Origin of the sequence: Flavonifractor sp. An9 (assembly GCF_002161245.1) — a bacterium.
Taxonomy (GTDB): domain Bacteria; phylum Bacillota; class Clostridia; order Oscillospirales; family Oscillospiraceae; genus Flavonifractor; species Flavonifractor avicola.
This window is the reverse complement of record NZ_NFHC01000014.1, coordinates 1-57,671: the sequence shown is the minus strand read 5'-3', so window position 1 is coordinate 57,671 and position 57,671 is coordinate 1. Positions and strand designations below refer to the sequence as shown.

Here is a 57,671-nt window from a genome sequence, read left to right as displayed (position 1 = left end):
TTCGCCTTCCTCACCGGCGGTATCTATTCCGGCCTGGCTGGTTTTATTGGCATGAAGATCGCCACCTCCGCCAACGCCCGTACCGCCAACGCCGCTCATGAAAGCCTGAACCGGGGCCTCAACGTGGCTTTCTCCTCCGGCGCCGTCATGGGCTTCACCGTGGTGGGTCTTGGCCTGCTGGACGTGTCCATCTGGTTCCACATCCTGAAGTACATTGCTCACTTTGAAGCCGCCAAGATCGCCCAGACCATGGTTATGTTCGGCATGGGCGCCTCCTTTATGGCTCTGTTCGGCCGCGTGGGCGGCGGTATCTTCACCAAGGCCGCCGACGTGGGCGCCGACCTGGTGGGTAAGGTTGAGGCCGGTATCCCCGAGGATGACCCCCGTAACCCCGCTACCATCGCCGACAACGTGGGCGACAACGTGGGCGACGTGGCCGGCATGGGTGCCGACCTGTACGAGTCCTACGTGGGTTCCATTCTGGCTACCTTCGCTCTGGGTGCTGCCGCTTATGCCAGCGACAACATGACCTGGAACGCCATGCTGCTGCCCCTGGTTATCGCCGTGGTGGGCGTGATCTGCTCCGTGCTGGGCAGCTTCCTGATCCGCACCAAGGAGAACGCCACCCAGAAGTCCCTGCTGGCCACCCTGCGTAAGGGCACCTACACCGCTGCTGTTCTGGCCGCAATCGCCGCCGCCCCCATCACCTACTTCATCATGGGTTCCTGGGGCCCCTACATCTCCATCCTGGCCGGTCTGGTGGCTGGCTGCGCCATTGGTTACTTCACCGAGTACTACACCTCCGACACCTACAAGCCCACCCAGGGCCTGGCCGACTCCACTGAGACCGGCGCCGCTACCACCATCATCGGCGGTATTTCCCTGGGTATGCTCTCCACCGCCGCTCCCATTATCATCATCGGCATCGCTATCATCGTCTCCTTCCTGGCCTCCGGCGGCTCTCTGACCACCGGCGGCGCCGACTATGAGCTGCTCTTCTCCAAGGGCCTGTACGGCATTGGTATCGCCGCCGTGGGTATGCTGTCCACCCTGGGCATCACCCTGGCCACCGACGCCTACGGCCCCGTGGCCGACAACGCCGGCGGCATCGCCGAGATGAGCGGCCTGGGCGAGGAGGTCCGCAACCGTACCGACGCTCTGGACTCCCTGGGCAACACCACCGCCGCCACCGGTAAGGGCTTCGCCATCGGCTCTGCCGCCCTCACCGCTCTGGCTCTGCTGGTCTCCTATGTAGACGTGGTCAAGGGCAAGCTGGACCACGCCATGGACCTGTCCCTCACCAACCCCGCCGTGCTGGTGGGTCTGTTCGTGGGCGCCATGCTTACCTTCATCTTCGCCGCCCTCACCATGAGCGGCGTGCAGCGTGCCGCCCAGTCCATCGTGGTGGAGGTTCGCCGTCAGTTCCGTGAGATCTCCGGCATCATGGAAGGCAAGGCTGATCCCGACTACGCGTCCTGCGTGGACCTGTGCACCAAGGGCGCTCTGCATGAGATGGTTATCCCCTCCCTGCTGGCCATTATCGTTCCCGTCATCGTGGGCCTGATCCTGGGCGCTGAGGCCGTTGTGGGCCTGCTGGGCGGCGTTACCGTCACCGGCTTCGTGGTTGCCGTGTTCATGTCCAACGCTGGCGGCGCTTGGGATAACGCCAAGAAGTACATTGAGGCCGGCCACCACGGCGGCAAGGGTTCCGATTGCCACAAGGCCGCCGTGATCGGCGACACCGTGGGCGACCCCTTCAAGGACACCTCCGGCCCCTCTCTGAACATCCTGATCAAGCTGTGCTCCACCGTTTCCATCGTGTTCTCCGGCCTGATCACCACCATTCACCTGTTCTAATCCAGCATAAAAAAAGGACGCCTGACGGCGTCCTTTTTTTATGGTTTTAGCTTAGTTCAAACATACCGTTGTACAGCTGATAATATTCTCCCTGCTGAGCCAACAGGTCCTCGTGGCTGCCCCGCTCCACAATCTGCCCCTGTTCCAGCACCATAATAGCGTCAGCATTACGGACCGTGGACAGCCGGTGAGCAATCACAAACACCGTCCGCCCCTCCATCAACTGGTCCATTCCCTTTTCGATGAGGGCCTCGGTGCGGGTATCAATGCTGCTGGTTGCCTCGTCCAGAATGAGTACCGGTGGGTCAGCCACTGCCGCCCGGGCAATGGCAAGTAGCTGCCGCTGGCCCTGAGACAGATTGGCTCCGTCTGCCGTCACCATAGTGTCGTAGCCCTGGGGCAAGCGGCGGATGAAGGAATCAGCGTTGGCGATTTTGGCCGCCTTCTCCACCTCCTCCATGGTGGCATCCAGCTTGCCAAAGCGAATGTTATCCGCAATGGTTCCGGTAAAGAGGTGGGTATCCTGAAGCACCATGCCCAGGGATCGCCGCAGATCATCTTTCCGGATGTCCTTCACGTCAATGCCGTCATAGGTCACCCGCCCCTTTTGTACATCGTAGAAGCGGTTGATCAGATTGGTGATCGTGGTCTTGCCCGCGCCTGTAGAGCCCACAAAGGCGATCTTCTGGCCAGGCTTGGCAAAGAGGCTGATGTCTTTCAGAATGGGGTGACCGGCATCATAACCAAAGGTGACACCTTCAAAGCGGACATCCCCCCGCAAGGGCACCTCAGAGCCGTCAGGCTTGCGCCAAACCCAGCCCCCGTCGCGCTTTTCCAACCTCACCTGACCGTCGTCCACCTCCGGGGTCTGGTCCATAGCCTCAAAAACCCGCTCGGCGCCAGCCAAGGCAGCCAGCAGGAAGTTGGTCTGCTGGGTAAATTGGTTGATAGGCATGGCCGCCTGACGCACAAAGACCAGATAGCTGGCCAGGCTTCCCACATCGGTCATGCCAGCCATGGCCATATAGCCTCCCAGGGCAGCCACAATGGCATAGTTAATATAAGAAATGCTCACCACCGCCGGGATCATGGTGGCTGCGTAGCTCTGAGCACCGGTACCCGCCTTGCGAAGCGCTTCGTTTTTCTCTCGAAACGTCCGCAGGTTGGCTTTTTCGTGGTTAAATACCTTGACCACCTTTTGGCCTGCCACCATCTCTTCAATATAGCCGTCCAGATCACCCAACGCCCGCTGCTGCTTGTTGTAGTAGGCCTTGCTTCGCTTTCCGCTGTAGCGGATATAGAGAAACATGACCACATAGCATACCGCTACCACCAGGGTGAGCCGCCAGTTGAGGATGAAGAGCATGGTCAGGGTACCTGCTACCTGAATGAAACTCTGGATCACCATAGCGAAGCTGTTGTTCAGGGCATCCGAAATGGTGTCCACGTCGTTGGTGAAATAGCTCATTACATCGCCATGGCGGCGGGTATCGAAGAAGCGGAGGGGCAGCTTCTGGAGATGGGCGAACAAGTCCCGGCGGATATCGTAAAGTACCTTCTGTGCCGCCTTCACCATGGTCTGGGTATAGCCCCAGGCCGCCAGGGCTCCCGCCAGATAGATGAGGGCAGTGAGGGTCACCCCTCGCAGCAGGGCTTCCATCCCCCCTGTAGCCAGGTTATTGACCACCGGCCGGATCATATAGGTACCCAGCAGGTTGGCCAGAGCACTGATAGTAACCAACACCGCTACCGCCAGCAGCAGGAACTTGTGTCTTCCCAGATAGGACAGAAGGGCGCGAATGGTGTAACCCAGGTGCTTGGGCTTTTTTGCGCTGAGCTGTCTAGCCATTCTCCTCCCCTCCTTTCATCTGGGATGCGTAAATCTCCTGGTAAATGGGGTCATGCTCCAACAGTTCCCTATGAGTGCCGGCGGCATGAATTCTGCCGTCCTCCAGGATGACAATAAGATCGGTGTGCATCACCGAGGTGACTCGCTGGGCAATAATAATCTTGGTGACGCCGGTAAGCTTGCTCAAAGCTCCCCGGATCTTGCCCTCTGTTGCAGTATCTACCGCACTGGTGGAGTCGTCAAAAATCAAAATCTTTGGTTTTTTTAACAGGGCTCGGGCAATACATAACCGCTGCTTCTGGCCGCCGGAGACGTTGACGCCCCCCTGCCCCAGATCGGTATCCAGGCCGTCCGGCATTCGCTCCAGAAATTCATCGGCGCAGGCCGCCCGGCAAGCCGCCCACAGAGCCTCATCGTCGGCATCCGGGTCGCCCCACTTCAGGTTCTCCCGGACAGTACCGGAGAAGAGCACATTTTTCTGGAGCACGATGCCCACCGCGTCCCGCAGAACGGTCAGATCGTAATCCTTTACATCGTGCCCACCAACCCGCACAGTACCTTCCGTGGCATCGTACAGCCTGGGAATGAGCTGTACCAGGGTAGTCTTGGCAGAGCCTGTGCCGCCCAGGATACCCACAGTCTGGCCTGCCCTGATATGCAGGTTCACCCCAGACAGAGCATACTCCCTGGCGTCGGTATGGTACTTGAAGGAAACACGCTCAAAGTCCACGCTGCCGTCGGGCACTTCCTCCACCGGCTGAGCGGGGGAAACAAGGGCCGGCTTCTCCTCCAATACCTCTGCAATGCGATGGGCACTGGCCAGAGATCGGGTGAGCAGCAGGAACACATTGGAGATCATCATGAAGGAGTTCATCACCTGGAGCACATAGCTGAGAAAGCCGGTCAACTCCCCCACCTGGAGACTGCCCCCCAGGATCATGCCGCCTCCAAACCACAGAATGAGCACGATGGCAGTATACATCGTGAACTGGAAGGCTGGCAGGTTGAGTACCGCAAAGTGGAAGGTCCGCTGACTTGTGGCCATCAGCTCCTCATTGACCGACTGGAACTTCTCCTCCTCATACTCCCCCCGCACAAAAGCTTTTACCGCCCGGATGGCAGTAAGCCCCTCCTGAACCACATTGTTCAGCTTATCCATGGCCTTCTGAAGCCTGCCGTACATGGGCGCCACCTTGCGCACCACAAAAAAGAGGATGAGCGCCAGAATGGGGGCAGTCACCACAAAAATCAGGGCCAGCCGGGCATTCATCCAGAAGGACAATCCTAATCCCATCACCAGCATCACCGGACTTCTCACCAGAGGCCGCAGTCCGCCGTTGATGGCATTTTGCAGCACCGTCACATCAGTGGTCATACGGGTAACCAGAGAAGAACTTTCAAATCGGTCCAGGTTGGAAAAGGCGTAGTCCTGCACCCGCTCATACTGGGCCTCCCGGATGCGGGCGCCCCAACCGTAGGCCGCCCGGGCGGCAAACCGAGCATACAGCAGGCCGGTGATCAAAGCCAGTACAGCACATACGCCCATCTGTACACCCTTGACCACAATATAATTCAGATCCCGGTTCTCTACTCCCACGTCAATGAGGTCGGCCATCAGCACGGGAATCACCAGCTCAAAAGCCGTCTCCACCAACACCAACAATCCGCCCAGAAACAGGTCCCGGCGGTAGGGGCCCAAATAGGACAGCAGGCGTTTCAGTTCTTTCATGACCGTCCCTCCCCTGCTGTCTTCAGATTGCGGTACGCCCGACTCAGATAGTCGGCAAACCGCTCCTGCTCTTCCGGTGTAAACCCCGCCAGCATCCGTTCCTCCATAGTACGGCAGCAGGTCCGCCAGGCATCATAGGCCGTCTGACCAGCAGGAGTGATCTCGATTCGGTCTCGGCGCTTGTCCTGCCCATCCCCGCATCGGGTCACGAAGCCACCCTTTTCCAGGCTGTCCAGCATCCGGCATACCGCCGCCGGATCGATCTCAAAGTAGTCGGCCAGCTGACGCTGGCGGCTGGGACCATGCTGGCTGAGATAGCCCAGCAGTTTGGGCTGACCGGTTCCCAGTCCTACCTCCGCCAGGCAGGGACGCAGCGCCCCCCGCTGGGCATGAAAAGCCCGGTAGAGCAGCATATGGAATGTCTTTTCCATCCACTCACCTTCCTAATTGACATATCAACGATTGACATATCAATTATACCCCGAGATTTTACACTGTCAAGTCCAACAACGGTTGGATTCTACTTGCAACCAGCCACATAAAGTGGGATAATATTGGCAACGACATCCAAAAGGAGGCCCTCCCATGGAAGGTAAGAAAGCATACCGTCCGGAAAACCTGCACTATCTGAAAATGCTGGCCCGGCAATACCCAAATGTCCAGGCTGCCAGCACCGAGATCATCAACCTCCACGCCATTCAGAACCTGCCCAAAGGCACTGAGCACTTTATCTCCGACGTACACGGCGAGTATGAGGCCTTCCTTCACATCCTGAACTCGGCTTCCGGCGTGGTACGCGAGAAGCTGGACAGCCTGTTTGCCACCACCGTATCCAAGGCCGATCTGGACCAGCTGGCCACCCTTATCTACTATCCCCAGGAAAAGCTGGAGGAGATCGAGCGGGAGACCGCCGATATGCGGGAGTGGTACCGCATCACCTTCCACCGCCTGATCGAGATGTGCCGTCTGGTCAGCTCCAAATACACCCGTTCCAAGGTCCGTAAGGCTATGCCTCCTGAGTACGCCTACATCATCGACGAAATGATCCATACCCACTACGAGGACATGGACAAGCGGGACTATTACGAGAACATCATCTCCACCATTATCGACATCGACCGGGCCTCCAACTTCCTGGTGCAGCTGTGCGAGCTCATCAAGCGACTGGCGGTGGACCATCTTCATCTGGTGGGCGATATCTTTGACCGTGGTCCCCGGGCGGACATCATTCTGGACTCTCTGATGGACTACCACAGTGTAGACATCCAGTGGGGCAACCACGACGTGCTGTGGATGGGGGCCGCCTCCGGCTCCCGCACCCTGGTGGCTACTGTACTGGCCAACTCCCTGCGCTACAACAATCTGGAGGTCATCGAGACAGGCTACGGCATCTCTCTGCGGCCTCTGTCGGTCTTTGCCAACGAGGTATACAAGGACTGCGACATCCACTGTTTTGAGGTGAAGCTGACCAACGAAGACGCCGCCCACTACACGGAAAAGGATAAGCTGCTGGCCGCCCGAATGCACAAGGCCATTACCATCATTCTCTTCAAGCTGGAGGGGCAGAAGCTGCTGCGCAACCCCTGCTTTGGTATGGCGGACCGGCTGCTGCTGGACAAGATTGACTATGAGAATAAGTGCATCACCATCAATGGCACCACTTATCCCTTGGAGGATACCGACTTCCCCACTGTAGACCCCAACGATCCCTATACCCTTACCGAGGAAGAGAGTACCCTCATCAATCAGCTGACCAGCTCCTTCCTCCACAGCGAGAAGCTCCAGCGACACATCCGCTTTCTCTACTCCAAGGGCAGTCTGTACAAGGTCTACAACGGCAACCTGCTCTTCCACGGCTGCATTCCCATGACGGAGGATGGTCAGCTCCAGTCCTTTACCATCGGCGGTGTGACCCTGTCCGGCAAAGACTTTCTGGATTATGCCGATACCAACGCCCGCCGGGCCTATTACAGCAAGCCGGGCACGGAAGAACGGGAGTTCGGCATGGACTTTCTGTGGTTCCTGTGGGCAGGCCGCAACAGCCCCATCTTTGGCCGTGACCGTATGACCACCTTTGAGCGGCGGTTCATCCTGGATGAGTCCACCTGGACCGAACCCAAAAACGCCTACTATCAGCTGTACAACGACCCCGCTGTGTGTGAGTTCCTGCTGAAGCAGTTTGGTCTGGAGGGACCTCACTGCCACATCATCAACGGGCACATCCCGGTAAAGTCCAAAAAGGGCGAGAGCCCCATGAAGGCAGGCGGCAAGCTGCTGGTTATCGACGGCGGCTTCTGCAAAGCCTATCAGAAAACCACCGGCATTGCGGGCTACACGCTGATTTACAACTCCGCTTGCTTCCGGCTGGTCTCCCACGAGCCCTTTGTTGGACGGGCCAACGCCATTCGGGAAAACCAGGATATCGCCTCTACTTCGGTGGTATTTGAGCGGCTGGAATCCCGGCTGAAAATCGCCGGGACTGACGTGGGCCGCCAGCTCCAGGAGCAGATCGACGATCTGATGGCTCTGGTACAGGCTTTCCGCAATGGCGAGATCGTAGAAGACCACAAGGACTGACTTATTAAAAAATGCCGGCCGCAAATGCGGCCGGCATTTTTTGCTTATTTAACTGGTATGTCATCTTGACTGCGCTCCCCTTTTGTGTTAAACTGCATTTACTCATTTAGTAATTTAGTAAATAACTAATTTATTGTTAGGAGGTAACCATGCAAATCCCCACGAATTTGAAACACAAACCTGTCTTTGTGGCAGAGGACTACGGCAATATCGACGGCCGCAGCGCTTATCAAACCGACGCCCAGGGTCTGAGCCTTGGCCTGGCCCAGTGGAATGACCGGGGCCGGGTGGACATCTCGGCCAAGGTGTGGCGGCACACTGGTGAAAAGTGGTCCCGCCAGTCGGAGGAGCTCCCCCTCCACCGGGTGCTGGACCTGGCTATCCTCACCTGCCGGGCAGTCCACTACATTCGGGAGGAGAGCTACCGCTTCCCTGCTCTGTATGATCCGAACACCCCTCAGATCGACCGGGTGGGTCTCCAGGGAGACGCCATGACGGTAGAGGTATGTACCGGCAACGACCATATCTGCGAGGATATTGCACTCTTTCGGGATGCGTTGGCTCGGGATGGTGATCTGCTGGGAGAACGAATGCAGGTTTTGGCCCGCCTGCTGGCTGACCTGGGCTATCATGGATAATAAAAAATGGTCCGCTGCAAATGCAGCGGACCATTTTTACCCATATTACGATGCAATGTACGATTAGCCAAGGGTCTGACCAAGCACGATAAAGACAATCGCTCCACCGATCAGTGCCACAGCGCACAGAGGCACATAGACATATTTTCCGAAGGAATGGAACCAGCCGCCGATAGGCTTCTTGGCGCCCTGGTTCACGGCGTCCAGAGCGGTCTTCTTCTTCATGACCCAGAAGAACATAATGCCAGCCAGCATTGCGCCCAGAGGGCAGATATAAACAGAAACCAAATCCATCCACTGGGAGGTCCAGGGCTGGATGAGCAGAGCCACAACCAGACCGATGACGTGGATCACGATGGTGGACACCACGCGGTTGAGTTTCAGCTTCTCCTGCAGGAAGGCCACGGGGGTCTCGTACAGGTTGATGATGGAGGTGGTGCCGGCGAAGAGCACGGCGATGAAGAAGAAGGCGCCGATGACCCAGCCGATGCCGCCCATGCCGTTGAACACACCGGGCAGAGCGATAAACATGAGGCCAGGGCCGCCGCTGGACACGTCGCTGCCGGTGGTGGCCATAGCGGGGATGATGACGAACATGGCCACCAGAGCAGCCAGGGTATCAAACACGGCCACGTTGCGGGCGGAGGAGCCGATGGCCACATCCTTGCCCAGGTAGGAGCCGTAGATGACCGAGCCGTTGCCGGCCACCGACAACGAGAAGAACGCCTGGCCGAAGGCGAAGAGCCAAATCTCCCAGTTCTGCAGACCCTTGGGATCCAGGGAGAAGATGAACTTGTAGCCGTCGCCGGCGCCGGGCAGGGTGGCGATGTACACCGCCATAACCAGGAACAGGCCGAACAGCAGGGGGATCATGATCTTACAGGCCTTCTCAATGCCGCCGGACACGCCCAGCGCCATGATGATGACGGAGACCACGATGGCCACGATGATCCAAACGCCGTTGCCGATGCCGAAGATGCCGTTCTGGAGCATCATGCCGACGCCCTCACCCAGAGTAGCGGACTCGGGAGCGGCCTGACCGAAGGCGCCGCCGATGGCGGCGGCATCCTGGCCCAGGGCGAACAGGTCGCCGCAGATGGCCATCTTGGTGTACTTGAAGATCCAGCCCATGACCACGGTGTAGCCGATGGCCAGACCCATGGAGCCGATGACGGGGATGGCGCCGATGACTTCGCCGATGCGGCGCTTGCCGCCCCGGTCCTCAACGGCCTTGCCGAAGGAGCCCACGGGGCCCGCACCGCCCCAGCGGCCCAGGGCGAACTCCTCCATCACGCCGGACATACCGATGACAATAACGAACAGGAAGTACGGAAGCAGGAATGCCATGCCACCATATTGCTTATATTTGGCGACCATGTAGGGGAAGCGCCAGATGTTGGCCATGCCTACGGCAGAGCCGATACAGGCGAGGATAAATCCCCATTTGCTTTTGAAACCATCCCGGTTTTCCACATTGTTAGGAGCGGAGCCTGACATAATAGACCCTCCTTATTCCCTCTAAAATTGTCTGACAAACCTTTGCTGTATACGGGCAGCGGCGCCCGACGAACGAAGTATTGAGTTCGCGGGCGCCGCTGATCCTTGTGCCTGCATACTTCCGCGTGATGCAGTTACGTCACATTGTGTTTTAGCTGCAGCGCCGCCTCTTACTTCTCCTCGTTGGGATAGGGCTCCAGGAAGGCGTGGAAGTGACGCATGGGCAGCTTGTGACCCCAGAGGATACGCATGTTGGGGATGGACTCACGGTCCTTGTACAGCTGAGCCACAGCGGCGATGACGTAGTCCAGGTGCTCCTTGGTCAGGCGGCTGCGGTCGATCGCGAAGCGGACCACGTTGGCCAGCTCAGCCTGCTGCTCGGGAGTCTTCAGGTCGTACTCCATGGAGAAGTCGCCCAGCTCGGACACACGGATACCATAGCGGCGGATCAGCTCCAGAGAGAAGCCGGTGCCGGCGAAGGTGGTGTGATCGCGCTTGCCGTCGAAGAACTCGTCCATGTTGATGTACACAGCGTGGCCGCCGGCGGGCAGAACAACGCCCTTCACGCCGTTCTTGTAGAAGCCCTGAGCCAGGTACTCACACTGCATGGCACGGTCATGCTGATAGTTGAAATCGCAGGACTCATAGAGGCCGGCAGCCAGAGCCATGATGTCACGGCCGGACATACCGCCGTAGGAGTCGTTGCCGTAGCAGGAGATCTGCTTAACCTTGATGAGCACGCCCACGTCGGTCTTGACGGTGCCGTCCTCGTTGAAGTCGGAGAACTTCTTCCAGAACAGGCCCTTGTCGCGGAAGGCCAGCATACCGCCCATGTTGGCATGGCCGTCCTTCTTGGCGGACATGGTGAAGGCGTCGCAGTAGGAGAACATCTCGGTGGCGATCTCAGCGATGGACTTGTCGGCGTAGCCTTCCTCGTTCATCTTGATGTAGTAAGCATTCTCAGCCCAGCGGGCCACGTCGAAGACCAGAGGAATGTCATACTTGTGAGCCACGCGGTTGATCTCACGGATGTTAGCCATGGAGACAGGCTGGCCGCAGATGGGGTTGTTGGTGATGCAGGTGAAGATCAGGGGCACGTTGTCCACGCCCACGGCATTGATCAGCTGCTCCAGCTTCTCGATGTCCATGTTGCCCTTGAAGGGGTTCTTCTCGTACTTGCCGCCTTCGGGAACTTCGTACAGCAGCTCCTTGTTGTACAGGTTACGAGGAATGGAACCCATCTGCTTGATGTTGCCCTCGGTGGTGTCGAAGTGACCGTTGGAGGGGATGGTGAAGACCTTGCCGGGATGACGGGCAGTGAGGATCTTCTTCACGATCTCCATCAGCACGGACTCAGCGGCACGGCCCTGCTGGATAATGAAGGCGTTGGGGCGCTCCATCTGCTTGGCGCCGCCGTTGAACAGGCCGCCCTCGTACTCGCAGAGGAACAGCTCGTCCATCAGCTTCTCCAGGTCGCGGCAGTCGGTGCGGACCAGGTCGATGCTCTTCTTCCAGTTCTTCTCGCCGCCGCGCTCGAAGATATCGCGGAAAGTGTCAAGAAGCACATAGTAGCCGGTGTTGCGGCCATAGGCCTCGTCGCCCAGGAACAGGGTGGCCCACTGCTGGTTGGTCATGGCGGTGGTGCCGGAGTCGGACAGCATATCAACGGTCAGCAGTCCGGAGGGGAAGGAAAACTCGTTCCAGTGGGTGGCGTTCAGAGCACGCTCACGCTGCTCAACAGTGGCCTGGGGCAGATCGCGCACCGCAAAGGCGCAGTGCTGGGGCATCTCAACATTCTGAGCCAGAGGATAGTGCTTCACATTCTTGTCCATTTTGTTTACCTCCATTTAATTTGGCGCTTTGCGCCATCATTTTACTAGAGGATACCCCGGTCGTCGGAAGCCGGCGATTCCGGCTCCTGCAACTGGCGGACAGTAACCTTTCCGAATGTGGTTATAGGTACTTGGAACTTTACTTAACTGCGATAACCTCGATCTCCACAAGGGCGTCCTTGGGCAGCCGGGCAACTTCCACAGCAGAGCGGGCAGGATAGCCGCCCTCACCGAAGAAGGTGGCATACACCTCGTTCATAGCACCGAAGTTGTTCATGTCGCTGAGGAACACGGTGGTCTTGACGACCTTATCCATGCCCAGGCCAGCCTCGGCCAGGATGGACTTCACGTTGGTCAGGGACTGACGGGTCTGCTCCGCGATGCCCTCGGGGAACGCACCGGTAGCGGGATCGATGGGCAGCTGGCCGGAAGTGATGACCAGGCCGTCGATCTCAACCGCCTGAGCGTAAGGGCCGATGGCCGCAGGCGCCTTGTCGGTATTGACGATTTTCTTCATGTTTGTTTTCCGCCTCCTTTTCACTTGGCAACAATAATTTATCACGCAGATAATTTTTTGTCAACACGTTTTTGTTCATTTCGTATGATTTTACAATTCAGCTCTCAGATTTTGTAGGAATTATCAATATAATTTTTTGCCGCGGCACAAAAAATTTTTTCTCTTGAGAAAATTGCTCTAATCTTGTTTTGACAATATTCTTATTATCAGCTATACTAAGTATAGATGCGTCTTTGGGACAAGCAGGTAATTTGAGCCAAAATCAAGGATAGAGGTGAGCCGATTGGCCAGTCCATTGTTGCAGCACTATATCAAGCTGACTGAATTTTTGGGCTATGCCCTGGGGCCCGATTATGAGGTAGCTCTTCATGATCTGACCGACAAAGATCGCTCCATTGTGGCCATTGCCAACAACCACGTCAGTGGTCGCGAGGTGGGCGCCCCTCTGACCAATGTTGCCCTGCGCATTCTGCGGGACAAAAGTTATGAGAATCAGGACTATATCCTTCACTATTTAGGAGTATCCAGCACCGGAAAGACCCTGCGCTCCTCCACCATGTTCATCAAACACGACGGCAAGCTGATCGGAATGCTGTGCATCAATTTTGATGACAGCCGATTCCAGGCAGTGAGCGATGCCTTACTGCGGCTCTGCCACCCCGATCATTTTGTTGATACCAATTTTCAGGTGGATGAGACTGTGGCAGACCGTTTTGCTCCGGCAGAGCGCTTCCACAACTCCATCCACGGTGTGGCTACCGAGGCGGTACTTCGGGAACTGGACCGCAGAAACATCACGGCGGACCGTCTCAATTCCGAAGAACGCATTCAGATCATCGGCGCACTGGACAGCGAGGGCGTTTTCCTGCTTAAGGGCGCCGTAAAGGATGTGGCCGACGCTCTGGAATGTTCCCAGGCCAGCGTATATCGTTACCTGAGTGCGATCCGCAAGGAAGAGACCTGAGGTCTCTCCCCTTTTCCTCAGTTCTATGGGAGGTAAGATCAAGATGGGTTATCACTATCCCCGCCGGCTGCTCTGGGTAGTTCTGGGCATGGTGATCAGCGCGGTGGGTATCGTTATGATGTTGCAGGCCAACATTGGCCTGGAGCCATGGAGCGTCCTGCAGCAGGGTATGGCCCAAACCTTCGGCATCACTTACGGCACCGCCTCCATCATCGTGGGCGCAGCCGCCATCGGTGTTGCCATTCTATTTGGCGAGGGTTTCGGCCTGGGTACAATTTTAAATATCACCCTATGTGCCATTTTTATCGATTATATGTTGGCCCAGGGATGGATTCCTCTGATGGAAAACCTGTTCTCCGGCATTCTGATGCTGTTGGGCGGCCTGGAACTGCTGGCCATCGGGACCTGGCTGTACATGAAGGCGGCTCTGGGCGCCGGTCCCCGGGATTCCCTGATGGTGGCTCTGGCCCGCAAGACCAAACGGTCTGTCGGCCTATGCCGGGCAGTGGTGGAAATCGGCGTCATTATTCTCGGCTGGCTGCTGGGCGGCCAGGTGGGAATCGGCACAGTTATCTCCGCTATCGTGTTGGGTACCCTGTTCAATCTGAATTTTGCCCTCTTCCGCTTCCGCGCGGCAGAGGTTCATCAGGAAAATCTGATGGAAAGCTTCCGCAATCTGGCCAGCAGAATGCACAGCCCTTCCCACGGATAAAAAAATTCCTCCGTCCTGAGACGGAGGAATTTTTTTATGTAATTACTTGTTGCCGCTGCAGGCAGTGCAGCCGCCGCACTGGGGGTGGGACTGGGCCCACAGCTTGTCGGCGGTGGGCTTCCAGTTGTCGGCGTAGGGGTGGGTCTTGGAGGTCAGGTGCTCCACGGTCTCGGGAGACTGAGGATCGGTGGAGTGAGCGCCGGTCTTGTTGACGATCTCCTCGATGCGCTCGGGGTTCTCCAGCATGGGGCAGGGACGGAGCATATTGTCATTGAAGGGCTGGTTGTCATGGTAGGCCATGAACAGCGGGGACTGCAGGCACTCCAGCAGGGTCTTTTCGTGGATGTTGGAGTCGGAGTAGTGGATAAACACGCAGGGATCCACGTCGCCGTTGGCATTGATGTGCAGGTAACGGCGGCCGCCGGCAATACAACCGCCCACATACTCACCGTCATTCTGGAAGTCCATGGCGAAGATGCCCTTGGTCTGACGCATGGCGCGGATGCGGTGATAGATCTCCTCACGCTGCTCGGGGGTGGGCATCAGCTCAGGAGCGGCATCGTTGCCCACAGGCATATAATGGAAGAACCACACAAAGTAGGCGCCCAGGTCGATGATCTTGTCGTAGAACTCCTCGCTGGTGATGTCCTTGTAGTTGACGCTGGTGTAGCAGGTGGAGATACCGAAGGGCAGGTGATGGCTCTTCAGCAGGGCCATGGCGTTGGTGACCTTCTCGTATACACCCTGGCCGCGGCGGCTGTCATTGGCCTCCTCAAAGCCCTCCAGGCTGATGGCGGGAATGAAGTTCTTCACCCGCAGCAGATCCTGGCAGAACTCCTCGTCAATGAGGGTGGCGTTGGTGAAGGACAGGAAAGCCACGTCGTTGTGCTTCTCACACAGGGCAATGATGTCCTTCTTGCGCACCAGGGGCTCGCCGCCGGTGTAGATGTACATATAGATGCCCAGTTCCTTGCCCTGGGTGATGATGGAGTCGATATCGTCAAAGGACAGATTCAGCTTATTGCCGTACTCCGCCGCCCAGCAGCCGGTGCAGTGCAGGTTGCAGGCAGAGGTGGGGTCCAGAAGAATGGCCCAGGGAATATTGCAGCCGTACTTCTCACGCATCTTCTCCTGCTTGGGCCAGCCCACCAGGTTGGCGTTGACGAAGAAGTTGTTGAACACGGTCTTGAGCACATCGGGGTCGGTCTGGGTCCAGACCTTCTCGATCAGCTGGTGCCAGCAGGAATCCTTGTCGTTGATGGCCTTGTCGAACGCCTCACGCTGAGTGGACAGGGTGTCCCCGGAGAACTTATTGACCAGGTCCATAACCTTGCTCATATTGTTCATAGGGTCTTTATCCAGATAATCAAACACCTTGGCCAGGCCATAGCGCTTCAGACTGTCAGGAATTTTCATCTTTATTTTCCCCTTTCACGGCATAACAATACCTATCATTGTGTGTCATGATACCTTTTCTGACGAAAATTGAAAATAGACAAAACCCGTTTCATGTCCAAACTCTATACAAAAACAGCAGTTTGCTTAAAAGCGTTTCAGATTTTCGCCTTAGTTTTATATAATTTTATCCATCCTATAATATAGTTTGTAAGACTATATCAGTCCCCCGGCGGCAACCGCTGGTCCTCCCTGTCCGGCTCTCCCGCTGGATGGACGGCAGAAGCAATGGAGATGGCTCCCCTCCCATATTTGTCCCGGATGGAATCCATGGCCTTCTCCAGCTTCTCCAGCTTATCGCGGCAGGGTATGGCGTCGGCGGCGAACAGATCCACCTGCTCCCCTGCGTCCCGCTCCTCCACCAGGTTCTGGGCCGTAATGGTAAGGGCCCGGACTGGCTGCCGCTCACTCCAACAGCTGTGCAGCAGCTCCATCCCGCACTGCGCCAGGTCCCGGGAGATATAAGTGGGGGCACTAAGCCGCTTCTGGCGGCAGATATCTTTAAAGGACGGATCACGCACGGTGATCTGTACGGTGGTACATTTGAGGCCGTGCTTGCGTAGCCGGACCGCAACCTCGTCCGCCAACTCAGACAGCGCCGTACGCAGCTGCTCCCAGCCCACCAGATTTTTAGGGAAGGTCAGTCCGTTTCCCACCGACTTGGGCCCTGGCATATCCCGGGCAGGTACCACCGGGGCGTGTTCCCTGCCCGTGGCATAGTCGTGGAGGGTATATCCTCCCTTGCCCAGAATCTGCCCCAGGCTCTCCCGGTCAAACCGGGCCAGATCACCAATGGTGCGTATCCCGTAGCCATTGAGCACCCTGGCCGCCGCCCGGCCCACAAAGAGCAGATCGGTCACCGGCAATGGCCAAAGCAGCTGTTGAAAGTTTTCCCGGGTGATCACCGTTGTGGCGTCCGGTTTTCGGTAGTCGCTGCCCATTTTCGCAAATACCTTATTAAAGGAGACTCCCACCGATACCGTCAGCCCCAATTCCTGCCGCACTGTTTGGCGAATCTGGTCGGCCAAAGCCTTTCCATCCCCTCCAAAGAGATGAAGGGTCCCGGTCACATCCAACCAGCTCTCGTCAATGGAGAAGGGCTCCACCAGATCGGTATACCGTTCATAGATGGCATTCACCTTTTTGGAATACTCCCGATACTTCCAGTGGTGGGCCGGCAGCAATACCAGGTCCGGACACTTCCGTCTGGCCTGCCAGATGGTCTCTGCCGTCTGTACTTTATACTTTTTGGCCAGCTCATTTTTGGCCAGAATGATTCCATGGCGACTCTCCGGGTCACCACATACCGCCGCCGGCCTGTCCTTTAACTCCGGATGATCCAGCAGCTCCACCGATGCGTAAAAGCTATTCAAATCACAGTGAAAAATGACCCGGTCCAAGCACTTCCCTCCCCTCTCCCAAAAAGATACGGCTGATTTTTTTATTATATGCTTTTTTTGCCGCAAAGTCAAACATTCGTTCTATTCGCTGTATTCCAGGGGAACACCGCTGTTCATGGCTGCATGGATATGATACACTGATAGCAAAGGAGGGGTTTTCATGGACGAAAACGCTCTGCTGTTTTTTCAGCAGGATATAGAGGTGCTGCCGCTGTATGAGCGGTTGGAAGGCCTGATCTTGGACCGGATTGCCGATGTACAAATCAAGGTACAGAAAAGCCAGATTTCCTTTTATAACCGGCATATGTTTGCCTGCGTCTCCTTTAGCAAAGTCCGCAAGGCCAAGGATCGCCCCGCCCACTACATTGTGGTCACCTTTGGTCTGCAGCACTGTCTGGAATCCCCCAGAATCGACGTGGCTACCGAGCCCTATCCCAACCGCTGGACCCATCATGTACTGATTGCAAGCCCAGACGAAATCGATGATGAACTGATGGGATGGATCTACGAGGCCAGCGTCTTTTCCGCGCTCAAATAGTCCTTTAATTGCTTTTCTCCCGTATTGACACCCTCATCAAGTCGTGTTAGAATTCTATCAGAATACGGAGGTAGTTTGTATGAATTATGACACCATTATTTTAGAACTTTTTTCAAGGATTCAAAAGCTCGAGGAGGAGGTAAAATCTTTGCAGGAAGTCATTGGCTGCGCCTCCACCGAGAATACGGCAGGAGATAATCCCAAAACCACCACAGGAGATATCCGGACTTATATTGAAAGCCAAAAATTGCAGGCATACAGCAGCGGGCAAACCGAGCTTACACTAAAGGCAAATGATATTCATAAGAATCTGCAATTAAAAAACAGGATGCCAATGGTATGTAATGCCATGAGACAATGTATGGCCGACCATGATGTCGTGCTGCATGACACCGCCAGCGGACACTCATCTACCCTGGAAATCAAGTACCATCTTTCAGGCAAAAGCTGATCCAGTACAGAACGTCCGGTAATGTCAGTGTATAAAGCAGAAAGATACAGATGGTATCTTTGCGGATCTTGGTATGTGAGGTAACGACCAAGGACAATGATACGGGCTGTTCTACTTTGCATCCTCCGTCGAGATAGAAAAAGGCTCCAGAAGCAGATTGCTTCTGGAGCCTTTGGCGCAGCGGGAGGGATTCGAACCCTCGTGCGGTTGCCCGCAAACTGATTTCGAGTCGGTTGTCCAATTATACACTTCTTGAAATTCCCAGGCGTTTTCAGGCGGTTTTATCCGCTTCCAATCTTTTGTGCCACAGCGGTTTGCGCCGATTGATCCAGCCCCATGTCCCCAACCCCCTGAAATTCGAATAAAAGCCCATTTTGGCCGTTTTTGGAGAGAACTCAAGCATTTTGGAGAGAACTGCGGAGAGAACTGGGGGAGAAAGTGACCACCTGGCAACACACAGGAAATGGCTTTTTTGATGCGACATTTCTGACGAGGTGATTGCCATGAATTACGAGCCAATTAACTGGGATAGCGTTCCCGATGTGATGAGCAAAGACCAGTTCTATAAGCTGTGCCACATCAGCAAATCCACCGCCAGGTACCTGCTCCAGACCGGCAAGGTGCCCTGCCGGTATACCGGCAAAAAGACCCGCTGCTATCAGATCCGCAAAGAGGATGTGCAGACTTATCTCCGGGGAAAGGGAATCTGCCCGGAGTTATATCTGCCCCAAAACACAAAGCGCAAGACGAAATTTCCGTCTCTGACGTCGAAGGAGCTGCCGGAGAAAACCAAAAAGGCACTGAAAGGATACCTCCTGCGACTGATGAAGGACTGCCCCGACGTAATGTCAGGCAGACAGGTGGCCAAGTTGATCGGCTACGGTCCCACCACCGTCCATCAGTGGTGTCGCAAGGGTGAGCTGTACTACATCCAGTCCGGCGGCAGCTACTATATCCCCAAGGCAGTCCTGATTGACTTTATTTGTTCCATGCGGTTCCGTACGATCCACCGCAAATCCCAATGGCATATCGTTACCATGATGTCCTTCCATAAGGAGATGGATGCCCATACCAAGCAGAAGGAGGGCAAATGATGCGTTATCTGGAGCAATTCTTCTACGGCAATATGGATCCGCAGGCCCGGGAGAGCATCCATCCCGAAGCAATGAGGAAGGTGCAGCGTACTCTCTCTGACCTGGAGAAATGGCTGCTGGAGCAGCTGGATGGCTCTCAGAGAGAACGGTTCTTGGCTTATACCGACGCATGGAGCGAACTGAATGCCCGTTGTGACCTGGACAGCTTTATCTGCGGCTTTCGCATGGGTGCCAGGTTGACCCTGGATGCTTTTATGACGGAGGAGGAATAGACCTATGAGTCAATCTTTGACCTATACCAAGGTAGGGGACTACTTCTACCCTGACCTCTACCTGCCGGAAACAGAAGATCGCCCTCTGGGCAAGTACGGTATGCTTCGCAAAACCTATCTGAAGCAGCACAGGCCCATGCTGTACGACCGTTTGCTGCTGGTTGGGCAGCTGGACGACCATCTGGCAGAGATCGACCTGCGGGCCGAAGAAATGGTGATTGATATGGTGGAAAAGATGGCAGCTACCAGTGGAGTAGATGAGCGCCTGAAGGAGTCAGACCAGATGGCGTGGGTAGGAGCCATGAACAATTTCAGGGCCGCTGCCGAAGAAGTTGTCATGCGAGAAATAATATATGCAATGCCGTAATAAATTGGATCAGCGACTTGCTATTCTAGTGTTTTTCGGGTAAAATAGGAGTATAATCCGATATTATCCGAAATGAGGTGAGGGATGTGTACGTTACCCGCCACATGGAGCCGGTGGTTCTGGAGGTCTCCTCCCAGTATCCCGCATTGCTGATCGTAGGTCCCCGGCAGGTGGGCAAGACCACCATGTTGGAGCATCTGATCGAGATAGAGGGACGGGGACGGACGGTTGTCACCCTGGACGATCTCACAGAGCGTGAGCTTGCAAAGACCGACCCCAAGATGTTCTTCCAGCTTCATAAGCCGCCTCTCCTGATCGACGAGGTGCAGTATGCTCCGGAGCTGTTCCCTTACCTCAAGATGATGGTGGATCAGCGCCACCAGCCGGGTGACTTCTGGATGACCGGTTCTCAGCTGTTCAAAATGATGGAGGGTGTGCAGGAATCTCTGGCAGGGCGAGTGGCTTTGCTCCATCTGTCTCCCATGTCCCAGAGTGAGATTCTCCATTGTCCTGCCGCAGGCCCCTTCCGAGTGGATCTGAATGCGCTGCAAGAGCGGCAGCAGCACTGCCCGGTATGCGATACTCCGACCATGTATCAGCGAATTTTCCGGGGTGGTATGCCCGCACTGGTCACCGGCCAGTATACCAACGCCAATCTGTTCTATTCCAGCTATATTGATACCTATATGGAGCGGGACGTGCGGCGGCTGTCCTCTGGGATTGACAGCTTGAAATTCCTGCGGTTTCTGCGGGCCACTGCCGCCCGGGCCGGTCAGCAGGTGAACTACAAGGGCATTGCCGATGATGCGGAGATCGACCAGGCTACGGCCAAGAGTTGGCTGCATATTCTGGAGGCGCTAGGTATTATATTTCTGCTGCACCCCTATTCCAATAATCTGCTGAAACGGACGATCTCCACGCCCAAGCTGTATTTTTACGACACTGGCCTGGTGTGCTATCTGACCCGGTGGACCAGCCCGGAGACGGCTATGGCCGGGGCTATGAACGGGGCGCTGCTGGAGAATTTCACGGTGTCTGAGGTTATGAAGTCCTACCAGAACGCAGGGCAGGAGCCGTTTCTCTACTACTATCGTGACAGCGATGCCAAGGAGATCGACCTGCTGCTGGAGCAGGACGGAAAGCTCTACCCCTTGGAGATTAAGAAGATGGCTACCCCGCCGAAAAAGCTCACAAAGGTCTTTGAACTGATCGACAAATCGCCCCTCCAGCGTGGTACCGGCGCAGTACTGTGCATGGCAGAAAAGCTGGGGGCCTTTGATGAGAACAATTTGATTGTGCCCATTGGGTTAATATAGTGTCCGACTTGCCTCTGCCGGTCTACTGGCAGAGGCTTTTTATCGCTATGATTCAAAGACAAATTTACCTTTAGAAACAATATAGGATGAAAGTGTTAGACCTATTAGTATGTACAAGAGGATGCTAGGGCTAATGAAATTACATATTGTGGTGGTCATTTATTGGATGTAAAGGAACATATGGGATAATCCGCTTGCTTAATAGATTTTATGTGGAAAGATGTGGTATAATGTAAAAACCCAAGTCCTCTGGAGGGATACGGCATGAATACAATAAAGAGATATGAACCGAAAGAAAAAGTTGAACTTCATGGCACTCTTGCAGAATTTCGTCAAGCGTTGGAAGATGAAATTGAGGCAGTTAAAAAGCGTGGACAATCATCAATACTGCTAACCGGCGGTGTGCAAATCTCTAATCAGGCCGGAAAATATTGCTACAAGTACAATGCGGATTTTGTTCCAGTTCTACCCGCAGATACTCCGTGCAAGCTGATTATTGGACAGAATCAGTACACTGTTACTACGGTCAGTTTTGACGAGGAAACGATTACTCTTGCTTCTGAACAACCGTTGCCGGATGGCTTTTCACAGGCACGCCTGGAAAATGGATCAACTGTCCTGATGGAATGCATGATTAAATGCATAGAAGAGAACGCTTCAGAAACTAATCCGGCAGGGAAACGAATGCTTTCGTTTGACAATCAGGGCATTGATCCTTGCGAAAAAATAGAATCTTATGACATACAGGAACTTCACATAGGTAGAGAAAATAACGATAATCAAAAAGCAGCTATTGTTTCTGCTTTGACCAATAATATTACATATATCTGGGGACCTCCTGGGACTGGCAAAACGAAAGTTATCGGGCAGATCATTGATAAGTTGCAAGAGAAGGAGCGTTCCGTTCTGGTGGTCTCTCACACGAATACCGCAGTTGATGGAGCAATCGAAAAAGCAGCAGAATCTTATCAACATTTTTGGGAAACAAATCACGGTACCACGGCCTCCTATCCCATTCTTCGTATTGGCAAGTCAGTGAAGCAGCTGCCCGTTGAAACAACTCTGGAGTTCCACATCAAGATGAATGGGCAGGAACTTTATGAGCAAAAGCAACAGTTAGAGAACACGAAAGCAAACCTGCAAGATGCAATACATATTGTCAGACGCAAGCAGAAGCAAATTGAGTGGGTCGAAAGCACACAGCTCCCTTCTATCCCAGGACATATATCGGCGCTTGAAGCAGCAGACAAAGCCCTTCAAACACTCAGAAAGAGAACAGATAGCTTACAAAGTAGACTTCTCCAGGAAAAAGAACTCCACCCTGAGGTGGAGCAATATATTGCTCTGTCGACTATACTGGAAAAAACAGAACAGCATCATAATGATGTTGAGCAACAGCTGAACACTGCGCAAGAAGTAGTTAGGTCGGTGCCACATCAAATCCAACTGGCAAAAGATGAAATCAAAAGACACGTAATCTATGCAGAACTGCTTGCCAAAGAGGATAAAACATTTTCCTCCGTATTTATCAACCGTGAGCTTGCTTCTATATCTGCAAAGATTCAAAGCCTTCAAACGCAGATGGGTGTGTTGCGTCAAGAACGTGAAAACTACCAGCGGACAGTTTCGGATTATGAGAAAAAAGGAACGATAGGAAAATTTTTTACTGGAAAGAGTGGTGTCACTCAGGCACAAATCAAGTTAGCTGAAATCGATGTCGCACTTTCAGAACTACAAAAAGAGTTTAATGAAACCATTCGTCTGGGAGATGATTATCAAGAAAAACTGAGGGAGCGGCTTGATCTTGAAGCACAGCTCCGGGGAATGAAGCCAGCAAAGACAAAAGAATATTGGGAGCAAATGATTTCAGATTTGACGCAACAGCTCAATCAGGCTCAGGCAGCAATTCCAAAACTAGATCTGGAGAAAAAAGAGAGTGCAGGAAAAAGCGAATCACTCCGGCGCCGGGTTTCTGAATGCAAAAAAGAATTTGACCATCTGCAATCATTGGAAAAGGCACTGAGGGAATCTGAAGATGCTTACAGAAAGGCCAGAGCCAAACTATCGCAAATGGAAGCTGAACTCAAAGAAATTTTTGCGCAGGAATATGCCTTTTGCCAATTATGCGTCAATGAAAAACTAACGGTCAGTGAGGCAAGCCTGACAGACCAGTATCAAACCTTAAAATCTTATTTGACTGCGGTTTCTGAAAAAATCCAGACTGAGAATAAAAAATCTCTGGAAGAACAGTACACAAAGTTAAGCGAGCAGTTGACAGATATTTTCAAGCAATTGCGGGCAATCGAGGAATCCATGGGAGAACTCGAAAAACAGTCTATCATGCAGGCCAAGGTTATTGGCGCAACATTGACAAAGGCGTATCTCAGCACAATTCTTCGGGAACGCACATTCGATACTGTTATCCTGGATGAGGCCTCCATGGCTGCTGTTCCCGCGTTATGGTGTGCGGCGTACCTGGCAGAGAGAAATATTGTTATCGTAGGCGATTTCCTTCAGCTTCCTCCCATCGTGATCGCAGATACCCCAATGGCTAAAAAATGGTTGGGACGGGATATTTTTGACCACAGCGGGATGCAACGCAAAGCAAAGAAGGATTCCCCATCAGGTCCTCCATCAAATTTTATTATGCTCAACGAACAATACCGTATGGAACCTGAAATTGCAGAAATCGCCAACCGATACTATGACGATTATAAAAAGCTGGAAAGTAGAACGGGACCTGAATTCCGCCAAGAGGACATCAATAAATTTAGCTCCTGGTTCCCAGTTGCACATCCAAAGCATAACGTGCAGTTGATCGATACGGAGAGCCTGCACGCATGGGTGACGGGGATTCCGCAGGGTAAGGGGCATAGTCGTTTAAATTGCTTCTCAGCGGCAATTGCGGTTAATTTGGCGTTCAAATGCATTGAAAAGAAATTAGATGCATACTTGGAAAATTCTGAAGAATCCCCAGAGAAGCCGTTGGTCCTGATTGTAGCTCCATATAAGCCCCACATTACGCTGGTCAATAAGCTGATCCAGGCAGAATATGTCCGGCGCGGCTTAATAAAAAAAGAAAATGAGAGTTCGGTCCGGAAAGATGAGCTAAACTTCATACAGGCAGGGACAATCCATAGTTTCCAGGGCAGTGAGGCTGACATTGTAATCTTTGACTTAGTGATTGATGAACCCCATTGGAAAGCAAATCTCTTCATGAATAACTTTAGCGTAAAAAAGCCAAACGGCGAGGTCATGGAAGTTAAAGTCAATGAAGACCTGCAGAAAATGTTCAATGTGGCAGTGACCCGCGCAAAATTCCAGCTATTCATTATCGGAGATTTTGAATACTGTATGGAGCGGACAAAAAAGTCAAAAAACAATTTGCATGACCTATTACGCTTTTTGATTGATGAGAAGAAGTATCCACGCCAAGAAGCAAAGGCCCTGTTTCCGGAACTATCTTATACTCCGCCAACTTCTCGGAAGGTAGACAATATTGATCCCGGCCAAACACTGATCTGCACAGATACAGATTTTAATGACCATTTTATGCGGGATCTGAAGAATTTTCAAAATAGGATGATCATATACTCTGCTTTCATGTCAGAGAATCGTCTCAGTATCCTGCTGCCGGCCTTTACAGATGCGGTTTCTCAAGGGAAAGAGATCATTATCGTCACAAAGGATCTATCTGAACGAGGAAAGGCTGAACGGAGTGCATATGAACGATGTGAGAAAGAACTGCGCAGTTTGGGTGACAAGATCAAGATTATTCATAAGCATGGTATGCATGAGAAATTGATTTTGGTGGATGATGATGTAATATGGATGGGATCCCTAAATGCACTGAGCTTTACCGGAAAAACTGGCGAAGTAATGGAACGGAGATGCAGCCAAAAGCTCGTAAAAGAGTATGAGAAAATGTATGATATCCCACATATCAGTCAGGCGTTAAACAGTGGATATGAAATGTCCTGCCCCATCTGCGGAGGAGAAATGTTGGTCAGAGAAAGCGATGAGGGCGGCATTTATTGGCAGTGTGCCAATAAGGATTATTCTCGCAGTGCGGAACAGCCATATCCTAAAGACGGCATTTTGAGGTGCCATTGTGGATCAAAATATGCTTTTTCTATGAAGAAAGAACCGCGCTGGATTTGTGAGAGCAATCCGCGGCACTATCAAAAAATGCGGGAAAGCGATTTGAAATTGGATCAGATGAAGTCGTTGATTCCTAGACGTGAGTTAAAGACTGTAGAGAAGTATTTTTCTGAACGTAGGAAAGAGCGTGAGAAAAAGTCCGGGAAGAAACGGGCTCCTAAGATCCAAGAGAATCAACAAATTACATTGTTTGATTAAGGTGCCCAAGATGTTTGAGGATATTTTGGCATGCTATGCTTTGTCCAGCGTGTACTGGCCGCGAATTCGCACCAGCAATGTCATTTAAGCGGCAAAGCCGAGGAGATAAAAGCTACTTTATCCCCAACAACTCTGCCGTGGACCGGTCAAACTTTTCCTGAAACTCGGCAAAGGTGATGGTCCCTGCCTCCACTTGCTCCATAAGTTCTTTTCCATACAGCTGCACCTCATTGTACCGGCGCATAATATTGGGGTACTGCTTCTTCCTCCGTTGGGCGGCAGTCTGTATCCGGTTGCACACCTTCCGATAGAGCTTTTTGGCTTCATCCTGATTGACGGCCTGCTGGTGTTTGGATGTGGCCCCAACCTGTTTGCACGTCTTCCCGTTGGTGCCTTCCACCACCCGGTCACAGTAGCAGTTGACCACCGAGTAGGGACGGAAATAACGGCCGCAATAGGCGCAGCGGCGCAGAGGGATTTCATTGGCGCAGAGCATCTCAAACTCCCATACGGTCAATGCGGCCAGTTGATCCGTGGCCATATAGGTATGTCCCTCCAGCTTTTCCTTTGCCGGAACAGTATCTGTCCCTCCGTCATACCGGTATATTTTGTGGTTCCTGGAGATATAAAAGCGGGGCGAAAGCGCCTGATAGCTGATTTCCACCAGATTGCGATAGAGCAGATTCTGTCGCTGCAGCGTAAAGTAGGCGTGCAGGATACTCCCCTGGTTGTCCTGTTCCCTGCCCATGACTTCATCCAGCAGGGGCGCGAGCTGGTTCTGACAGGTTTGCAGCTGCGTGAAAATCTTGATCACATCATTCAGCCATTGCCGCAGAAAGACCGGCGAAATACTTACGTCCTCATACTCTGCATCCGTTCCGTCCAGGACCTGGAGATAAGCAAGCTCTTCCTTACGCAGCTTCCACGGTTCCTCCGGATAGAAGGCACAGCACAACCGATTGCGAAGCTGCTGCTCCACCAGAAGCTTTAACAATGGATGCTGCGGGGACAGGCTGCTTTTCAGCTCGCGATACCATGCGGCCACGCGCTGTCCATAGTCCATACCCTTTATAAAGCCCAAACCAGACTGAGGCAACTCCTCTTCACCGAGGAGTGCCTCAGCTTTTTTTATCTGATCGCCCCAATCCACATCCAAAAAGACGATCATCCACATTCCAAGGTCGCTTTCCACCACAGAAGAATCGTTCTGATATACATACTCCCGATTATTTTCCAAGCTCATCTCAAAATACGGCATGGTATTTACCCCCATTCCACAGTGTGGGAAATGATTGTACACGCAAATACTCTACCACGCATTGACAGAGACGGCAACACAAAATATGATAAATGCGGGAAATGGAATATGACAATTTTAGTTTACCACAGTTTCTTTCGGTGCAAAGGAGGCATTTTTGTGAAGAAATCAGAACTTCGGGACCTCTACCACATGATGTTTCCGGACTATCCGGACATTGTGACCGTGGCCCAGCTCCAGAAAATGCTGGGCATCAGCCGCCATCTGGCCTACAACCTGATCAATGACGGCCACTTGGCTGGCATGAAAATCGGCAACTCCTTCAAGATCCCCAAGGTCAGCGTCATTCGCTATGTGATGGAGCAGGAGGCGCAGGACCATGCCGGTTGAGAAGATTCAGTATATGGATGCGGACACCCTGTTGACCAGTCCATTGCAGCGCCCCTTCTTCGTGGTGGAGGGGCTGATTCCTCAGGGGCTGAATACCCTTTGCGGCTCCCCCAAAATCGGCAAGAGCTGGCTGATGCTGTGGCTGGCATTGCAGGTGGCGCGGGGCGAACCCCTGTGGGAATTTGCCACCCATCGCTGTGATGTGCTCTACCTGTGTCTGGAGGATACTTACGCACGGATTCAAAACCGTTTGCAGCAGCTGACCGAGGAGGCACCGGAAACCCTACGCTTTTCGGTGCTGTGTCAGCGGCTGGGCAGCGGCTTACAGGAGCAACTGGAGGATTTTTTGAGGGACTATCCCCAGACCCGGCTGGTCATCATCGACACTCTGCAAAAGGTGCGGGATGGCACGGTGAACAAGGGCAGCATGTATGCCAGCGACTACGGCGACATGGCTACCCTCAAGGCCATCGCAGACCGCCATAACCTCTGCATGATCCTGGTACATCATCTGCGCAAGCTCACCGACAGCGCAGACCCCTTTAACGAGGTGTCCGGGTCCACGGCCCTGATGGGGGCGGCAGACACCACATACCTGCTGAAAAAGAGCAACCGGGCCGAAGAAGAAGCGATCCTCCTGGCAACCGGACGGGACATTGAGTATCAGCAGCTTATCCTCCGCTTCGAGAACTACCGCTGGACGCTGGTAGAGCGAAAGAATTCCGCTGCGATTCAGCAAAACGACGTGCCGCCGTTTTTGTTCCGGCTGGTGGAGTTTGTCAAAGCACAGGGCGGTTATGAGGGAAGCGCCACGGCGCTTTTGAAGCAGATGGGCGAAACAGAGGTTACGCCCAATGCGGTGACCCGGTATATCGTGCGCCACTGGGAGCGGGTTCTGGTTCCGGCAAATATCTGCTATTCCACCCGGCGGACCGCCTCGGAACGCATCCTCCGCCTGACCCTCACCCATGACAGCAATGACGCAAATGACAGCAATCCCACCATAGAGAAAGAGCTGTCACAGCCGTCATAACCGTCATGCCGGTCAACGTAGCCCGGGCAGCCCAGGGCACCCCGTGAAGGGGTGTCCTGGAGGGTAGCGAGCATAGGCTTTGTGTTGCCCACCAAAGCCGGCGGCAGAAGCCGAGAGGGGCTGCGGCCCCTATGACCCCCGAGAAAGGAGAACGATATGAGAAAACGAACGTATGGCATCAACGTGCGGGTATCCAAAGAGGAAAAAGAGCGGCTGGAGCGGATGGCGAGGCGGTGCGGCATTTCCCTCTCCACCTACCTGAGAAGGCTGGGTATGGGGGAAGATCTTTCCGCTCCCCACCCCATGGAACGCTTCGGGAACTTGAAGCAGGGGGTGGATCGTGGGGATCACCAAAATTAAGGCGGTCAAGGACAGCCTGAGCCGTATCGTAGGCTATGCCGAAAATCCGGAGAAGACACACTATTCCGATATGCAGCAGGTACTCCACTACGCCGACAACCAGGAGAAGGTGAGCATGGAGCAGACCATGTATGTGACCGGACTCCATTGTCGCCGGGAACAGGCCTACGAAGACATGATGTATACCAAGCGCCACTTTAACAAGACCGGCGGCAATGTGGCCTACCACTGTATCCAGAGCTTCAAAACCGGCGAGGTGACCCCGGAGCTGTGCCACCAGCTGGGCGTGGAGCTGGCCCAGAGGATGTGGGGAGATCGGTTTCAGGTGCTGGTGGCCACCCATTTCAACACCGGCACCTATCACAACCATCTGGTCATCAACTCGGTCAGCTACAAAGACGGGAAAAAATTCAACTGCAATCAAAAGGCGTTTTATCAGATGCGGGAGATCTCCGACCAGCTGTGCCGGGAGCACAATCTGACGGTGATCGAACACCCCAGCGGCAAGACGCCCCGCAACATCTACTTTGCGGAAAAACAGGGCAAGCCCACAACCTTCGGTCTCATGCGGCAGGCCATCGATGAGGCAGTGGGCATTTCCTGGAGCTGGTTTGACTTCTGCCAGGTGATGAAGGAGAAAGGTTATCTCATTAACGCCAGCCCTCACCGCAAGTATGCCACCATTCGAGCCATAGGCGCAAAAAAAGCCGTACGCATGGTACGGCTGGGTGAGGAGTACGACCACAGGAGGATCATCCAGCGGATCGATACCATGGATTACCGGGAAAAAGAGGCCTGCGGGCGGGCCTATCAGCAGGTGCGCCGGAGGTTATCTCAGCCGCCCAAAAGGATGCGCATGGCGGGCAATTTTCACAGCGTAAAAAAGATTACCGGCCTGAAGGCACTGTATCTCCACTACTGCTATTTCCTGGGGATTTTTCCACGAAAAGGTCGGACAAGGCCGTTGTCGCCTTCGATGCGGCTGGAGGTGACCAAACTGGAACAGCTGTCCCGCCAGATCGAGCTGATTCACCGGGAACATCTGAACAGCGTGCAGGATGTGGAGGGCTTTCTTATCTCCGTCCAATCCCAAATAGAAGAAAAGCTACAGCAGCGGACGGGGATCTATCACAAACTGCGGCGGTGTCAGCCTGGTGAACAGATGGATGGACTGAAAGAGCAGCGCGCGGCACTGACCCGGGAGCTTTCCACTCTGCGCCGGCAGCAGGCAACCGCCAAACGGCTGCTGGCGCAGCTGCCGGAAAAGAAAAGGCAGATTTTACTGGAGCAGAAGATGCGGCGCTCCCACCGTCAGTCCCACAAAAACAAGAAACGGAGGATCGAATATGAGCGTTAAAAACAAGATACATCTGATGAGCTTCGAGGATTTGTTCACCACCCAGGCCGAGCGGGACGACGCCAAGCTGGAGCGGGTACGGGAAGTGCCGGTGGCAGAGCTGCACCCTTTTCCCCAGCACCCCTTTGTGCTGCGGGACGATGAGGAGATGGCCTGCATGGTGGAGAGCATCAGCCAGATGGGGGTGATCTCCCCCGGCCTGGCCCGCCCCAGAGAGGGCGGCGGCTATGAGTTGGTGTCGGGCCATCGGCGGCTGACGGCCTGTGAGCGGCTGGGTCTTGCAACCATGCCGGTGATTGTCCGGGAAATGACCGACGAGGAGGCGGTGGTGGCCATGGTGGATGCCAATTTGCAGAGAGAGCACATCCTGCCCAGCGAAAAAGCCTTTGCCTATAAAATGAAGCTGGAAGTCCTGAATCGTCAGGGCTACCGCAGTGACCACACTTTTTCCCCACTGGGGAAAAGGTTCAATACCTATGAAGAACTGGCCAAGGAGAGCGGCGACAGCCGCAATCAGATCCACCGCTACATCCGGCTGACCCACCTGGTACCCCCGCTGCTTGCGATGGTGGACGAAGGGAAAATGGCCCTCCGTCCAGCCGTGGAGCTGTCCTATCTGACGGAGGAAGAGCAAATCCGCCTTCTCTCCTGTATGGAGCAGTTCGACTGCACCCCCTCCCACAGCCAGGCCATCAGCCTGAAGAAGCTCTCTCAGCTGGGTGCGCTGACCCAGGAGGATCTGGAGCAGATCGTCTCCAAGCCCAAGGCCAATCAGCAGGAACAGCTCCATCTTCCCATGACAGAGCTAAAGAAATTTTTTCCCGCCACGTATTCCGACACGCAAATGAAGCAGGACATCTTGAAGGGCCTGGAACTGCTGAAACGCCAGCGGGAGCGCAACCGCCGGGAGCGGTAGGGGCGAAAGTGTCTGTGGCAAACAAAATCGCAGCGTGGACAGCGGGCAGCTTATGGAGTAAGATGGGGCTGCATCAAAAAAGCTGTCCTGTGGGGAGCCGCCCCGGAAAGGAGATTGATATGATAACAGGACATTTACAGGTAAAAAAGGGCTACTATTATGTGGTCATCAGCTATAAGGACAACAAGGGAAAGAGAAGAAGCAAATGGCACGCCACCGGACTGCCTGAGAAGGGCAACAAGCGGAAGGCAGAGGCGGAGCTGCTGCGTATTCGTTTCAGCTTTGTGCCCCCGCCGGAGCCGGATGAGCTGTGCTCGGATATGCTGTTTGCGGATTATCTGCTGCAATGGCTGGACATTGTGCGGGTCAAGATCAAGCCTGCCACTTATGGCTCCTATTCCAACATCGTACACAGTGTGATCGAGCCGTATTTCCGGCAAAAGGGATATACGCTGCGGGAACTGGAGGCACGGCACATTCAGCAGTTTTATGGAGAGCGGCTGAAAACAGTCAAACCGAACTCGGTGCTTCACGACCACGCTGTCATCCATCAGGCGCTGAAATATGCCCTGAAAACCGACCTGGTCGTGCAGAATGTGGCCACCAAAGTGGACCGTCCGAGAAAGAACGAGTTTCAGCCCAAATTTCTGGATGCAGAGCAGCTCCAGCAGATTTTTGAAGTGCTCAAGGGCACCTGGATGGAGCTTCCGATATTGGTGGCTGCTTTCTACGGCCTACGCCGTGGGGAGCTGGTCGGCCTCAAGTGGGACGCCATTGACTTCGAGCGGGGCACCATCACTATCAAGCACACGGTGACCACCACACGCATTGATGGGAAAACCTACGTTTTGGAGCAGGAATCGGCCAAGACAAAGTCCAGCCTCCGCACCCTGCCCCTGGTGGGCAGCTTCGCCGCTTATTTTCGGCAGGTAAAAGAGGAGCAGGAATACAACAAACGGATCTGCGGCAACTGCTACGATTACTCCTATGACGGCTATGTATTTGTCAATGAGCTGGGCAAACGCATCAACCCCAACTACTTGACCTCCAAATTTCCGGAGTATCTGGAGCAGCATGGACTCCAGCGGATTCGTCTCCACGATTTGAGACACAGCTGCGCCAGTCTCCTGCTGGCAAATGGGGTGCCCCTCAAGCAGATCCAGGAATGGCTGGGACACAGCGATTTCAGCACCACCGCAAATATCTATGCCCACCTGGACTATTCCTCCAAGCTGTCCTCCGCCCAGGCCATGGCGCAGGGACTGCCCTTGCCGGAGGCGGACGGGGTGAAGCGTAAGTGGGAGATGCCGGTATAAAAAACAAGCTCCAGCAGTCCGTCTGGACTGCTGGAGCAAGGTGGCGGAGATGGAGAGATTCGAACTCTCGCGCCGGTTTGAGCCGGCCTACCGCATTTCGAGTCATTTCCCCCTTGTGACTTTTGGTGGAAATTAAGCGAAGATGGAAGTACACAACGGAAGCCCAAAAGCTGCGGTATACTGCGGATTTTGGCTTCCGTTTTTCGCTTTTATTTGAACCCACCGGGTTTTCCGAGTTCTTCCCGTTTTTGCCCCGAATTATGACCGGAGGATAGAACAAGGATAGAACTGCACGCCAGATTGGGGGTATTCACACCCATACCATTTCACGAAAACGCAAATCACCGTTTTGATTGGACAACTTGATTTTATTTGAACTCATTTCAAAAGTCAACATTTTACGCACCAGTGAAGTACCTCACCTACCAATGACAGATGAACAAGAAAGTGAGTGCTACACATGGATTTGACGAAGTATTACCCCGACATTGCCGCAAAGTATCCCGCCTATGTAACGCAACGGGAACTATGCGAGATCTGCCGCATCTGTCCCAAGACCGCCTACAATTTGGAGCAACAAGGTGAGATTCCCTACACCATTGAGCAAAACCACCTGATCCGTAGCCACAAAATCAAGCTGACGGACATTCTTGCCTATCTCTATCGGCGTGAGTGCAGACAGGAAGCAGACAGTCCCTATATCTGTGCTATGAGAACATTCTATGACGAACATCTCTCTCCCTACTCAGACCTGCTTTCCGTAAAGGATATTCAGCAGATTACAGGCTTTTCGTCCTCGGCAATCGTGCGGTGGATCAGCACAGGGATTCTGAAGGCTTTCCAGCCTGGAAAGCAGTACACCGTCCCAAAGGATTTTATGCTGGACTTTCTGATAAGCCCATATTACCGCCGTATCCGCCGAAAGACCCCTCTCCAAAAAGAATTGATGGATACATTTGAGCGTCTGTGGCAGGAAAAAGGAGGCGAGTGATGTGGCACAGGTATCCAAGTATCGCTATTTGCTGAATCAGTACCCAGAAACAGTCCAAAAAGAGCAATTCCGCATCATCTGTCATATCAGCAAACGCACAGCTCGTTATCTGCTGCAATCCGGTCTGGTTCCCTGCGTACAGAGTGGGAAAAAGACCCGGAATTACACCATTAAGATGAAAGACATTGTTCGCTACCTTGAGCGCAGGGAAATCCACCCCGAAAAATACAAACTTCCCCCCGGCTCATATAGCGGGACATACGCAGTCAAGCCCCTGCTTCCCGAATCTGTGACAACGGAGGAACTGAGAAAATACTACATAGAGAGTTTCCGGGACATTCCCGACATAGTTTCCACGAGAGAGGCCGCGGAATTAACAGGCGCCACGGCATCTACGGTCGCAAAATGGATCAGAACGAAAAAGCTAAAAGCTCTTTCACATGGTCCGGCATTTATCATCCCGAAGGTCAATCTGATCAACTTTATGGCCAGTGACGCATATTTGAACAAACGCTTGAAATCACAAAAATTCCACGAAAATATAGGAGGTTTTCTATCATGGAAAGCGGCAAAATAATTGTTGTAGCCAACCAGAAAGGTGGGGTAGCCAAGACCAGCACGGTCCGAAATCTGTCCTATGCGCTGGCCGAGATGGGCAAGAAGGTCTTGGTAGTTGACTTTGACCCCCAGTATAACCTTACCACCAGCTTCGGTGTCCTGCCGACCCAGGCACCCTATAATACCGGGACGCTTATCACCAATCTGCTCCTGGACGAATCTCTGCCGGATACCAACGAGTTCATCCAAAAAATTGACTCTGTGGACTTGATCCCTTCCAGTCGCTATCTCACCGTTGCAGAGGCAAATCTGCTGATGACGCCGGATAGCAACGGGTACCTAGCTACTCTGCTCGCACCTCTGCGGATGTCCTATGATTACATAATCGTAGACACAAATCCATCTCTGGGTTCGTTGACAATAAATGCTTTAACGGCCGCCGACGAGGTAATCATCCCGATTGATCCGGAACTGTTTGCGCTGACTGGTTTGCAGGCGTTGATGGATACCATCAAAAAAATTAAGCAGAAATTAAATCCCAGGATTGATATTGGAGGTATCCTGTTCACCAAATGCAACAAACGGACGAATCTATACCGTCGCACATACGGTCAGGTTGCAAAGGCGTTTCAATCGCTCCCTATCTTCAACTGTCAGATTCCGTATACAGTCAAAGTGGGAGACGCAAACAGCTATGGAATGAGCGTCATGGAGCTGGAGCAGGCCAACCCAGCCTCTCTTGCCTATCTGGAACTTGCAAAGGAGGTGTTGGAATATGCCTCCACTTAAGCCTCGTATCAGATCCATTGATGATCTTCTGGGTGTGACTGAAACTTCATCTTCAAAAAATGAGTCTAAAGCGTCGAATCAGTCTGTATGTGATGCGAGTAATGAAATACAGATGCTTCCACCACAAATCATTCGCAGTTTTCGAGGGTCTCCATTCCGAGAATACGGTGGAGAACGATTTGATGATTTGGTGGACAGTGTTTCACAACATGGTGTTTTGGTGCCTGCTTTTGTCAGAAAGATTGAGCCAGATGAGAATGGATTTGAATATGAGATGCTGGCAGGCAGACACCGGCAGAGAGCCGCTATTATTGCAAACCGCGAACTTCCCTGTATCGTCAAGGAAAATCTCTCCGATGAGGATGCTTGGATTTATGTGATCGAAACCAATGTCCTGCAACGCTCTTTCTCCGAAATGCTGCCCTCTGAAAAAGCAGCGGTACTGGCTCTGCGCTATTCCAAGATGGTCTGTCAGGGACGCCGGAACGATATTATTAAGGAACTGAAAAGGCTGGAAAACCCTGATGAAATCAAGGGAAACAGGACTGGTGGAAGTGACTTCCACAGGATAAAAAGCAGGGATGCTTTGGGAGCGGAATATGACCTTACAGGTCGTTCTGTTGCAACTTATCTCCGCATCAACGAACTGTCGGACGCCCTGAAAATCAGAATTGACAATGGAGAATTTTCGATTGCGGCGGCCGTGCAGCTTTCCTATCTGACTGAACAGGAACAGCAGATGGTTGACGATGTGCTTTCGGGAAGCGAGTACAAGGTCAATGAGGGAAAGGTTGTCCTGCTGCGGGAATATACCGGAAAGCTAACCCCGGAGCGTACCGAACAGATTTTGTCCGGCGAATTTAACCGGAAACCCAAGAAATCCACGGCTACGGCGTTCAAGGTCAAACCGGCGATTTACAAGAAATACTTTACCGTCAGCATCAGCCAGAAAGAGTTCGACAGTATTGTGGACGAGGCACTTGCCCTCTACTTTGCTCAGAAAGAACAGGAATCCGAGCAAGAGGCCGGATAACCGGCCATAATCACCAATACAGGAAGGAGGTCAGATACCGTTGAGAAATGATGAACGCCTGCGGACGATATATGAAGTCATGGCTCCCTATATTGTCCGAAATGAACACAACTGGCGGGATTATCTGGCATTTGCATCGCAGTTCCATAAGCACAGTTTTGACAACATACTTCTTGTGTACGCACAGGACGAGGATGTTTCGATTCTGGCAACACGAAAGCAATGGGCAGCCATAGGCAGAAATTTGATTCCCCGTGCAAAGGGCGTTGCCGTTTGCGTCTACCGGAATGCCAAACTCACTCTTGACTATCTCTTTGATGTAAGCCAAACTACTGGCAAAGAGATTCATCCTACGGACTGGCAGCTTTCCGATGAAATGAAAAAGGCCCTGACCGAGCGCCTGTCGTATGCACACGGTTTCCCCAAGCAGGATTTTTCCCAAGCGCTGTATGCGATGGCAAGCGAATCTGTCGCAGAGAATTACAACCACTTTTTGCAGGAACTCAAGCAGGAAACCAATCCCTGCTGACTGATGTGGAATACAAAGCGGCCATGAACTCCACCATCACAGCCTACTACACCGAGCCTGACCTGATCCGGCACATTTACCGCGCCCTGGAACGGTTTGGCTTCGAGGGCGGCCCTGACCGAAAAATCCTGGACCCCGGTATGGGAACCGGCAACTTCTATTCTGTGCTGCCGGAGCAGTTTCAAGGGAGCAAGCTGTTTGGCGTAGAGTTGGATTCCATCACCGGCAGAATCGCAAAGCAGCTTTATCCTGATGCGGATATTTCCATCATGGGATATGAAGCCACCAAATTTGAGGACAACAGCTTTGATGTGATTCTGGGCAATATCCCGTTCAACTCCGTGAAAATCTATGACCGGCGCTACAATGACCTGAACCCGTACATCCATGACTATTTCTTCATCAAGTCCCTGGACCTTGCAAAACCGGGCGGTATCATTGCCTTTATCACCAGCAAAGGAATTATGGATCGCAAGGACGAGAGCCTTCGGGAATATATCGCACGGCGGGCAGAGTTCATCGGCGCCATTCGCCTACCCAACACAGCGTTCAAGGCTTTGGCGGGAACCGATGTAACAGCGGATGTTGTTTTCTTGAAAAAGAGAACGCAGCCCATAGAACTTGATCGCGCGAATCTTCCGTCCTGGATTGAAACTGACCTGGACCGCAGTAAATGGATCGCCTATAACCGCTATTTCAAAGATAATCCCGAAATGCTCATGGGCGAGATGGTGAGCAGCCGGAATATGTACGGCAACGAAGATGGGACGGCCTGTGTTGCCCCGGAAGATTTTGACCTGAACCAGCATCTTACCCAAGCGGTTGACTCCCTGTACGCCCGTTTCACAGCAGAGCCAGATGAAGAAATTGAGGCAGACGAACCGGAAGAAAGCAATACAGAGTATGAGGACGCTCCGGCCGGAACCAAAAACTTCACCTATGTTGTGCGGAATGGCGAGATCTTCTTCTGTGAAAAAGATAAGCTGATCCCGCAACCTTACACCGGCATGAAGGCCGAAAGAATCAAGGGATTGTGCGAAATCCGTACTGCGCTGCTGGAGGTTATCAACATCCAGTCCCATGAGTATGACCCGGTTGATCTCCAGAAAGTACAGGACACACTCAATCAGGTATATGACCGCTTCGTTGCAAAGTATGGAGCCATCAACAGCAAAGGAAACATCCTCGCTTTTTCTGATGATGACCAATTCCCCTTGCTGCGCTCTATCGAGGATGAGCGGAAAGACAAGACCGGTTGGGATAAATCAGCGATCTTCACCAAAGCCACCATCCGTCCTTTCCGTCAGGTCAACCATGCAGACACCGCCGAGGACGCCCTTCAAATCTGCCTGAATCACAAGCTGCGGGTGGATCTGCCCTATATGTCCTTCCTGACAGGAAAAGCCCCACAGGAGTTGGTGCAAGAGCTGGATACTCGCATCTATCTCAATCCCCAGAAATACTACGGTAATCCGCTGGAAGGATGGGAACTTGCAGAAGAATATCTCAGTGGTCATGTGCGGGATAAACTGCTCTACGCACGTCAGAAGGCAGCGGAAGAACCGGAACTCTTTGCCCGGAATGTAGAGGCTTTGGAGGAAGTACAGCCGGAGCCACTGACTCCTGCCGACATCGAAGTGAATATGGGTGCCATCTGGGTTCCCATTGAGTATTACCGCCAATTCATGAGCTAGAGCAGTGATGTGAGGTGGTGATATATGGGCGAGAAACATTCGGCTGTCTGCTATATCTTCCGTGAGGGGGCTTTTACACCCGTTCAGGAAACGAAACCGCTGCGGAATGACTTTGGCCTTGACCTCTTTCAGTATAAAGGGGCTGTTTATGAAGGCAAAACCGGACTGCATCTCTGCCCAGCGCGGGATGCGGAATATCTTGCACTTTTTATCAAGAGCCACGGCGGAATAGAAAAGGTTCAGCAAGTGATTAACAGTAGCTTGGAGCGTACCGGCCTTTCTCCCCGCTATACCCGACCGGATGAAAAGAAAAAGGACATCTTCCCGCCAAAGGAAAAAGACGAGAACCGGGTTTTTGCCAAAGACCTGATGGGAAACAAGCACTTCTACTACCGCTTCTACAACGAAAACGGCATTGAACTCTACACAATGGAGAAGAAACGGGAGTTCTTCCAAACGGTTTATATTCCATGCGACGGGTTTATGGTGGGCATTGACCAGCGGCACCGACTTGAGGAAGTCCTGAAATGGCTGCCCACTCTGGAGCATGGCATCCGGGGTGAGATCGAAAGGGTTTTCAATCAGAGTATGGAAGCCCCGGACCGGTGGGCTGATCTGGGATTTGCCAATCTGCTTGGACGGTATGAGGAAGCAAAAGCCCACAATGCCCCCATTGCTGCGGAGCGGCAACGGCAAGCTGATGAAAGACGGGCGCAGCAAGACGCCCGTGAACAGCAGTTGGCACAAGAACGACAGGCCCGTTACGATTCCGCCATCCGTGAGGCCGAAGGAAATATTATGGCGGGAAAGGAGGTGATAAACCGGGAGATCAAAGGCAAATCTCTCATTATGCAGCTCTTTCGTGAGCATGAAATTCCTGTTCCTCTCAAAACACAGGGCTGGATCATCAATTCGCTTCACAGTATCCGGTACGATCCCCAAATTGGAGAATGGAACTACCGCTATTTCAAAGGCAGCCGGGACAGCACCAAAATGTTTGACCTGCTTGCCAAACTGTCCGCTGCGATTCAGACCCGACAGCAGTTTGAAGAACACGGGGAATCCCCGCCGGACACCCCTGTGTTGGACTGCGAGGAAGAACAGGATATGGAACTATAAATCTGGTTTTTGAAAGGAGCCAATATGAAAAAAGCAATTTTGAGCGTATCCGCTGCCGCCGCCATGATTGGCGGCCTTTTCTATTTTGGCTGGTATCGTAACCGCCACGGCGCCAACTAAGCAAACCGACCTGTCTGGAAGGAGGTGAAGCGATATGCCGATGACAGCGACAATGGCGCCCTACACCCTTTTCATTCTGGATGATGATACCCCTCTGAACCCTCGTGAGGACTATGACTGTTTGGGAAAAATGGTCTGCTGGCACAGCAGATACAGTCTGGGCGAGAAGCACGATTATGACGAGCCGAGCGATTTCCTGCGGAGCCTGCTGTTTTCTGAATACTCCAGCGGCCACGACCGCAACAATCCGGTTTTCGCATTTCTCAAATCCGGCAAAGCCAAGGATGCCCGTCTGGAATACAACCGATCCACACGGGAGTGGGAATTGCAGGAGAACCAGCACTGGCATTCAAACAGCGATTGGTATGTGTCCTCCAGCTATGCGGCCTCATTGAAAGATGAAGTCCCGGACTGGTTTTTGGATGACTGCCTTTCTGCCCTCTCAACCGGTGAACTGCTTTCGCTGGTAGAACAAATGGATGGCATGGTGATTCTTCCGCTTTACCTGTACGATCACAGCGGGATCACCATGAACACCTGCGGCTTTTCCTGCCCGTGGGATTCCGGTCAGGTTGGCTGGATTTACGCAGATAAAGAGATGATCGAACGGGAATATGGGAAAATCACCCCTGAAATATTGGAAAAAGTTCGTCAAGTTCTGGAATCCGAAGTCAAGGAGTACGACTACTACCTTACCGGACAGTGTTATGGGTTCCAGCTTTTCAAAGAAGATGTGGAAGTGGATAGCTGCTGGGGATTTCTGGGGGAAATCCGTGATGTTCAAAATGATATTAAGGATTATCTGCCGAAGGACTGTAACCCGGCAATCGTTGAATCGCTCCAATTTCAGTATGAGGAACCGGACATCGACGAGTATTTGGAGCGATTGCAGGAAGAAACGGAGGGATTAGACTGTGAGCCTTGATAACACAGCGAATGTTTTCATCCTGTATGGCTGCACTTTGAGCAAGGAGCGAAGTTCCATGCGAATCGTGGCGGCCACTACGGATGAAGAAATGCTGCATACCATCATCGGCGCCCAAATCCTCGGCGGCACAATGGACTACCGGGGCTTCAGCAATATGAAGGGCTTTGAACAGTTCCGGGCGGCCTGCCGTACCGGTGATGTTCAGTATAGCAATCTGGACTATGGCTTTGTGGAGCAGACGGAAAATCTGATGCTCCCGGACTGTGCAAAGGAGCCGCAGCTTGAGAAAGCATATCGGCTGCTGAACCTGTCCGACCATGAGTTCAATGCCATCCGCAATGGTTCTCTGGAGAGCCTGGGCGAAGATCGCGCCCGTTTGATTCTGGATAAGGCGCTGTCCTGGGCAGCACAGAACTATGCCGGATGGGACTTATATCGCCATTTGAGAGATGAACTCGGCATGTGAAAAGCATTTTGTCAGAGCGCCGGATGAACCGGCGCCTTTTCTGCTGGAAGGGAGGATTGATTTGAAGGAATCGCCCATAAAAACAGAGCGCAAGACGCTCCATCTGCCGGAGGATACCATTCGGGCGCTCAATAAGCTGGCGGCCAGGAACGGGACGGACTTTTCCAAAGAAGTGCGCAGGGCGATTGACGAATATCTGGATTTGGAAACCACCGCCGAAAATATTGACATGATAAACGGGGTCATCCGGCAGGAACTCAGCGGGCAGCTCAAAGCCCTGGGAAATCGGTTGGCCGGACTGATAAACCGCCTGACGATCATATCGGCTGCGGGCTATTATGCCAACATTGCCATTATCGCAGACCTTATTGACCAAGATCGCTATTCGTCTTTTGAAAAAATTGAGTCGGCGGCCCGAAAGCGGGCATTGGCATTTGCCAATCAGAAAAACGCGGATGCGTTGCGTACTTTCATGGATGACGAGGAAATGCAGAAAGCCATCCATGCCGTACAAGGAGGGTCCCGTGTCGATTCTGATTTATAAGCAGCGCCACCGGCACCCCAATTATAAGAAAACTCCAAAAGGCAACTATGCACATATTGGTTACATTGCAACTCGTCCCGGTGCCGTGAAGAATGAGGGGATGCGCCACGGGCTGTTTGGCAAACTGGAGTCGGGGGCGGTCAAAGAGTTTGACACTTGGCAGGAAGCCGCCCGCCTGGTTCGGGAGCTGTCCTATCGCCGTGTCAATATGTATCGGGGAATTATTTCCTTTTCGCCGGAAACGGCTGCCGAATTGGGGCTGTCCGATCACAAAGCGTGGGAGGACTATATTGACCGCCACATTTTGACCCTTGCAAAGTTCAATGGAATCAGGGTGCAGGATTTGCAATGGGTGGCCGCCCACCATAACGAAAAAGGTCATCCTCACATCCATGTGGTGTTCTGGAATAAACATCAGCGAACAATGGTCCCTTTTGTCCATCCAAGCATCCCGGATAAAATCCGTAAGCAGCTCATTCGGGATACCTTTGCCGAGCGCATCAAGGCATATTGCGAGGACAAACAGCAGGCCAAGGAACACCTGTCGGCCATCACAGACGAAATGATCGACGAGTTTGAGAAGTATATGGAACAGCTTCACCCGCAGGAATATCGCCGCCTGCGTGAAGCGTTTGGGCGAATCACGGATGATGAACTGGGGACTTCCCCTTTGGACAGCGTTGTTGGTGCAATGAAGATTGCCCCCTTTCTCTCACGCCTGTTCGCGCTGAAGGAGAAAATGCCGAAAAAGGGACGGCTGTATTACAAATTGCTGCCAGAGGATGTGAAGGTCGAAGTGGATGCCTTTGTTGCCTTCCTGAAAGAAAACAACGAGTACATCCGCAATCTGGTTCAGGACTATGTGGAGAGCAAAACCCGCCTTGCCATGCTCTATGACACCGACCCGACCCACATCAAAGAACAGCAGGAAAAGGCTGTGGCAGAGGCCGATAAGCTGATCGCCAATAAAATTCTCGATGTGATCCGTACCATGCTGTGCAAAGACCGTGAGGTCCAGTCTTTTGAATATACAGAGGCCCGGAAAGCCTACTTCACCGAACAGATGATTTGCGAAATTCTAATAGCGCTGGAGCAGGCTGCTATGAGTTTTGACATGGAATACGACGACCGGCAAAAGGCCATGAGTACCGAACTGTCAAAGGCGGCCCGAAAAGAGTGGTATCTGCGGCATAAGGACAAGGGGGTGGAACCATAGCAATCCGCAAATAAATGTATTGTCGAAAAGTTTTGCGATTATAAACCGCAAAACTGATTGACCGCCTGTGCGTTTTGCGGTATAATAATAGCGAATGGAGGTGGTCACGATGATTGAAAGACCGTTATATGTGGATAAGATTATGGCCTATGTAGATACTCCTTTTGTTAAAATCCTTACAGGGGTGCGCCGCTGCGGAAAATCTACCATACTGAAAATGATTATGGAAAGGCTGAAAACGGAACGAAACATCCCGGAAGATCGCATTATAAGCTGTCGTTTTGATTCTATGGAATATGAGGATATGACGGCAAAGCAGATCTACACGCTATTGAAGGATCAGCTTTCCTCCACAGGAAGGACCTATCTGTTTCTGGACGAGGTTCAGGAAATCAAAGGCTGGGAAAAGGTCGTAAACTCGCTGGCATCCGATTTTGATGTTGACTTGTATATTACAGGCTCCAACTCCAGAATGATGTCCTCTGAAATAGCGACCTATCTTACTGGCCGATACATTTCCTTCCGCATTTTTACCCTGTCTTTTGGCGAATATCTGATGTTCAAAAGCAAATTCGCCAATGTTGGGGAGCCGAAAGCAGAACTTGCCAATTATGTTCGCCTGGGAGGATTTCCGGCAACGCATTTGCAGGCGTATTCTCAGGATGAAATCTACACGATTGTCCGGGATATATACAATTCCACGATCTTCTCGGATATTGTAAAGCGAAATCAGGTTCGGAAGATCGACCAGTTGGAGCGTGTCGTAAAATACACATTCAATAATGTCGGCAACACCTTTTCCGCCAAGTCCATTGCAGATTACCTGAAAGCAGAACGGCGATCCCTCGACAACGAAACGGTTTACAGCTATTTGGAAAAGCTGGAAAAGGCATATCTGCTTCACCGCTGTTCCAGATATGATTTGCAGGGGAAGGAAATCCTGAAAACGCAGGAAAAATTCTATCTGGCCGATGTTGCCTTGCGATACAGTGTTCTCGGCTATAACGCAGACAGCGTTGCTTCCAGCCTTGAAAATATCGTATATTTGGAACTCTGCCGACGGGGATATACTGTCAATGTGGGGAAAACCGGAGATAGCGAGATTGATTTTGTAGCAGTCAGACAAAACGAAAAAATCTATGTTCAGGTGACGCAGGAGATCAACTCGGAAAAGACAGAAAAGAGAGAATATAGCCGCCTGCTTGAAATACCGGATAATTACCCCAAATTTGTTCTCACAACAGACGAATTTGCCGGTGGGAACTATGAGGGAATCAAGACAATGCACATAGCGGATTTCCTGCTCAGTGCGGAGTATTGACATCGAACACCAGATGAAACTCAATGAAAATCTACTGTCTGCCGGAAAAAGTCCCTTGAAAAAGTTGTGACTTTGGAAGAAAAGTCCCTTGAAAAAATTGATATTGCCATACAGAAAGCAGTCCTGCGGGGCTGCTCTTTCTATTTTCAGAAGATTTTTTGAAAAGCAAAAAAGTGACCGGCCACCCGGTTCCAGAAAGGAGAAAGGATGATAGAAGCGAACACTTCCTATAAGCAAAATGGTGTGCCGGTGTCGATTCCGAGCGGTTCGTATGGCATTGCCCCTTTGACGGTTCACCAATATGAATACCCCAAAGGACACCCCTGCCATAACTGCCCTTATACCCTGCGCACCTCTGTCCCGTCCTGTATGTTCCCTGAACGAAGGGACGGCGGCTGTCTATGGTACGATCTGAAAAAACAGCGGCGCCCTCCGCTGCCTGCGGTTTACCCCAAAAATCAGGCGGCGGCAGAGCGCATTTTTGCTTTCGTTGAAGTTCTCAAAGATGTAATGAAGCGAAAAGGTTATCAGGAAAGGAGGAAACCGATTGCGAAATAAAACCGATTTTTACAGGCTGTTCTTTGAACAGCTTGCCCGGCGCGGCTTTGATGTGAAGCGGTCCCAATCTTCCGATTACATCGCTGATATTTATTTCAAGAACCAGCTTGTGGCCTATTTCTCCAAAGCCGATACGGTGATCCAGAACCCCTTTGTCACAGTCAAGGACAAACTCATTCGCCTTATCAACGATACGGCCCAGGACACGGCGAACAAAGCGGGTATCTGCCGCGACTGTCCTTATACTGACGCCAATGAGAAACTTCCCAATGGCTCTTATAAGCTGGCAGAATACAATGGCGTGACTCTCGCCTGCAAGGAGCATCATCCGCCTGTCTGATCGATTGCAGGAGGTCAAGTTGGAAAACAAGGCCATGCGGCAAGTCTCCGCTGACTATGAGCGGGTCAAAAGGGCCTTTGGCCCAGAACAAGTGGACAGAATATTAGAGGCAGCTTACCAGCAGGAACATGCCGAAAAGGAACGGAAACGGGCCGCAAAGTCAAAAATTCGGATAGACGCACGATAATCACCAAAACCGGAGGGTATTCCAGTGAATACCCTCCGATTTTATTTGTGGAATCGGTAAAATGATTTCTTGTTTTTTAGAGCGTACTATGATATACTGCTATTATCCTGATTTGAGGAGTCTATCAAATATGCGGCAAGGTATTCTTAAATAAAATTTGATAATGGGCGCAAAAATGATTGCCCCTTGCAGGGGGTTGGTTTTTGTACCCAATTTTAAGAATACTTTTGCCTTTTTAGTAAATATCGTGACGGACCGCGGCTTATGTAAGTCGTGTATGTTTCTGTGTGTCCGAAGTCATGATCCCCAGCGGTAAAAGTATTAGCCGCTGGGGATTTTTGCGCCCATTCGGGCCTTGTATGGAGGATAGACATGAACATTATCAATATCGGGATTCTTGCCCATGTAGACGCTGGAAAGACGACCTTGACGGAGAGTCTGCTATATGCCAGTGGAGCCATTTCAGAACCAGGGAGCGTCGAAAAAGGGACAACGAGGACGGACACCTTGTTTTTGGAGCGGCAGCGTGGGATTACCATTCAAGCGGCAGTCACTTCCTTCCAGTGGCACAGATGTAAAGTTAACATTGTGGATACGCCCGGCCACATGGATTTTTTGGCGGAGGTGTACCGCTCTTTGGCTGTTTTAGATGGGGCCATCTTGGTGATCTCCGCGAAAGATGGCGTGCAGGCCCAGACCCGTATTCTGTTCCATGCCCTGCGGAAAATGAACATTCCCACCGTTATCTTTATCAACAAGATCGACCAGGCTGGCGTTGATTTGCAGAGCGTGGTTCAGTCTGTTCGGGATAAGCTCTCCGCCGATATTATCATCAAGCAGACGGTGTCGCTGTCCCCGGAAATAGTCCTGGAGGAAAATACCGACATAGAAGCATGGGATGCGGTCATCGAAAATAACGATGCATTATTGGAAAAGTATATCGCAGGAGAACCAATCAGCCAGGAAAAACTTGCGCGGGAGGAACAGCGGCGGGTTCAAGAAGCCTCCCTGTTTCCGGTCTATCATGGCAGCGCCAAAAAGGGCCTTGGCATTCAACCGTTGATGGATGCGGTGACAGGACTGTTCCAACCGATTGGGGAACAGGGGAGCGCCACCCTATGCGGCAGCGTTTTCAAGGTTGAGTACACCGATTGCGGCCAGCGGCGTGTCTATCTGCGGCTATACAGCGGAACGCTGCGCCTGCGGGATACGGTGGCCCTGGCCGGGAGAGAAAAGCTGAAAATCACAGAGATGCGTATTCCATCCAAAGGGGAAATTGTTCGGACAGACACCGCTTATCCGGGCGAAATTGTTATCCTTCCCAGCGACAGCGTGAGGTTAAACGATGTATTAGGGGATCAAACCCGGCTCCCTCGTAAAAGGTGGCGCGAGGCCCCCCTCCCCATGCTGCGGACGACGATTGCGCCGAAAACGGCAGCGCAAAGAGAACGGCTGCTGGACGCTCTTACGCAACTTGCGGATACTGATCCGCTTTTGCGCTGCGAAGTGGATTCCATCACCCATGAGATCATTCTTTCTTTTTTGGGCCGGGTGCAGTTGGAGGTCGTTTCCGCTTTGCTGTCGGAAAAATACAAGATTGAAACAGTGGTAAAGGAACCCACCGTCATTTATATGGAGCGGCCGCTCAAAGCAGCCAGCCACACCATCCATATCGAGGTGCCGCCCAACCCGTTTTGGGCATCTATCGGACTGTCTGTTACACCACTCCCGCTTGGCTCCGGCGTACAATACGAGAGCCGGGTTTCGCTGGGATACTTGAACCAGAGTTTTCAAAACGCTGTCAGGGATGGTATCCGTTACGGGCTGGAGCAGGGCTTGTTCGGCTGGAACGTAACGGACTGTAAGATTTGCTTTGAATACGGGCTTTATTACAGTCCAGTCAGCACGCCGGCGGACTTCCGCTCATTGGCCCCGATTGTATTGGAACAGGCATTGAAGGAATCGGGGACGCAGCTGCTGGAACCTTATCTCTCCTTCACCCTCTATGCGCCCCAGGAATACCTTTCCAGGGCTTATCATGATGCACCGAAATACTGTGCCACCATCGAAACGGCCCAGGTAAAAAAGGATGAAGTTGTCTTTACTGGCGAGATTCCCGCCCGCTGTATACAGGCATACCGTACTGATCTGGCCTTTTACACCAACGGGCAGAGCGTATGCCTTACAGAGCTAAAAGGGTATCAGGCCGCTGTCGGCCAGCCGGTCATCCAGCCCCGCCGTCCAAACAACCGCCTGGACAAGGTGCGCCATATGTTTCAGAAGGTAATGTAAAGATACATAATCGTCAAGACGGCAACAATCAGAAGTTATGGAGGGTAACAATGGAATATCGTAAGGAAGATTTAATGGAAGCAAAAAAGCAAATTTTGGGAGTGGGAGAGAACATGGGAACAGAGGAAAGTAAAAAAATCTGGGAGGAGAACGCACAATTTTGGGATAATGCAATGGGTGACGAATCTAATGAATTTCACAGAGAGGTAGTGCGTCCCAAAGTAACGGAACTTCTATCTCCTAATCCTGCGGATTATATTTTGGATATTGCGTGTGGCAATGGAAATTATTCTTCGTATCTTGCACAAAGAGGCGCTTCGGTTGTCGCTTTTGATTACAGCAAAAAAATGATAGAATTGGCTAAAAGACGGCAATCACAATATGCAAAACAAATTGAATTTTGTGTGGCGGATGCGACCAATAGAAAAAGTATATTAGAATTAAAAAGAAATCGAGCCTTTACGAAAGCAGTTTCTAATATGGCAATTATGGATATTACGGATATTGAACCACTTCTTATGGCTGTTTATGAACTGTTGCAGGAAAGCGGAATTTTTGTCTTTGCAACGCAACACCCTTGTTTTGTCACGTTGACTGAAAAATATATGACACCGCACAGTTACTATGATATAGCGATTGAAGGGCAACCGAAAGAGCAGATTTATTATCATCGTTCCATACAAGATATTTTTAACCTTTGTTTTAGAGCTGGATTTGTCATTGATGGATTTTATGAAGAATGTTTCAAAACCAACAAAGAAATTCCTATGGTAATGATAGTAAGGCTTAAGAAGGTAAAACGTGATACCTTACAATAAATTCAAGTTTGTCGGGTAAATAGCAAAGCCAGCCGAGCCAGCGGGCGGTCAAGATGAACGGGCTTCGCCCACCGTTGACAGCCCCGCCCGGTTTCGCAGTTAGGCAGTCAAGGAGCGACAGCAAGGAGTGCTGCCGCCCCGCACTATTATTCAGAGAGGGGGAATTTCCATGACAGACCAGAAAGCCTATCAAGAATATATCCAGCGCAGGTACAACGCCTCTTGCAAGGCTGTTATCCGCTGTGCCTGACAGCGTCCGTCCGTGCCGGAATTATGTAGAGCTCCACATAATTCTGTTGTATTTCCCAGCCTTTTGTGATACTATTTTGATACTAATAAACTTTACAGCCGAAAATAGCAGGTGGAATATTAACATATTTGCGAAAGTTTTTCCTGCGAAATCACCTCAAATACACCCTACTATATCTGAATTTGCCGAGGAACTATAATTGCATTTGAAGGACTATGGCAGAGATTATCCCTTTTGAGTATGTATCTTCCCATTGCGGCACTTTGTGTTTTTCAGAAATAGCTAAAATATCTTCTCAATGGCTGACAGAAAAAGTATAATGAGGAAAAGATAAATTCCAGTTTATCCGCCAGATTTTTCCTTCACCTTCAAAAAACTAAATCAAAAATAAATCAAGCCAAAGCGAAAAACAAACCGTTCTTTTGTATGATGGAACCACATCAAACGAAAGGACGGTGTTTTTTATGGGCGTTTGCAGGCGGGCCGCCCGTTACTTGGCCCGCAAAAAAGGAAAAGCTGCACTTCTTTTCCTGATCTTCTTTTTCATATCAGCCCTTTTACTAATCTGTTTCTCTGTTTTAGATGGTACTGGCCAGGCGGCCAGAGATCTGCGTTCTAACATAGGGGCGGCCTTTACAATCCGACCCTATGCGCAGATGACCTTAGAAGATGGAGAGATCAGTCAAGGAACCACCCCCAGCATTTCTCAACAGAGCATTGATGAGGTGATAGCCGCTGCTCGTGGACAAGTGAAAGCCTACAATACGGAGCATTATGGCTATGCCAAGAGTGATCAGCTTCATTTCCTGCCGGGGGCCAGAGACAATGAGGCCAGCAATATGGGTATTGATCCGCAGCGGTGCCAGGTGTGGCGGGCCGGCAGTTTGATAGGACTGACGCCAATGGAGTTTGACATTCTTCACCTGCTGGCCCGGCACCCGGGGCAGGTATTTTCAGCTCGGCAGATTTATGAATCTGTAGCATCGGATTTCGCAGAGGGCAGTTGGTCAGGGATTGGCAATATGGTTTGTAAATTGCGCTGTAAAATTGGAAGCGAGGCCATCAGGACGGTAAGAAGTTGTGGCTACTGCTTGATCGCTGGTAAGCTGGGAATAAAATAGAACACACTTGTGACTTTCGGTTTCTTGCTATCATCATATGGTTTGTCACATCGCCACATCCTTTAATTCATATTCTGTTCGTTGCATTGTTCGAGTAAAAGAACTATAATGTATCATGTGGAGGTGCGTTATGGATTATATGACCTTGAAAGAAGCAAGCGAGAAATGGGGTGTAACGCCTCGACGGGTAAACTACTATTGCGCCGGTGGCCGTATTCCCGGCGCTGTGAAGATGGCTGGTGTTTGGCTGATCCCCAAAAATACAGAAAAGCCGTTGGACAAACGATGTAAAGCGAACAAATTTATGGGGGGTGACAACACATGAAACGAATTTTCTTTGTCGAAGATGATTTGAGCTTAATCAATGGACTGTCCTTTGCAATTAAAAAACAGGGGTATGAGATTGATATTGCCCGGACGAGTTCAGAAGCGGAAAGTCTGTGGATGAACGGTAAATATGATTTGGTCATATTGGACGTATCTCTGCCAGATGGTTCCGGTTATGATCTGTGTAAAAAAATCCGTCAGACTTCAAAGGTGCCGATTATCTTTTTGACAGCGGCAGATGAAGAAACGGATATTATTATGGGCCTCGATATAGGCGGCGACGATTATATTACAAAGCCTTTCAAATTGGCGGTATTTCTGTCAAGGGTCAATGCGCTGCTTCGCAGAAGTGAGAACTTCAGTCAGGCTGCTACAGAATTGAACTCAAATGGGATAACAATACAACTATTAAAGCACGAGGTTTACAAAGATGATGTTCTGATCGACTTAACGGCCAGTGAATATAAATTGCTGTGTCTGTTTATGGAAAATCCAAATATAGTCCTGTCGTCGGAGCAAATTTTGAGCAGGCTTTGGGATTGCGAGGAAAACTATATCGACAATAGCACCCTGACAGTATATATCCGAAGATTACGCACAAAAATTGAGGATGATCCCGGTACTCCACAAAAAATTGTCACGGTTCGGCGCATCGGTTATAAATGGAATGTGACGGAATGAGGTGTGCTATGCGAATACTGGCAAACCGAAAAATCAAACATCTTTTCATTTGTATTCTATTGCTTGTCGTTGGTTTCTCGTCAATTTCCGTTGTTGCCGTCAGTCTGCAATGGAAGTTTGCAGCACTATATGTATTGGTATCTGCAATTTGTATGGGAGTTTTCATTTTTGCTGCTCTGTATGTCTACTTTAGAAAGCAGGAGCAAATCATGGAAAACGCTGTGACACAAATACGGGAATATATTTCCGGCAATCACGATGCCCGGATTGACTGTGACGACGAGGGTGAATTATATCGGTTGTTCCATGAAGTAAATGCTTTGGTTGCAATCTTAAATGCTCATGCAGAAAATGAGGGAAAAGCAAAGATTTTCTTGAAAGATACCATATCGAACATTTCCCACCAACTAAAAACGCCCCTTGCAGCTCTGAATATATACAATGGACTTCTGCAAGAAGAAACCACTAATTTCCCGGCGATTAGGGAATTTACTGATCTCTCTGAACAAGAACTTGACCGAATAGAAACCCTTGTCCAAAATCTTCTCACAATTACGAAGTTGGATGCCGGAACGATTGTTTTGGAAAAAAGCGAATACTATGTTGATGATATGATGGCGCAAATCCAACGGCGATTTTCATTTCAGGCGCAGCAACAGAAAAAGAATTTGAATTTTGCTGGGCAAGATACTGTCATGCTGATTTGCGACGCACATTGGTTTACGGAGGCAATCGGCAACATCGTAAAAAATGCTCTGGATCATACGAAAGCAGGAAGTACCATTCAAGTTTCGTGGCGTGAGTTTACATCAATGGTGCAGATTGTAGTAAAAGATGATGGAAGTGGTATCCACCCGGAAGATCTTCCCCATATCTTTAAGCGGTTTTACCGCAGCCGTTTTTCAAAAAACTCACAGGGCGTTGGCTTGGGGCTTCCTCTTGCAAAGGCGATTATTGAGTCCCACAGCGGAACAATGGAAGTAGACAGCGAATTGGGCGTAGGAACGACATTCACAATCAATTTTTTGATTCCTACAAAATTGTAGGATGAATGTCATTTGGCAGTAGGATTCGTATGGTACTCTTTCTATACCAAAACAGAAAGAGGTGTTAGAACAATGAACTTATTAGAGGTGCAAAACCTATCAAAAACCTACGGAAGCGGCGAGGCCACTGTCCATGCCTTGAAAGGCGCCACCTTTTCCGTTCCGAAAGGTGAATTTGTTGCCATAGTTGGTGAATCTGGTTCTGGCAAAAGTACGCTGCTGAACATGATCGGCGCGCTGGACACTCCGACTTCCGGCAAGGTGTTTATTGACGGCAAAGACATTTTCTCTATGAAAGACCGCAACTTGACGGTATTTCGCCGTAGAAACATTGGCTTTATTTTTCAGAGCTTCAACCTGATCCCGGAGCTGACGGTGGAACAGAATATCATTTTCCCGGTTCTGCTGGATTACCAAAAGCCCAATAAAAAGTATCTGGAAGAATTGCTGGCGGTACTAAACCTGACCGCACGGCGGAACCATCTTCCCAGCCAACTTTCCGGCGGCCAGCAGCAGCGTGTTGCTATTGGACGCGCCTTGATTACACGTCCCTCTCTGATCTTGGCAGACGAGCCGACCGGCAATCTGGATACACAAAACACAAGCGAAGTCATTGCGCTGCTGAAAGAAGCATCCAGAAAATATGAGCAGACCATTGTTATGATTACGCATAGCAAAAGCATCGCCCAGACCGCAGACCGTATTTTGAGAGTATCCGATGGTGTACTGACGGATTTCGGGAGGTGCCGCGAATGAAAAGCTACCTGAGTTTAATCCCCATTTCGGCCAAAGTACACCGGCGGCAAAATCGCATGACGCTTCTTTGCATTATTTTCTCGGTTTTCATGGTGACTGCCATATTTAGCATGGCCGAGATGGGGGCCAGAATGGAACAGGCAAGGCTCATGGAAAAGCACGGAAACCTGTCCTTACAGGAACTTTTCGGCAGCACAATGGGCCAAACCCTTCTGATGGCGGCTATCGTTCTATTTCTGCTGATTCTGATTGCGGGAGTGCTGATGATTTCCAGCACCATCAATAGCAGCGTAGCACAAAGAACTAAATTTTTCGGCATGATGCGCTGCATTGGTATGAGCAAACAGCAAATCATCCGTTTTGTTCGTCTGGAAGCTCTTAATTGGTGTAAAATCGCGGTGCCGATTGGCCTCGGCCTTGGAATTTTGGCTTCTTGGGTGCTGTGCGCTGTATTGCGATTTCTCGTTGGCGAAGAATTTTCCGAAATTCCTTTGTTTGGCATTAGTGTGCTTGGGATTGCAAGCGGCATTATAGTGGGAATTGTTACCGTACTGATTGCTGCTAGCTCACCGGCAAAACGGGCCGCAAAAGTATCTCCCGTTACGGCTGCTTCTGGAAATTCTGAAAGCGCACAGACAATTCACCGTGCCGCAAAACTTCGCTTTTTTAGAATTGAAACGCTTCTTGGTTCCCATCATGCGACATCCGCAAAGAAAAATCTTATTCTTATGACAGGTTCCTTTGCACTAAGCATTATCCTGTTTTTAAGTTTTTCTGTCATGGTAGACTTTGTAAATTACCTGATGCCACAGTCTGCCAGCGCCTCGGATATTGATATTTCGAGCAACGATGGTTCCAATTCAATAGAAAGTGGACTTGTAGACACTCTTAGCAAAATAGAGGGTGTGCAACAGGTCTACGGGCGGCGAAGCTGTTTTGAAATTCCGGCTGGAATAGGTGGTGATGCCTCTTTGTCCAGTACGGTTGATCTGGTTTCGTTTGATACTTTTGACTTGGAGTGTCTGGAAAAAGACGGTGCCTTGAAATGGGGCAGTGATCTCCAAAAAGTTTATGGCGATAGTCAATATGTTCTGGCAACCAGCGATCAGGACAGCCCTTGGAAAATAGGCGATAAAATTTTAATCGGCAGCGAAGAACTTGAAATTGCGGGACTGCTCAAATATGATCCGTTCAGTGACGATGGCCTGACCCATGGAAATCTGACGCTTGTAGCTTCCGGAGAAACCTTTATCCGCTTAACGGGAGTGAGCAGTTATTCACTGGTCATGGTTCAGACGGCTTCTGATATTACAGAGGAAAATGTGCAGGCCATTCAGGATAGTTTGGGCGGACAATATCAGTTCCGCGACAAACGCGATGAAAGTACCGCAGGAACCTACCTTGCTTTTGTCGCCTGCGTCTATGGCTTTTTAGCCATTATCACACTTGTCACTCTGTTAAATATTATCAACAGCATTTCCATGAGCGTATCGGCACGGATGAAACAGTACGGAGCGATGCGGGCCGTTGGAATGGACGAACATCAGATTACAAAGATGATTTTGGCCGAAGCATTTACCTATGCTTTTTGGGGCTGTATTGTCGGATGTGTAATCGGACTGCCGTTGAGCAAGCTCCTGTACGGTTTCCTTATTACAGAACACTTTCCTTATGCGACATGGAGTTTGCCCGTAACCTCTTTGATTGTCATTATTCTGTTTGTTATTCTGGCGGCGGTTGTCGCTGCGTATGCTCCGGCAAGGAGAATCAGGAGTATTTCTGTAACAGAAACTATCAATGAATTGTAATAAAAACTAAACTGCCGCACGACGGCAAAAGAAAAAAAGCCGTCGTACAGCAGCCCTTTAACACGCCCATACATCCAGCGGCGGCTTTGAGCAATCAAGGCCGCCGTTTTGCTTTGCCTGGATAACATGATCGGCGGCCCAGGGAGGAAATCGTATGAAAGAGATTATAGTCATCCGTACTTCTGACCCAGACGGAAGTATCTTTCGCTCCATCCTGGGAGCCTTACAGGGAAAAGATATTCAGATTCTCCATGCAACTGACCCGGAGCCTTCTGCCCTGACTCTGGGAGATATTGAGATATTCCCAGAGCAGCGGCGGGTCACAAAGGCCGGTGTGGAGATCTGCCTGAACTACGGAGAGTTCTCTATCCTTTACTGCATGGCCCGCCGCCCCGGTCATGTGTTCAGCCGGGAGCAGCTCTATAATGCGGCCTGGGGCGAGGACTACGAATTAGGCACCAATACCGTGGACAACACGATCTGGCGCCTGCGGAACAAACTGGAGCCTAACCCAAAGCATCCCACCTATATCAAGACCGTTTTTCGGGTGGGATATAAAATTGAAATTGCACATGGATGAGAAAAACAAAATTCTACTAATATGTTGTAGTAGAAACCATTGACATTTCTACACTGTTGTAGTAATATTAAATTGTCCAAGGTAGACGTACTTTGGATAAGGAGGAAATGTTTATGGATCGGTCCAAAAAACTATCAGAAACCGAATACGAAATCATGGAGGTGCTGTGGAACTCGGAAGCCCCCATGTCTGCTTCACAGATATTGTCGTACTTTGCCGAATATCGCAATAAGGATTGGAAAGCTCAAACATTAGCAACATTTCTGTCACGTTTAACCCAAAAAGGTTTAATCACATCAAAAAGAGAGGGCCGTGTGCCTTATTATTGGCCGATCAAGACGTGTGAGGAATATCATAAAAGTAATGCACAGCGAATCTTAGATACACTGTATGGTGGATCGATCAAGAATTTCTTTGCAGCACTTTATGGTGGCTCCCAGATGTCGGAGGAAGACCGAGAGGCGCTGAAACAATGGCTCGACGGGCAATCGTGAGAGGAGGCTGATTGTATGGCCTCATACTTGCTTCGTACCATTTTGTGCTTGAACCTTGTAGCAAGTGTGTCCTACCTTGTGTTTAAGGCATCGGCTTTTGCTGGCAGAAAACATATCAGTGAAAAATGGCGCTACAACTGTACCACAGTCATTATGTTCCTGTATGTTATCCCATTTTACAAGCTGCTGCCAGCATTCCCGAAAACATTAGCCGAGGCCGAGCCAATATCAGTGGTTGGGAACAAAGTTGTGTCTGGAATAAATGTACTCCCCCCTGAAAACTCTGTGGCGAGTATTACAGAAGCAAGCCCCAATATCATCAAAGATACTACTCTTAACATGAGTTTGGATTGGCAGAAGTGGGCATTGATTATTTGGATTGTTGTTGCTGGTGCCCTGGTTCTATGGAATGTTTTGGGGCTCCTTCGTTTCAGATACCAGCTCCAGCAGTCACAGACAGTTCATAATGCGCTGTTGCAAGAAATTGCAAGTCACTGTGCTGCAGGTCTTGGGATCAAGCAAAAAGTAGCTTTAAAGTTGCACTCCGCAATACAAAGTCCAATGCTGGTTGGTTTTTTTACCCCAACTATTATAATCCCAAATGCTGATTTGCAGCTTGATGAAGCACAGATGATACTGGCCCATGAATTAGTGCATTTTAAGCACCGTGCCTTATGGAGAAAGCTCTTAGCAGTTATTCTCCAAACAATCTATTGGTTCAATCCTGTAGTGTATCTCATAAAGCGGGATTTAGATCGTTTGGCAGAAACATCTTGTGATGAGCAGGTTGTTTGCCGAATGAATCAGGCAGAGCGTAAAAAGTATGGGCATCTTCTGATTTCCTACACAACTGTATTTCGTAACCCAAACAAAGTATCTGGAATTGCATTTGTTTCAACGAGAAAAAGGCTTGAAAGGAGAATTTTAACCATGTTGAATTCCAACAAGAAATCTCGTAAGACTGTCGTGGCCGCCTTGGCTTGCACTCTGTGCGCCAGCTGTCTGGGAATGTCTGTGTTAGCTGCTGAGGTTCCCTCTACCATCGACGTGCCCAATGCCGAACTGATGAATGTTTCTGATGTGAAGACGGGGGATATGGGCGAAGCCCGCTTCATTGAATCTGACGACGGTTTTGTTGATCTGTCCCAGATGAAACTGTCTACCGATTCCAGCGATTTTGCCAAGGTCATTGAGACCACCACAGGTTTCGCAGATTTGTCTCAGTTCAACCTCTCCACTGACGCTGCGGACAACATGATGTTCTATCAGGGAACTGTGTCGGCTAAGGCCGGCGAAGCGGTACCTTATGCTTCCGGCAACCTTTCTGGCGGAAAGGGATATGCTTTTGACTCTCAGGATCTGACCAAGGGCCAAAAAGTGACCGTAAATGCAAACTGGACTCCTACTTCTGCCAATGTTCAGATTGGTCTGATCGATAACAATACTGGCTATGGACTCGTAAAAACCGTTTCCAATGGCTCCGGTTCCGCATCCTTCGAAATTACCGGCGACGCCAACTTCTCTATCTTTATTGGCAATCTGTCTACCAGCAGCATCCACTTTGATGTGTCCTATATTGTGAACTGATGGTTTCTTCTGCATCTGGTCTACTATGTCGAGAAACCAAAATCATTAAGTAGAATGCAAGGCGGGGTGAGTTCAAGAAGATCTCTCCCCGCCTTTGCACATTTAGTACATTTTACATTTCTCGATGAAATCGTAATGAATTCTACCATATAAACTTCTATTGTGGCAGTTTACCCATCCCCTGAGATAAAAAGAGGTGAGGCCAATGAGGAGCTGCAAAAACAGAATCATACATAGTCAGCGCATAAAGCGGCCTTTGTCTTATGGATAAAGGCCGCTTTTCTTTATATTATCGATAAAATTCGAGGAGAATCGTCAAGATTCCCTATTTTTGAAATTTGCAAATACAAATTATCAGCAAGGGCGACAGCGTAGAACTGCCACATTGATGGAAGAAGGGGGATGATGCCAGCCGCCTGTGTGCCGTCCGCATAACAGCGGACAAGGAGTAACTGTGCTATGGATCAAAAAGTCCACAGCATTGAGAAGTTACTTTTTGTCCCACTCAAACGACACACGGCTTTCAATGGACAAATTTCAATAGGCGTTGGTCGGCGTCTTTGTGCGCGGGAGTTTGCCCCAAGTGGGGACAAACCCCCGCCTGCCCGTGCTGCCTACCCTATTGGACTTCTCAATGTGCATATCCAGAGAGCGGCTGATTTTGTATCCCGATACAAAGTCAGCCGCTTTCATTTAAGGCTCCCTGAACAAAGAATCAGGGGGCCGCCACCTCCAATTTGTTTTTCTCAAAAAAACAAATTGGAGGTAACAGAGGTGCAAAATTATCGCAAAAGCGACTATGCGATAAACAAAAACAGCCCAAATATCGTTTATCGCTTTCATAATGAAATCATAGAAATCACACTGGAGGATTATCTGAAGGAGAACCCTGATAAAACGGAACATGACTTTGCAGAGCTGAAAGCCCTGTCCGATCAAATCTACTATGAGCAGGATCGGGCAGAGAGCGCCCAGACCCGCAAGGATGTTTCAATCCACGGTTTGGAGGAAACGGAGCATTGTGCCACTCGCGCGCTGGATGAAGAATGGGAAGAACGAGTTGTTGACATACAGAACCGCAAGTATGCCTGGAAAGCCTTCGAGCAGCTTTTTACAGTGGGCGCTTTGACCGAGGTTCAGAAACGGCGATTCCGGCTTCACGTTTTTCAGGGACTCTCTACCCGGCAGATCGGTCGGATGGAAGGGACAAGCCATCAAGCCGTTGCCAAGTCCATAAACCTGGCGATTGCCAAACTAAAAAAATATTTTGCGGCACAGGGTTGACACCCATGCGGTTTCAGGACGATAGGTGAAAGGCATTCTTTCGGAGTGTTCTCCTTTCGCCTGTACCTTGCTACGAAAATAAGTAGCGAGGGCGTGAACCTTGACAAACAGGCTTTCAACGCCTCATGAAAAACCATCGCAGCACAAAAAGCGGCAGGCCAAAACCTGTCGCCGGCCGAA

General features: G+C 51.2%; 53 protein-coding genes, 1 tRNA gene and 1 pseudogene (1 of these 55 running past the window's edge). 45 read left to right on the top strand and 10 right to left on the bottom strand.

All coding sequences use genetic code 11. From position 1 onward, the window contains the following. On the top strand, positions 1 to 1,857 hold the 3' portion of the coding sequence (locus B5G40_RS10195) for a sodium-translocating pyrophosphatase (protein WP_343286732.1). The gene continues 285 nt to the left of window position 1, outside the view; 1,857 of the gene's 2,142 nt are visible here — the last part of the coding sequence; its start codon lies beyond the left edge, outside the window; its stop codon occupies positions 1,855 to 1,857. 46 nt (positions 1,858 to 1,903) lie between these two features. Here the strand turns inward: B5G40_RS10195 and B5G40_RS10190 are convergent, their stop codons facing one another. From B5G40_RS10190 to B5G40_RS10180, 3 genes are read right to left on the bottom strand one after another with little or no spacing between them, the layout of a single operon-like run. Then, the gene (locus B5G40_RS10190) at positions 1,904 to 3,706 is read right to left on the bottom strand and encodes an ABC transporter ATP-binding protein (protein ID WP_087399532.1); all 1,803 of its coding nucleotides are present in this window, start codon (positions 3,704 to 3,706) and stop codon (positions 1,904 to 1,906) included. Beyond that, positions 3,699 to 5,435 carry an ABC transporter ATP-binding protein gene (locus B5G40_RS10185; RefSeq protein ID WP_087399531.1) on the bottom strand — a complete coding sequence of 579 codons (1,737 nt, stop codon included), beginning with the start codon at positions 5,433 to 5,435 and terminating at the stop codon, positions 3,699 to 3,701. The genes B5G40_RS10190 and B5G40_RS10185 overlap by 8 nt, the downstream gene beginning before the upstream one ends. Further along, the gene (locus B5G40_RS10180; protein WP_087266671.1) at positions 5,432 to 5,866 is read right to left on the bottom strand and encodes a MarR family winged helix-turn-helix transcriptional regulator; all 435 of its coding nucleotides are present in this window, start codon (positions 5,864 to 5,866) and stop codon (positions 5,432 to 5,434) included. Before B5G40_RS10180 ends, B5G40_RS10185 begins: the two co-directional genes overlap by 4 nt. 154 nt (positions 5,867 to 6,020) lie before the next feature. On the opposite strand from B5G40_RS10180, the gene B5G40_RS10175 reads away from it, so the two are divergent. Then, the gene (locus B5G40_RS10175) at positions 6,021 to 8,012 is read left to right on the top strand and encodes a fructose-1,6-bisphosphatase (RefSeq protein ID WP_087399530.1); all 1,992 of its coding nucleotides are present in this window, start codon (positions 6,021 to 6,023) and stop codon (positions 8,010 to 8,012) included. A gap of 149 nt (positions 8,013 to 8,161) precedes the next feature. Further along, on the top strand, positions 8,162 to 8,650 hold the full coding sequence (locus tag B5G40_RS10170; RefSeq protein ID WP_087399529.1) for a DUF6530 family protein: 489 nt from the start codon (positions 8,162 to 8,164) through the stop codon (positions 8,648 to 8,650). 63 nt (positions 8,651 to 8,713) lie between these two features. Here the strand turns inward: B5G40_RS10170 and B5G40_RS10165 are convergent, their stop codons facing one another. The 3 genes from B5G40_RS10165 to B5G40_RS10155 form a co-directional block, all read right to left on the bottom strand. Beyond that, positions 8,714 to 10,147: a sodium-dependent transporter gene (locus B5G40_RS10165; protein ID WP_087326601.1), complete on the bottom strand. Its 1,434-nt coding sequence runs from the start codon at positions 10,145 to 10,147 to the stop codon at positions 8,714 to 8,716. 170 nt (positions 10,148 to 10,317) lie between these two features. Then, the gene (locus tag B5G40_RS10160; protein ID WP_158099516.1) at positions 10,318 to 11,979 is read right to left on the bottom strand and encodes a tryptophanase; all 1,662 of its coding nucleotides are present in this window, start codon (positions 11,977 to 11,979) and stop codon (positions 10,318 to 10,320) included. Positions 11,980 to 12,118: 139 nt separating this feature from the next. Continuing rightward, positions 12,119 to 12,496, bottom strand: coding sequence for a RidA family protein (locus B5G40_RS10155; RefSeq protein WP_087326604.1), 378 nt, complete (start codon positions 12,494 to 12,496; stop codon positions 12,119 to 12,121). Between the two features lie 295 nt (positions 12,497 to 12,791). Here B5G40_RS10155 and B5G40_RS10150 point away from each other — a divergent pair, with 295 nt between their 5' ends. Both B5G40_RS10150 and B5G40_RS10145 read left to right on the top strand, forming a co-directional pair. Continuing rightward, the gene (locus tag B5G40_RS10150) at positions 12,792 to 13,460 is read left to right on the top strand and encodes a helix-turn-helix transcriptional regulator (RefSeq protein WP_242959384.1); all 669 of its coding nucleotides are present in this window, start codon (positions 12,792 to 12,794) and stop codon (positions 13,458 to 13,460) included. Between the two features lie 25 nt (positions 13,461 to 13,485). After that, entirely contained in the window at positions 13,486 to 14,172 is a 687-nt protein-coding gene (locus B5G40_RS10145; RefSeq protein WP_087326610.1) for a YczE/YyaS/YitT family protein, read from the top strand. Positions 14,173 to 14,214: 42 nt separating this feature from the next. Here B5G40_RS10145 and B5G40_RS10140 read toward each other — a convergent pair whose 3' ends face one another. Both B5G40_RS10140 and dinB read right to left on the bottom strand, forming a co-directional pair. After that, positions 14,215 to 15,588, bottom strand: a complete 1,374-nt coding sequence (locus B5G40_RS10140; RefSeq protein ID WP_087188976.1) for a radical SAM protein — start codon at positions 15,586 to 15,588, stop codon at positions 14,215 to 14,217. A 200-nt stretch (positions 15,589 to 15,788) separates the two neighbouring features. Beyond that, positions 15,789 to 17,027, bottom strand: coding sequence for a DNA polymerase IV (gene dinB / locus B5G40_RS10135; RefSeq protein ID WP_087188977.1), 1,239 nt, complete (start codon positions 17,025 to 17,027; stop codon positions 15,789 to 15,791). A 160-nt stretch (positions 17,028 to 17,187) separates the two neighbouring features. Between dinB and B5G40_RS10130 the strand changes: the two genes are divergently transcribed. The 7 genes from B5G40_RS10130 (at position 17,188) to B5G40_RS10095 (ending at position 25,424) form a co-directional block, all read left to right on the top strand. Beyond that, the gene (locus B5G40_RS10130) at positions 17,188 to 17,565 is read left to right on the top strand and encodes a DUF5655 domain-containing protein (RefSeq protein WP_087399528.1); all 378 of its coding nucleotides are present in this window, start codon (positions 17,188 to 17,190) and stop codon (positions 17,563 to 17,565) included. Positions 17,566 to 17,644: 79 nt separating this feature from the next. Continuing rightward, positions 17,645 to 18,016 (top strand): hypothetical protein, encoded by a 372-nt coding sequence (locus tag B5G40_RS10125; protein WP_087326618.1) that lies wholly within the window; start codon positions 17,645 to 17,647, stop codon positions 18,014 to 18,016. Positions 18,017 to 18,519: 503 nt separating this feature from the next. Continuing rightward, the gene (locus B5G40_RS10115) at positions 18,520 to 19,110 is read left to right on the top strand and encodes a helix-turn-helix domain-containing protein (RefSeq protein ID WP_087399527.1); all 591 of its coding nucleotides are present in this window, start codon (positions 18,520 to 18,522) and stop codon (positions 19,108 to 19,110) included. After that, entirely contained in the window at positions 19,110 to 19,382 is a 273-nt protein-coding gene (locus tag B5G40_RS10110; protein ID WP_087399526.1) for a DUF6809 family protein, read from the top strand. Before B5G40_RS10115 ends, B5G40_RS10110 begins: the two co-directional genes overlap by 1 nt. Before the next feature lie 4 nt (positions 19,383 to 19,386). Beyond that, positions 19,387 to 19,749: a TnpV protein gene (locus B5G40_RS10105; protein ID WP_087399525.1), complete on the top strand. Its 363-nt coding sequence runs from the start codon at positions 19,387 to 19,389 to the stop codon at positions 19,747 to 19,749. A gap of 104 nt (positions 19,750 to 19,853) precedes the next feature. Further along, positions 19,854 to 21,065: an ATP-binding protein gene (locus B5G40_RS10100; protein WP_087399550.1), complete on the top strand. Its 1,212-nt coding sequence runs from the start codon at positions 19,854 to 19,856 to the stop codon at positions 21,063 to 21,065. 264 nt (positions 21,066 to 21,329) lie between these two features. Beyond that, a complete protein-coding gene (locus B5G40_RS10095) occupies positions 21,330 to 25,424 on the top strand; it encodes an AAA domain-containing protein (protein ID WP_087399524.1) in 4,095 nt (1,364 codons plus the stop codon). 112 nt (positions 25,425 to 25,536) lie between these two features. Here the strand turns inward: B5G40_RS10095 and B5G40_RS10090 are convergent, their stop codons facing one another. After that, the gene (locus tag B5G40_RS10090) at positions 25,537 to 26,682 is read right to left on the bottom strand and encodes a DUF6076 domain-containing protein (protein WP_087399523.1); all 1,146 of its coding nucleotides are present in this window, start codon (positions 26,680 to 26,682) and stop codon (positions 25,537 to 25,539) included. A gap of 159 nt (positions 26,683 to 26,841) precedes the next feature. Here B5G40_RS10090 and B5G40_RS10085 point away from each other — a divergent pair, with 159 nt between their 5' ends. The 6 genes from B5G40_RS10085 (at position 26,842) to B5G40_RS10060 (ending at position 32,054) form a co-directional block, all read left to right on the top strand. Continuing rightward, complete coding sequence (locus B5G40_RS10085; RefSeq protein ID WP_242959382.1) at positions 26,842 to 27,072, top strand: helix-turn-helix domain-containing protein; 231 nt, start codon at positions 26,842 to 26,844, stop codon at positions 27,070 to 27,072. Then, complete coding sequence (locus tag B5G40_RS10080; RefSeq protein WP_087399522.1) at positions 27,062 to 28,105, top strand: AAA family ATPase; 1,044 nt, start codon at positions 27,062 to 27,064, stop codon at positions 28,103 to 28,105. Before B5G40_RS10085 ends, B5G40_RS10080 begins: the two co-directional genes overlap by 11 nt. Positions 28,106 to 28,261: 156 nt before the next feature. Continuing rightward, a complete protein-coding gene (locus B5G40_RS10075; protein WP_087399521.1) occupies positions 28,262 to 28,465 on the top strand; it encodes a plasmid mobilization protein in 204 nt (67 codons plus the stop codon). Beyond that, entirely contained in the window at positions 28,446 to 29,822 is a 1,377-nt protein-coding gene (locus B5G40_RS10070) for a relaxase/mobilization nuclease domain-containing protein (RefSeq protein ID WP_158099515.1), read from the top strand. The genes B5G40_RS10075 and B5G40_RS10070 overlap by 20 nt, the downstream gene beginning before the upstream one ends. Beyond that, the gene (locus B5G40_RS10065) at positions 29,812 to 30,738 is read left to right on the top strand and encodes a ParB/RepB/Spo0J family partition protein (RefSeq protein WP_087399519.1); all 927 of its coding nucleotides are present in this window, start codon (positions 29,812 to 29,814) and stop codon (positions 30,736 to 30,738) included. The genes B5G40_RS10070 and B5G40_RS10065 overlap by 11 nt, the downstream gene beginning before the upstream one ends. Positions 30,739 to 30,857: 119 nt before the next feature. Continuing rightward, positions 30,858 to 32,054, top strand: coding sequence for a site-specific integrase (locus B5G40_RS10060; RefSeq protein WP_087399518.1), 1,197 nt, complete (start codon positions 30,858 to 30,860; stop codon positions 32,052 to 32,054). Positions 32,055 to 32,095: 41 nt separating this feature from the next. Here the strand turns inward: B5G40_RS10060 and B5G40_RS16895 are convergent. Further along, positions 32,096 to 32,164: transfer RNA gene (locus B5G40_RS16895), tRNA-OTHER, on the bottom strand. Positions 32,165 to 32,514: 350 nt separating this feature from the next. Here B5G40_RS16895 and B5G40_RS10055 point away from each other — a divergent pair. The 27 genes and pseudogenes from B5G40_RS10055 (at position 32,515) to B5G40_RS17340 (ending at position 57,491) form a co-directional block, all read left to right on the top strand. Continuing rightward, complete coding sequence (locus B5G40_RS10055) at positions 32,515 to 33,045, top strand: helix-turn-helix domain-containing protein (RefSeq protein WP_087399517.1); 531 nt, start codon at positions 32,515 to 32,517, stop codon at positions 33,043 to 33,045. A gap of 1 nt (position 33,046) precedes the next feature. Then, the gene (locus B5G40_RS10050) at positions 33,047 to 33,622 is read left to right on the top strand and encodes a helix-turn-helix domain-containing protein (protein WP_087399516.1); all 576 of its coding nucleotides are present in this window, start codon (positions 33,047 to 33,049) and stop codon (positions 33,620 to 33,622) included. Further along, a complete protein-coding gene (locus B5G40_RS10045; RefSeq protein WP_087399515.1) occupies positions 33,604 to 34,392 on the top strand; it encodes a ParA family protein in 789 nt (262 codons plus the stop codon). Before B5G40_RS10050 ends, B5G40_RS10045 begins: the two co-directional genes overlap by 19 nt. After that, positions 34,379 to 35,425 carry a ParB N-terminal domain-containing protein gene (locus B5G40_RS10040; protein ID WP_087273151.1) on the top strand — a complete coding sequence of 349 codons (1,047 nt, stop codon included), beginning with the start codon at positions 34,379 to 34,381 and terminating at the stop codon, positions 35,423 to 35,425. Before B5G40_RS10045 ends, B5G40_RS10040 begins: the two co-directional genes overlap by 14 nt. A gap of 40 nt (positions 35,426 to 35,465) precedes the next feature. Continuing rightward, a complete protein-coding gene (locus B5G40_RS10035; protein WP_087399514.1) occupies positions 35,466 to 35,954 on the top strand; it encodes a hypothetical protein in 489 nt (162 codons plus the stop codon). A gap of 23 nt (positions 35,955 to 35,977) precedes the next feature. Beyond that, on the top strand, positions 35,978 to 37,648 hold the full coding sequence (locus tag B5G40_RS10030; RefSeq protein WP_087399548.1) for an N-6 DNA methylase: 1,671 nt from the start codon (positions 35,978 to 35,980) through the stop codon (positions 37,646 to 37,648). 24 nt (positions 37,649 to 37,672) lie between these two features. Continuing rightward, positions 37,673 to 38,767, top strand: coding sequence for a hypothetical protein (locus tag B5G40_RS10025; RefSeq protein WP_087399513.1), 1,095 nt, complete (start codon positions 37,673 to 37,675; stop codon positions 38,765 to 38,767). 154 nt (positions 38,768 to 38,921) lie between these two features. Beyond that, on the top strand, positions 38,922 to 39,812 hold the full coding sequence (locus B5G40_RS10020) for a hypothetical protein (RefSeq protein WP_087399512.1): 891 nt from the start codon (positions 38,922 to 38,924) through the stop codon (positions 39,810 to 39,812). A 58-nt stretch (positions 39,813 to 39,870) separates the two neighbouring features. Then, positions 39,871 to 40,281, top strand: coding sequence for a hypothetical protein (locus B5G40_RS10015; RefSeq protein WP_206407227.1), 411 nt, complete (start codon positions 39,871 to 39,873; stop codon positions 40,279 to 40,281). After that, complete coding sequence (locus B5G40_RS10010; protein WP_242959380.1) at positions 40,265 to 40,825, top strand: ribbon-helix-helix domain-containing protein; 561 nt, start codon at positions 40,265 to 40,267, stop codon at positions 40,823 to 40,825. Before B5G40_RS10015 ends, B5G40_RS10010 begins: the two co-directional genes overlap by 17 nt. Then, a complete protein-coding gene (gene mobP3, locus B5G40_RS10005; RefSeq protein WP_242959378.1) occupies positions 40,806 to 42,041 on the top strand; it encodes a MobP3 family relaxase in 1,236 nt (411 codons plus the stop codon). Before B5G40_RS10010 ends, mobP3 begins: the two co-directional genes overlap by 20 nt. A 109-nt stretch (positions 42,042 to 42,150) precedes the next feature. Continuing rightward, the gene (locus B5G40_RS10000) at positions 42,151 to 43,362 is read left to right on the top strand and encodes an ATP-binding protein (protein WP_025544412.1); all 1,212 of its coding nucleotides are present in this window, start codon (positions 42,151 to 42,153) and stop codon (positions 43,360 to 43,362) included. Positions 43,363 to 43,569: 207 nt separating this feature from the next. Continuing rightward, the gene (locus B5G40_RS16660; RefSeq protein WP_058963980.1) at positions 43,570 to 43,920 is read left to right on the top strand and encodes a hypothetical protein; all 351 of its coding nucleotides are present in this window, start codon (positions 43,570 to 43,572) and stop codon (positions 43,918 to 43,920) included. Next, positions 43,910 to 44,260, top strand: a complete 351-nt coding sequence (locus B5G40_RS09995) for a hypothetical protein (protein ID WP_242959376.1) — start codon at positions 43,910 to 43,912, stop codon at positions 44,258 to 44,260. Before B5G40_RS16660 ends, B5G40_RS09995 begins: the two co-directional genes overlap by 11 nt. A gap of 559 nt (positions 44,261 to 44,819) precedes the next feature. Beyond that, positions 44,820 to 46,739 (top strand): tetracycline resistance ribosomal protection protein Tet(W), encoded by a 1,920-nt coding sequence (gene tet(W), locus B5G40_RS09985; RefSeq protein ID WP_031474227.1) that lies wholly within the window; start codon positions 44,820 to 44,822, stop codon positions 46,737 to 46,739. A gap of 50 nt (positions 46,740 to 46,789) precedes the next feature. After that, positions 46,790 to 47,557 (top strand): class I SAM-dependent methyltransferase, encoded by a 768-nt coding sequence (locus tag B5G40_RS09980; RefSeq protein WP_004010385.1) that lies wholly within the window; start codon positions 46,790 to 46,792, stop codon positions 47,555 to 47,557. 169 nt (positions 47,558 to 47,726) lie between these two features. Then, a pseudogene (locus B5G40_RS17345) lies at positions 47,727 to 47,804 on the top strand (sigma-70 family RNA polymerase sigma factor); the annotation flags it as partial. Positions 47,805 to 48,229: 425 nt separating this feature from the next. Then, the gene (locus B5G40_RS09970; protein ID WP_242959374.1) at positions 48,230 to 48,928 is read left to right on the top strand and encodes a winged helix-turn-helix domain-containing protein; all 699 of its coding nucleotides are present in this window, start codon (positions 48,230 to 48,232) and stop codon (positions 48,926 to 48,928) included. A gap of 130 nt (positions 48,929 to 49,058) precedes the next feature. Further along, positions 49,059 to 49,253, top strand: coding sequence for a helix-turn-helix domain-containing protein (locus B5G40_RS09965; RefSeq protein ID WP_087399510.1), 195 nt, complete (start codon positions 49,059 to 49,061; stop codon positions 49,251 to 49,253). Continuing rightward, complete coding sequence (locus B5G40_RS09960; RefSeq protein ID WP_087399509.1) at positions 49,250 to 49,936, top strand: response regulator transcription factor; 687 nt, start codon at positions 49,250 to 49,252, stop codon at positions 49,934 to 49,936. Before B5G40_RS09965 ends, B5G40_RS09960 begins: the two co-directional genes overlap by 4 nt. An 8-nt stretch (positions 49,937 to 49,944) precedes the next feature. Then, a complete protein-coding gene (locus B5G40_RS09955) occupies positions 49,945 to 50,982 on the top strand; it encodes a sensor histidine kinase (protein WP_087399508.1) in 1,038 nt (345 codons plus the stop codon). Between the two features lie 72 nt (positions 50,983 to 51,054). Beyond that, positions 51,055 to 51,738, top strand: coding sequence for an ABC transporter ATP-binding protein (locus B5G40_RS09950; RefSeq protein WP_087249734.1), 684 nt, complete (start codon positions 51,055 to 51,057; stop codon positions 51,736 to 51,738). Continuing rightward, the gene (locus tag B5G40_RS09945; RefSeq protein ID WP_087399507.1) at positions 51,735 to 53,546 is read left to right on the top strand and encodes an ABC transporter permease; all 1,812 of its coding nucleotides are present in this window, start codon (positions 51,735 to 51,737) and stop codon (positions 53,544 to 53,546) included. Before B5G40_RS09950 ends, B5G40_RS09945 begins: the two co-directional genes overlap by 4 nt. 154 nt (positions 53,547 to 53,700) lie before the next feature. Further along, positions 53,701 to 54,126, top strand: a complete 426-nt coding sequence (locus tag B5G40_RS09940) for a winged helix-turn-helix domain-containing protein (RefSeq protein ID WP_071428862.1) — start codon at positions 53,701 to 53,703, stop codon at positions 54,124 to 54,126. Between the two features lie 113 nt (positions 54,127 to 54,239). After that, the gene (locus B5G40_RS09935; RefSeq protein ID WP_071428861.1) at positions 54,240 to 54,620 is read left to right on the top strand and encodes a BlaI/MecI/CopY family transcriptional regulator; all 381 of its coding nucleotides are present in this window, start codon (positions 54,240 to 54,242) and stop codon (positions 54,618 to 54,620) included. A gap of 15 nt (positions 54,621 to 54,635) precedes the next feature. Next, a complete protein-coding gene (locus B5G40_RS09930) occupies positions 54,636 to 56,207 on the top strand; it encodes a M56 family metallopeptidase (protein WP_076944417.1) in 1,572 nt (523 codons plus the stop codon). 459 nt (positions 56,208 to 56,666) lie between these two features. Continuing rightward, complete coding sequence (locus B5G40_RS17340; RefSeq protein ID WP_235821904.1) at positions 56,667 to 57,491, top strand: hypothetical protein; 825 nt, start codon at positions 56,667 to 56,669, stop codon at positions 57,489 to 57,491. Positions 57,492 to 57,671: the final 180 nt, after the last annotated feature.

Bases quoted from the DNA above. Each gene is read 5' to 3' on its own strand.
- B5G40_RS10190 (WP_087399532.1), bottom strand. From the start codon at position 3,706: ATGGCTAGACAGCTCAGCGCAAAAAAGCCCAAGCACCTGGGTTACACC.
- B5G40_RS10185 (WP_087399531.1), bottom strand. From the start codon at position 5,435: ATGAAAGAACTGAAACGCCTGCTGTCCTATTTGGGCCCCTACCGCCGG.
- B5G40_RS10180 (WP_087266671.1), bottom strand. From the start codon at position 5,866: ATGGAAAAGACATTCCATATGCTGCTCTACCGGGCTTTTCATGCCCAG.
- B5G40_RS10175 (WP_087399530.1), top strand. From the start codon at position 6,021: ATGGAAGGTAAGAAAGCATACCGTCCGGAAAACCTGCACTATCTGAAA.
- B5G40_RS10170 (WP_087399529.1), top strand. From the start codon at position 8,162: ATGCAAATCCCCACGAATTTGAAACACAAACCTGTCTTTGTGGCAGAG.
- B5G40_RS10165 (WP_087326601.1), bottom strand. From the start codon at position 10,147: ATGTCAGGCTCCGCTCCTAACAATGTGGAAAACCGGGATGGTTTCAAA.
- B5G40_RS10160 (WP_158099516.1), bottom strand. From the start codon at position 11,979: ATGGACAAGAATGTGAAGCACTATCCTCTGGCTCAGAATGTTGAGATG.
- B5G40_RS10155 (WP_087326604.1), bottom strand. From the start codon at position 12,496: ATGAAGAAAATCGTCAATACCGACAAGGCGCCTGCGGCCATCGGCCCT.
- B5G40_RS10145 (WP_087326610.1), top strand. From the start codon at position 13,486: ATGGGAGGTAAGATCAAGATGGGTTATCACTATCCCCGCCGGCTGCTC.
- B5G40_RS10140 (WP_087188976.1), bottom strand. From the start codon at position 15,588: ATGAAAATTCCTGACAGTCTGAAGCGCTATGGCCTGGCCAAGGTGTTT.
- B5G40_RS10130 (WP_087399528.1), top strand. From the start codon at position 17,188: ATGGACGAAAACGCTCTGCTGTTTTTTCAGCAGGATATAGAGGTGCTG.
- B5G40_RS10125 (WP_087326618.1), top strand. From the start codon at position 17,645: ATGAATTATGACACCATTATTTTAGAACTTTTTTCAAGGATTCAAAAG.
- B5G40_RS10115 (WP_087399527.1), top strand. From the start codon at position 18,520: ATGAATTACGAGCCAATTAACTGGGATAGCGTTCCCGATGTGATGAGC.
- B5G40_RS10110 (WP_087399526.1), top strand. From the start codon at position 19,110: ATGCGTTATCTGGAGCAATTCTTCTACGGCAATATGGATCCGCAGGCC.
- B5G40_RS10105 (WP_087399525.1), top strand. From the start codon at position 19,387: ATGAGTCAATCTTTGACCTATACCAAGGTAGGGGACTACTTCTACCCT.
- B5G40_RS10100 (WP_087399550.1), top strand. From the start codon at position 19,854: ATGGAGCCGGTGGTTCTGGAGGTCTCCTCCCAGTATCCCGCATTGCTG.
- B5G40_RS10095 (WP_087399524.1), top strand. From the start codon at position 21,330: ATGAATACAATAAAGAGATATGAACCGAAAGAAAAAGTTGAACTTCAT.
- B5G40_RS10090 (WP_087399523.1), bottom strand. From the start codon at position 26,682: ATGCCGTATTTTGAGATGAGCTTGGAAAATAATCGGGAGTATGTATAT.
- B5G40_RS10080 (WP_087399522.1), top strand. From the start codon at position 27,062: ATGCCGGTTGAGAAGATTCAGTATATGGATGCGGACACCCTGTTGACC.
- B5G40_RS10075 (WP_087399521.1), top strand. From the start codon at position 28,262: ATGAGAAAACGAACGTATGGCATCAACGTGCGGGTATCCAAAGAGGAA.
- B5G40_RS10065 (WP_087399519.1), top strand. From the start codon at position 29,812: ATGAGCGTTAAAAACAAGATACATCTGATGAGCTTCGAGGATTTGTTC.
- B5G40_RS10060 (WP_087399518.1), top strand. From the start codon at position 30,858: ATGATAACAGGACATTTACAGGTAAAAAAGGGCTACTATTATGTGGTC.
- B5G40_RS10055 (WP_087399517.1), top strand. From the start codon at position 32,515: ATGGATTTGACGAAGTATTACCCCGACATTGCCGCAAAGTATCCCGCC.
- B5G40_RS10045 (WP_087399515.1), top strand. From the start codon at position 33,604: ATGGAAAGCGGCAAAATAATTGTTGTAGCCAACCAGAAAGGTGGGGTA.
- B5G40_RS10040 (WP_087273151.1), top strand. From the start codon at position 34,379: ATGCCTCCACTTAAGCCTCGTATCAGATCCATTGATGATCTTCTGGGT.
- B5G40_RS10030 (WP_087399548.1), top strand. From the start codon at position 35,978: ATGAACTCCACCATCACAGCCTACTACACCGAGCCTGACCTGATCCGG.
- B5G40_RS10025 (WP_087399513.1), top strand. From the start codon at position 37,673: ATGGGCGAGAAACATTCGGCTGTCTGCTATATCTTCCGTGAGGGGGCT.
- B5G40_RS10020 (WP_087399512.1), top strand. From the start codon at position 38,922: ATGCCGATGACAGCGACAATGGCGCCCTACACCCTTTTCATTCTGGAT.
- B5G40_RS10015 (WP_206407227.1), top strand. From the start codon at position 39,871: ATGCGAATCGTGGCGGCCACTACGGATGAAGAAATGCTGCATACCATC.
- B5G40_RS10010 (WP_242959380.1), top strand. From the start codon at position 40,265: ATGAACTCGGCATGTGAAAAGCATTTTGTCAGAGCGCCGGATGAACCG.
- B5G40_RS10000 (WP_025544412.1), top strand. From the start codon at position 42,151: ATGATTGAAAGACCGTTATATGTGGATAAGATTATGGCCTATGTAGAT.
- B5G40_RS16660 (WP_058963980.1), top strand. From the start codon at position 43,570: ATGATAGAAGCGAACACTTCCTATAAGCAAAATGGTGTGCCGGTGTCG.
- B5G40_RS09980 (WP_004010385.1), top strand. From the start codon at position 46,790: ATGGAATATCGTAAGGAAGATTTAATGGAAGCAAAAAAGCAAATTTTG.
- B5G40_RS09965 (WP_087399510.1), top strand. From the start codon at position 49,059: ATGGATTATATGACCTTGAAAGAAGCAAGCGAGAAATGGGGTGTAACG.
- B5G40_RS09960 (WP_087399509.1), top strand. From the start codon at position 49,250: ATGAAACGAATTTTCTTTGTCGAAGATGATTTGAGCTTAATCAATGGA.
- B5G40_RS09955 (WP_087399508.1), top strand. From the start codon at position 49,945: ATGCGAATACTGGCAAACCGAAAAATCAAACATCTTTTCATTTGTATT.
- B5G40_RS09950 (WP_087249734.1), top strand. From the start codon at position 51,055: ATGAACTTATTAGAGGTGCAAAACCTATCAAAAACCTACGGAAGCGGC.
- B5G40_RS09945 (WP_087399507.1), top strand. From the start codon at position 51,735: ATGAAAAGCTACCTGAGTTTAATCCCCATTTCGGCCAAAGTACACCGG.
- B5G40_RS09940 (WP_071428862.1), top strand. From the start codon at position 53,701: ATGAAAGAGATTATAGTCATCCGTACTTCTGACCCAGACGGAAGTATC.
- B5G40_RS09935 (WP_071428861.1), top strand. From the start codon at position 54,240: ATGGATCGGTCCAAAAAACTATCAGAAACCGAATACGAAATCATGGAG.
- B5G40_RS09930 (WP_076944417.1), top strand. From the start codon at position 54,636: ATGGCCTCATACTTGCTTCGTACCATTTTGTGCTTGAACCTTGTAGCA.
- B5G40_RS17340 (WP_235821904.1), top strand. From the start codon at position 56,667: ATGGATCAAAAAGTCCACAGCATTGAGAAGTTACTTTTTGTCCCACTC.